Source organism: Albirhodobacter sp. R86504, assembly GCF_042466415.1.
Taxonomy (GTDB): Bacteria; Pseudomonadota; Alphaproteobacteria; order Rhodobacterales; family Rhodobacteraceae; genus Albirhodobacter.
Genome location: NZ_JAXHCH010000001.1, coordinates 370,001 through 427,671, shown reverse-complemented (window position 1 = coordinate 427,671; position 57,671 = coordinate 370,001). Strand labels below are relative to the sequence as shown.

Below are 57,671 nucleotides of genomic sequence, written 5' to 3'. Positions count from 1 at the left end.
CGGGGATTGGCCCGTTGTGACGATCCAGAACGGGCGTGCAAGGATCGCGGCTTTTGGCTCGGTCAGCGGCTGGCTTGATCGCAACAGTCAGCGGTTGCGCGCCCACATGGAGGATCTTGGTCAGATGTGGCACCAGCGACTCCCAGCAGCCCTCAATCCGACTGCATCAACAACTTCTGATCTTCGATCAGGGTCAGCTTCATAAATTCGCTGGCCGCTTCGATGTCGCGCGATGCGATCGCATTGAACAGGGCATTGTAGCCACGCTGATACGCGGCAATTCGGCTGGGCGTGAGGTGGCGGCGATACATCGCGGCGCGAAATGCCTGCCGCCGCGCCTCAATCACCAGCGAGTAGCAGGCCACCAACAGGGGATTACCTGTGCCCGCCGCAATCTGACGATGAAAATCTTCCTCCAAACGCACGAATGCGCTCGCATCGCTCTGAACTGCTTCCATTTTTGATAGCGTCTCGCCAAGCGCCTCGATGTCGCGCGGCGGCATGGAGATCACCGCAAGGCGCACCATTTCCGGCTCCAAAATTCCGCGCATCACCTGCAACTGAAGCGGCCCCGTTTCCGCCGCAACAGGAGAAGCAGAATCGCCCGCGCCAGCAGGATCATAGGTCACGAATGAACCAGATCCGGCGCGGCGGCGGATCATGCCATGTTCTTCCAACTGATCAAGCGCCTCGCGCACCGTATTGCGCGCAACGCCCAGATCTTGCGCAAGCTGACGTTCGGCCGGAAGGCGCTCCTCCACACCGTATTCACGCGATATGATCCGCGCCGAAAGCGTCTCGATGACGTATCGCACGGTCGAGCCAACGCTCGCGTCGATTTGCACTGGGGAACGGGGCACGGGCTATCCTTTGCACGGCGGGTCATCGCCGGAGCAAAGGATAGCGCAGGCGCGCGCCAGAACGCCAGAGCGCGCGCCGAATTTTCATCTACCTCACCCCATGCGTTCGGAGGAGTAGCTTCCTGGTGAGGCGGGGACGACGATCGTTTTGTTTCCATTGAGGAAAACGCGGTGGTGGGCGTGGGCGTGGATGGCGCGGGCGAGGACTTGCGCCTCCACATCGCGGCCCAGCGACACGTAATCCTCGGGCGATTGCGCGTGGGTCACGCGGATCGTGTCTTGCTCGATAATCGGCCCCTCATCGAGATCCGCCGTCACGTAATGCGACGTCGCGCCGATCAGCTTCACGCCGCGCTCATACGCCTGTTTATAGGGGTTCGCCCCCTTGAAACTGGGCAGGAACGAGTGGTGAATGTTGATGATCCGCCCCGACATTTTCGCGCACATCTGATCCGACAAAATCTGCATGTACCGCGCCAGAACGATCAGCTCCGCCCCCGCATCCTCGACGACCTTCATGATCATCGCCTCCGCCTCAATCTTGTTTTCCTTCGTCACTTTGATGCAGTGGAACGGGATATCCTGATTCACCACAACCTTTTGATAATCCATGTGATTCGAGATCACAGCCACGATATCAACCGGCAGAGCGCCGATCTTCACGCGGTACAAAAGATCGTTCAAACAATGCCCGAACCGCGACACCATGATCACGACTTTCATCTTTTTGGCCGCGTCATGGAACGCAAAATCCATCCCGAATTGCGCCGCCACAGCCGCGAAATCCTCGCGCAATTCCGCCTCCGATACGCCCTGTTCGGACACCAGCCCGATCCGCATGAAAAACATATCGGTCGCGAGGTCGTCAAACTGCGAGCTGTCAATAATATTGCAACCTTTCGTCGCCAAGAATGACGAGATCGCAGCGACAATGCCGCGTTGGGAAGGACAGGTCACCGTCAGGCAGTATTTGGTCATTTCAACATCCTCATGACGCGCTGGAAAGCGCGGATTCCGAAAGGTTATGCGCATGGCAACATGCGGTGAGCGTGTTTGCGAGCAAGCAAGCGATGGTCATCGGCCCGACCCCGCCCGGCACCGGCGTAATCGCCCCCGCAACTTTGCTGACCGAGGCAAAATCAACATCCCCCACAAGCCGCGTCTTGCCATCGCCCGCAGGCACACGGTTGATGCCAACATCAATCACCGTCGCGCCGGGTTTGATATAGTCGGCGGTGATCAATTCTGGTCGACCGACCGCTGCGATCAAGATATCCGCGCCGCGACAGATCGACGGCAGATCGCGCGTGCGCGAATGGGCAATCGTGACCGTGCAGCTATCGTTGAGCAGTAGCTGCGCAAGCGGCTTGCCAACAATATTGCTCCGCCCGACAACAACGGCATTTAGCCCGGCCAAACTGCCAAGATGATCTCGTAGCAGCATCAAGCACCCCAAGGGCGTGCATGGCACCAATGCCCGTTGCCCCGTGCCCAAAAGGCCCACGTTGGAAATATGAAAACCGTCAACGTCTTTCGCGGGATCGATTGTATTGATGACCAAATCCGCATTGAGATGCGATGGCAGGGGGAGTTGCACAAGAATGCCGTGCACAGACGCATCCGCGTTCAATCGCCCGATCAACGCGAGCAAATCTGCTTCGCTGGTCTGCGCGGGCAATTTGTGCTCGAATGAATTCATCCCGCAGGCCTTGGTTTGCAGGCCTTTATTGCGAACGTAAACTTCCGACGCCGCGTCCTCGCCCACCAGCACCACCGCCAAACCCGGCGTGATCCCTTGTTGCTTCAATGAGGCAACTGATTTGGTGATCTCGGCACTGACGCCTTTTGCGAAAGCCTTTCCATCCAGAAGCTTAGCGGTCATCGTATCTTCCCCTGCGCATGGAACGCGGCGCGGTCGAGCGCATGCCATAGAGTGTCCGCGAGCGACCGCATACCGATCACCGCAAGCGTATTTTCAGCGCGTCGAAGGATGTAGACGGACATATGCTCCAATCCTGTGCGGGTCGCGCATCCGGGGACAAACGCTACCGCATCCAAATTGACGAGTTTGCTCATCACCGCCGTGATCGGCGCGCCGCCCTCGCTCGACGTGATCTCGAAGGCGACAAACCCGTCGGTCTGATCCGTCACGCTACAGTCCGGTGCCTCGCGTTTAAGAGCCTGAGCGATGCCAACATCGCCCTTCCCTGCCTCCGCGACCATCCATTGATCAGGCCCGATCCAGAAGGCCGAAACCGCCAAATCGTCCGTACATTTCCCAACATCGGGCAGCGTCAAGCCGAACGGTGTCGGCAGGACGCTACCACGGCGCAGGCTGAGGGACGCCAGCGCAAGGTCAGTTTGTTCTGTGAGCGTCAACACGCCATGCGTTTGACGGCGGGCGGATTGAGCGCCAAGCGCCGTCATCGGGGATAAATCAGTCACGAACGCGCCCTCCTTCGGGATCAACGAAATGCGGGGACACGACACGCAGCGCCGCGCTTTGTCCCTCCAACGGATTGACGGCCATGACGACTTCGCCGATCCGATCTTGGCCATGCGACAGGTAACCAAGCCCGATCATCGATCCGACATGCGGTGAATAGCAGGCAGAGGTTATCCACCCTTGATCCGTCTCGGTGCGCTGTTCCTCATCGACAGTGAACAAATGCATCCCCGCCGCAACGCGGTCATTGAGATCAACCGGCTGGAACCCGACCAGAACCCGCGGCTCGGCGGCCAGCCCCTCGCGGCGGCTCATAACCGCGCCAATACTGTCTTTCTTGGTGCTGACCATCTTGCCCATGCCCAGCATTTGCGCCGAGGTTTGGCCGTTCAGTTCATTGCCCGCGGCGTGACCCTTTTCGATCCGCAAAACGCCGAGGGTTTCGGTGCCGTAAGGCGTCGCGCCGAGATCCTCACCGCGCTCAACCATCCGCGCCATCAAAGCGGCGCCGAACCGCGCGGGGACGGCGATTTCATAGGCCAACTCACCTGAGAACGAAATCCGGAACAGCCGCGCGCGAAGCCCGCCGCAAACCGTCAACTCTGCGCAGCCCATGAATGGGAAGGCATCATTCGACAGGTCAAACCCGTCCACGACACGCTCCAGCAGGCGGCGCGCATTGGGGCCGGCAACGGAGATCTGCGCCCAAGCATCCGTCGTCGAAATCAATTGCACATCAAGCTCTGGCCACAGGCATTGTCGCGCAAATTCCATATGTCGATAGACTGGCCCAGCCTGCATCGTCGTTGTGGTGACGACGTAATGATCGTCCGACAGCCGCGCGCAGGTTCCATCATCGAAGGCTTGTCCATCCTCGCGCAGCATCAAGCCGTAGCGGACCATCCCGACCTTCAAACTGCCCATCGCATTGGCATAAATCCGGTTTAGAAACTTGCCCGCATCCGCGCCCTGAACGTCAACCTTCCCGAGGGTTGTGACATCGCACAGACCCACGCCCGCACGGGTCGCGAGAACTTCGCGATCCACCGTCTCGCGCCAGTGGGTTTCGCCCTTGCGCGGGAAATATTGCGCGCGCATCCACGGGCCAACCTCGACAAAGACAGCGCCTTGTTCAGCCGCCCACGAATGGGTTGGTGTCAAACGACGAGGGCGGAAATGCGCCCCCGTGTCGCCGCCGCCTAGCACCGACAGCGAGACACCCGTGTAGGGTGGCCGGAAAATAGTCGTTCCGGTTTGCGGAATGGATTGGCCCGATATTTCGGCCATCACTGCCAGCGCGGTGACATTCGCGGTCTTGCCCTGATCTGTCGCCATACCAAGCGTGGTCCAGCGCTTAAGATGCTCGACCGGTCGCATATTTTCCTGATGCGCGAGCTTGATATCCTTCACAGTCACATCGTTTTGAAAATCAACCCAAGCGCGGCCTTTTCCTCCGACATGCCAGAAGGCGGATTGGCTTTGCGGCGCATCTTCGGCGCGTGGCAGATCCGGCAGTGCCGCACGTGCTCCAAGCCCGCCGAGCACATCCATCGCCGCATGAGCGCCTGACGAGAGGGCTTTGAAGGTCGATCCTTGTCCGTTTGCGGCCCCAGCAACGATCATACCCGGAACCGCATTCGCGGCTGGCAAGAACGCCTGCAAATCGTCATTCCAAACGGGACGTCCACGATGATGGCTCGCAAGATGCACATTCGGGTTCCAGCCGCCTGCCACGCCAAGGGCACCGGCCTCGACCCAAGTCGTCTGCCCGTCGCGCGTGACCGCGATCTGCGTCAAACCGAGACGGCCCTTCGTATCGCTCACGACAGATCCGGAGAAAAGCGGGTAGTCGCCTTGCGCTTTCGCACCCTCGCGAGTGTCGATGACCGCCGCAATTGTCACCCCCTTCGCCGCCAGATCCAGCGCCGTGCGATGCCCGTCATCGCCATTGGTAAAGATCGCCACCGTTTGCGCCGCACTCACTGCATAACGATTGGCATAGGCGCGCATTGCCCCCGCCAACATCACGCCGGGGCGGTCGTTATTGGCGAAAGGAATATGCCGCTCGGTTGCCCCCGAGGCGAGAACGGTGCGCTTCGCTGTAATCCGCCACAAGGTCTGGCGCAGCCCATTGACAGGCTTAGCGAGGTGATCTCCGACCCGCTCCACCGCGCCGTAGACACCGTGATCGAATGCCCCGAAAACTGTTGTGCGCCGCATGATCCGCACGTTCGGCAGGCTCGCCAGTTCGGCCTCGACTTGCGCGATCCAATCGGTGGCAGGCGCGTCATTGAGCGCGTGGCTTTCCGCCAAAAGCCGCCCGCCCAAACGCCAATCCTCATCGGCCAGAATGACCTGAACACCCGAGCGCGCCGCCGTCAGTGCCGCCGCCAAACCGGCAGCGCCGCCCCCTGCGATCAAGATATCACAATGCAAGAATCCCTTGTCGTAGTCATCCGGATCAGCCAGCTTTGACAACGAGCCCAGCCCCGCCGCGCGGCGGATCATCGGCTCATAGAGTTTTTCCCAAAACGCCTTTGGCCACATGAAGGTCTTGTAATAAAATCCCGCCGCGAAGAAGGGCGACATCAGATCATTCACCGCCAGAAGATCGAAGTTCAGTGACCCGACGCGATTCTGGCTTTTCGCGGTCAACCCGTCAAACAGCTCTGTCATCGTTGCGCGCGTGTTGGGTTCTTGGCGGGCACCACTGCGCAGCTCGACCATCGCATTTGGTTCTTCCGAGCCCGCCGCAACCACACCGCGCGGACGGTGATACTTGAACGACCGCCCCATCAAACGCACATCATTCGCCAGAAGCGCCGATGCAAGCGTATCGCCCGCATGACCGGTAAAGGAGCGCCCGTCGAAGGTAAAATTCAGCGTGGTATTGCGGTCGATCAGACCCCCTGTCAGCCGTGTCATTGTACACCTCCACGGTTCGCCAGCGCGACATCACGCGCCAGTTCCGCGCCCAGAATTTCATGCGTCACCGTGTTGCGCGTCACAATCAGCCAGCTCCGATCGCCCTGCTCATGGAACCATAGCTCGCGGTGAACCCCCGCCGGATTGTCGCGCAGATAGACATAGTCGTAAAACCGATCGGGGGCGTCTTCCGCCATGCCGTCGGGACGGTTGAGCAAATTTGCATCGCCGAGATAGGTAAATTCTTGCGCGTCGCGCAGGCCGAGAAGCGGATGAGGAATAAGCATGATCTAGCCTTGAATAGAGCGAGAAAATTCAACGAGCAGCGCGCGTCAGTGAAGGTTTGGCTGCGCGCCAACCCCTTTTTCGTCGATGACATAACCGCGGTTGAAACGATCCAACCTGTAAGCTTTCGCCGTGTCGTGCGGGGTGTCGGTCGCGAGCAGATGCGCGAAGGCGTAACCCGATGCTGGCGTCGCCTTGAACCCGCCATAGCACCAACCCGCATTCAGATAGAGGCCCTCAACTGGCGTGCGGTCGATGATCGGGCTCCCATCCATCGACATATCCATAATTCCGCCCCAAGCGCGCAACAAGCGCGCGCGCCCGATAGCGGGCATCAACGCCATTCCGCCTTCCGCGACATCCTCGATCACCGCGAGATTGCCGCGCTGTGCGTAGGAGTTGTATCCGTCGATATCGCCGCCGAACACCAAACCGCCCTTATCCGACTGGCTGACATAAAAATGCCCCGCGCCGAAGGTAATAACCCCGTCGATAACCGGCTTGAGCCCCTCAGACACGAACGCCTGCAGGACGTGGCTCTCGATCGGTAGGCGCATCCCCGCCATCGCCATCACCTTGCCCGAAGACCCTGCAACCGCGACGCCAACTTTCTTCGCGCCAATATATCCGCGCGAGGTCTCAACACCCTGCACACGACCTTGCTCGATCCGGAAACCAGTCACTTCACAGTTCTGGATGATGTCGACGCCCAGCAAATCTGCGCCCCGAGCATAGCCCCAAACAACGCCGTCGTGGCGCGCCGTGCCCGCCCGCCGTTGCAGCAAACCGCCCTTAATCGGGAAGCGCGCATTATCGAAATTGAGCCACGGATACATCGCGCGAACGCCGGCCGTATCCAGCAGTTCAGCATCCGCGCCCGCCAACAACATAGCATTGCCGCGGCGCCGATAGGCGTCGCGCTGGCCGTCGGAATGGATAAGGTTCAAAATACCGCGCTGGCTCACCATTGCGTTAAAGTTGAATTCTTGTTCCATCGACTCCCAGAGTTTCATGGAAAACTCATAAAAGGGCTCATTGCCCGGCAGCAGATAGTTTGAGCGGATGATCGTGGTATTCCGCCCGATATTGCCGGATCCCAACCAGCCTTTTTCAAGCACTGCGATACGCTTGCCCTTGAACACCTTCGCAAGGTGGTAGGCCGTCGCCAAGCCATGTCCGCCTCCGCCAACAATGATATAATCATACGCTGCCTGCGGCTCAGGGTTCCGCCAAAGCGGTTTCCAGCCATGATGCCCCGTAAGGGCCTCTTTGATAACGCGAAAGCCGGAAAACCGCATCCTGTGACTCCTTGTTCTACTTCTTTGTTTTAATCACGCAGCTCATGACATATCTTTCAAAAAAGAGACATTATCTTTCAATAAAGGGTCACTTGGTCAGATGCGCAAAATTGGGTTCTTCCTGATCGATGGTTTCGCAATGATGAGTACCTCTGCCGCGATGGAGCCTCTTCGCGCGGCGAACCTGTTTTCGAAAACACCGCTCTATGAGATTGTCCCTTTATCTCTCCACGGTGGTCCGGTGCGATCGTCGCTGCCCGCATTCATCGAGACGACGGCGATTGGGGATCACGCGCTTGATTTCGATATTGTCTTCGTGGTCGCGGGGGGGGATCCCCTGCGCGTGCGCGACCAAACGCTCTTTACCTGGCTGCGCCAATTGGATCGAAACGCCGTCGCGTTGGGCGGTATTTCAGGCGGCAGTGCGGTGTTGGCGCGCGCAGGCCTCATGGAAGCCCGCAGGTTCACCGTGCATTGGCATCACCTCGACGATTTACGGGCACAATCAGACCGGTTCTCACTGGAGCGACGCCTCTATGTCATCGATCGGGATCGTTTTACCTGCGCAGGGGGCACCGCGCCTCTCGACATGATGCACGCAATGATCTCCGCAGAACACGGCGTCAATTTTGCTCAGCGTATCAGCGATTGGTTCATTCAAACGGAAATTCGCGTGGCCGACGCCCCGCAACAAGCCAGCGTCGAAGCAAGGTATGGCCCGCTGTCGCGTTCTGTCGCAGAAGCGCTTGAATTGATGGAGAGCCATATCGCGGACCCGCTTGACCTCGATCAGATCAGCACATTGGTGGGGATCTCATCGCGCCAGTTGCAAAGACAATTCAGCCAGTCAATCGGCCGGTCTGTGATGCAGACCTACCTTTCGATCCGGTTGAAGACTGCGAAAGGCTTGCTTGAGGCGTCCCGCCTCAGCATTGGCGAAATAGCATTCATGACGGGATTTTCGTCGGCCGCAGGATTCTCAAACTCCTACCGCAAAACATATGGCGGACAGCCGCGATCCGTTCGCGCGATGGCCATGCAGTGACAATCGCGCCCCGTGATTTCAACGTGCTAGGCCGCCCGCCTGTGACACGCAGCAGCGCCATGGCGCTTGCGCATACAAAACGGACGGCCGAAATTTTTAGATATCGAGCGTGTTGTCGCGCTCCCATTGCGACAGGAACGATGTGTAGGAATTCCATTCCTGCTTTTTCATCTTGATGAACGCGTTTGAGAATTCCGTGCCCATTGCTTCCTTTAGCACCTCATCCGCGTCATAGGCCCGGATCGCATCAAGAAGGTTCAACGGCAGCTTCGGCGCATCGGTGACAGTATGCCCGTCTTTATACATATCGATATCATGACGCTTGCCCGGATCGGCTTTGGATTTCATGCCCGACAGCCCCGCGGCAATGATAACCGCTTGCAACAAATACGGATTCACCGCGCCATCAGGCAGGCGCAATTCAAACCGGCCCGGCCCTGGAACACGAACCATATGCGTGCGGTTATTGCCGGTCCAAGTGACGCTATTGGGCGCCCAAGTCGCGCCGGAAATCGTGCGCGGCGCGTTGATACGCTTGTAGCTGTTCACGGTCGGATTGGTGATCATCGCCAAGGCGGATGCGTGTTTCATAATCCCGCCCAAGAAGGTGCGGCCGCTGTCCGACAGACCCAACTCTTTGGTCGTATCTGCGAAGGCGTTATTGCCGTCTTGATCCCAAACCGAGATATGCGCGTGGCAGCCGTTTCCGGTCAGACCCATGATCGGCTTGGGCATGAAAGTCGCCCGCAGACCGTGCTTCTCGGCGACCGATTTGACCATGAATTTGAAGAAGCTATGCTTGTCGGCGGTGGCCATAGCCTCATCATATTTCCAGTTCATCTCGAACTGGCCATTCGCGTCCTCATGGTCGTTTTGATAGGCTTCCCAGCCAAGCTCCAGCATGTAATCACAGATTTCTGCGATCACATCATAACGGCGCATAACGGCCTGTTGATCATAACAAGGCTTCGATGCGGTATCCATCGGATCAGAGATTTCCATCCCCTCCGGCGTGAGCAAAAAGAACTCCGCCTCGATCCCGGTTTTCACCGTGAGGCCCATATCAGCGGCCTCTTTAATCAGCCGCCCCAGCACATTTCGCGGCGCTTGGGCCACGCCCTCGCCCTCCATCACGCAATTGGCAGGCACCCACGCGACCTCGGGCTTCCACGGCAGTTGGATAACGCGAGAGGCGTCCGGCACAGCAAGCATATCAGGATGCGCAGGGGTCAGATCAAGATAGGTCGCGAACCCTGCAAAGCCGGCGCCGTTTTCTTGCATTTCAGCAATCGCCTGCGCCGGAACCAGCTTGGCGCGCTGGCCGCCGAACAGATCCGTGTAGGAGATCATGAAGTATTTAACGCCCTTTTCGCGGGCATATTCCGCCAGATCGGTCATTTATCCAAGTTCCCTGTTGTGGAAATGTGGCGCGGTCTGTGCCGCGCCATCGTATTGTGAGAGGGTCAGAACCCGCCTTGCCCGGGGATCCAGTTCGTGCCTGCCAAAGGCACGCCCGCCATCGCCGCCGCCTCGATCGTCAGGGCGCAAAGATCTTCCGGCTCAAGGTTATGGACATGGCTTTTGCCACAAGCGCGCGCGATCGTCTGACATTCGAGCGTCAGCACCGCGAGGTAGTTTCGCAGCTTGCGCGCAGCTTCTACCGGATCGAGGCGTTTCATCAATTCCGGGTCTTGAGTGGTGATTCCGGCTGGGTCTTTACCCTCGTGCCAGTCGTCATACGCGTCCGCCGTGGTGCCAAGCGCCGCATATTCCGCGCCCCATTTGGGGTCATTTTCGCCCAAGGCGATCAAGGCCGCCGTGCCGATAGCCACCGCATCCGCACCGAGCGCCAAAGCTTTCGCCACATCTGCGCCCGACCGGATGCCGCCCGAGACGATCAATTGAACAGTGCGGTGCATCCCGAGGTCTTGCAAAGCTTTGACGGCGGGGCGAATGCACGCAAGTGTCGGCTGGCCGACATGCTCGATGAACACATCTTGCGTGGCCGCAGTCCCGCCTTGCATCCCGTCGAGAACGACAACATCCGCCCCCGCTTTCACCGCCAAGGCGGTATCGTAATAGGGGCGCGCGCCACCGATTTTGACATAGATCGGCTTTTCCCAATTGGTGATTTCACGGATTTCAAGAATTTTGATTTCCAGATCATCAGGGCCTGTCCAATCAGGGTGACGACACGCAGACCGCTGATCAATCCCAACCGGCAAATTGCGCATACCTGCAACGCGCTCGGTAATTTTCTGACCTAAAAGCATCCCGCCGCCGCCCGGCTTCGCCCCTTGGCCCACCACGATTTCAATCGCATCCGCACGGCGCAAATCATCGGGGTTCATCCCGTAGCGGCTCGGAAGATACTGATAAACCAGCTTTTCCGAATGGCCGCGCTCTTCGTCCGTCATCCCGCCATCGCCAGTCGTGGTAGAGGTGCCCGCCATCGTCGCCCCGCGTCCCAACGCTTCTTTCGCGGGACCGGACAGCGCACCAAACGACATACCCGCAATCGTGACAGGCGTTTTCAGAACGATCGGCTTGCTCGCAAAGCGCGCGCCCAACGTGACGGTCGTGTCGCATTTCTCGCGGTAGCCCTCCAACGGGTAGCGCGAGATTGAAGCGCCGAGGAACAGCAGATCATCGAAATGCGGTACCTTACGTTTTGCGCCACCGCCACGAATGTCGTAGATGCCGGTATCCGCCGCACGGCGAATTTCCGCACTGATTTCCGGGGTGAACGTTGCACTGTCACGCGGCAGGGTTTGTGGGGTTTTGGACATGTCTGTCTCCTCAGTACGCGCTGGCGTGATCGACGTGGAAATGATAGAGGTTGCGGGCAGAACCGTAGCGCTTGAATTCCTCCGGCTTTGCATCTGCTCCCGATTTCGCGAGAAGATCCTTCAGGATCTCAAGATGCTCCGGCCGCATCTCTTTCTCGACGCAATCAGATCCGAGCGATTTCACGGATCCGCGCACGAACATCCGCACTTCGTAGCAGCTGTCGCCGAGGGCGTCGCCGGCATCGCCCAAGACCACCAGATTTCCCGATTGTCCCATAAAGGCTGACATATGCCCGATGTTTCCGTGAACGACGATGTCGATCCCTTTCATCGAAATGCCGCAACGCGATGCCGCATTCCCCTTGATGACCAACAGACCGCCCTGACCGGTGGCGCCCGCATATTGGCTCGCGTCGCCCTCAATGATGACCGTGCCCGACATCATGTTTTCCGCGACACCCGGACCCGCAGAGCCGGTCACATGCACCGTCGCTTGCTTGTTCATACCCGCGCAGTAATAGCCCGTTGAGCCCTTCACCGTGACTTCAATCGGCGCATCGAGGCCCACAGCAATCGCATGAGCTCCTTTCGGGTTTTCAATCGTCCACGCGGTTTGGTTCGTAGTTTTGGCCTGTGCTTGCAGAGCCGAATTCAACTCACGCAGCGGAGTTTGGCCGAGGTCAATTACCTGCATCTCAACGCTCCCAGAAATAAACAGTTGCGGGTTCCGGCTCCCACACACGTGCGGTTTCGATCCCCGGAAGATTTGCCAAGGCGCGGTATTCGCTGCCGAAGGCCACGTAATCATCGGTTTCGGCCATCACGGCGGGCTTGCACGCGATCGGGTCACGCACCACGCCAAAGCCGTTTTTCGTGCCAACAACGAAGGTGAAGAACCCATCCAGATCCGACAGTGTGCCCTCCAAAGCCTCGCCCAGATTGGCGCCTTCCGCCAAGCGTGACGAGATATAGCAAGCGGCGACTTCGGTATCGTTTTGGGTTTTCGGCGCGAAGCCTTTTTGCGTCAAAATGCGGCGCATCGCGTTATGGTTGGACAACGAGCCATTGTGTACGAGACATTGATCCGCGCCGGTCGAAAACGGGTGCGCCCCAAGCGTCGTGACGGCGCTTTCGGTTGCCATACGGGTATGGCCGATCCCATGGCTGCCCGACATAGCGGACAGGTTGAAACGCGCCGCCACATCTTTTGGCAAGCCGATCTCTTTGAAGATCTCCATCGAGTCGCCTGCACCCATGATGCGGATGTTCTTTGCTTCGATGAACTGACGCGCGGCGACTTCCACATCCTTGGGAAGGCGCAAAACCGCATGGGTGTCGACGATTTTCATCGTGACGGGCGCGCCGAGCGCATCTGTCATCTCGACATCCAGACCCGCAAAGGTGGTCTCCGGCGTGTCTGATTGCAACGTCATTTTAAAACCGTCACCCTCATCGCCGTAGATCGCAATGCCCGCGCTATCGGGGCCACGATCGGTCATGGTGATCAGCATTTCGGTCAGCAGCTCTCCCAACTGGGGCCGCAGGTCTTCCTTCTTCAGGAACAGGCCAACAATTCCGCACATAGTCAACTCCGTGTAGCTTCGGCGTCACTGCCGCTTAGAATTAACTAAGGGGAAGATTAGTTTCTTTTCAAGATAATTTCTTTCAGAGGAATAAATTTTACTTTTGATAAATTTTATGCCGCATAAATGGGCGCATTATGCGGGCTAAACAGAGGGCGTGCCGAGAGAACGGGCAGAGTCATCTCAAGTCGCCTGCGGGTAAGTGATGATCGACAAGTACCGCGCGGGGAGTTCGATCAAATTTTCTGGCCCATGCGGCGCATCCGAGTCGAACAGAAGGCTGTCCCCCGGCTCCAACCGATAGATCTGGTCGCCATGACGGTAATCGACGACACCCTCGAGCATATACAGCATCTCGATCCCCTCATGTTGGAACGTCGGAAACCGATCGCTCTGCGTGCTTAGCGTGATGAGATATGGCTCGACCACAACACCGGAATTGTTCGATCCAATATGGCCCAGCAAATTATACTGGTGCCCCGCCCGTGTGCCGCCGCGATCCACCTCGGCGCCCTCGCCCGCCTTCACATGCATCGCGCCGCGCGTTTCCTCATAGCCGGAAAACAACTGAATCAAGGGAACGCGGAGCGCATTTGCAAGGATTTGCAACGTGTTTAGCGACGGAGAAATAATCCCGTTTTCAATTTTCGACAGCATCCCAACCGACAAGCCCGCCTGCGTGGCGAGATCAGATCCCGTCATCCGCTGCCGTTTGCGCAATTCACGCACCTGCCGCCCGATCGCCACTTCGAGGTTCTTCTCGCGCCCGTCCCGCACCTCATGCGGATTTTGGGTGAGCTTTGCCTTCGTCTCGGGTCGTGCTTCGGTGTTCATCAGATGTGTCCAATCCTTCGGGTTAACTATTTTGCCAATCTTGGCGAGTTTCGCAAGCTGTCAGCACGCGGCGAACCCACTCTCTCAATGCTGCAATGAAAATATAGTAGGGCAAGTCACCAAGGTTGCGAGTAAATGCGACGCGCTGTCAAACCCAGTGAATGAGGGTTTTGGTATCTAGCCACGACAACGCTACCCGTAGCGCAGCAAAAGCCCGATGCCCGCCGCACCCGCTAAGACGGCCGGTATTCCGAGTTTAAACCGGAAAACGGCGATTAAGGCGCAAATCGATAGCGCGGCCGCCTCAACGTCAATTGATGCAAGAACCGGGAGTTCCAACGAGACTGGCCCTGCGTCCACGACCCTCACCTGCCGCCAAATGACATGAATCGAGAACCAAATCGCAAGGTTTAAAACCACCCCCACAACCGCCGCCGTCACCGCCGAAAGCGCGGCGCCCAGCCTTTTATTCCTACGCAAATCTTCCATGAAGGGTGCGCCGAAAAAGATCCACGCAAAGCACGGCGCAAACGTGACCCATGTCGCGAGCAAACCGCCCACCGCCCCCGCCAGTAAGGGCATGGGCCAGCCCGCTTCTCGCAACGCTCCCATGTAACCCACAAATTGCAACACCATGATCAACGGTCCGGGCGTTGTTTCCGCCATGCCGAGCCCGTCAAGCATTTCCCCCGGCGCCAGCCAACCATATGTTCCGACGGCCCCCTGCGCGACCCACGCCAATACCGCGTAGGCGCCGCCAAACGTCAGGACGGCAAGCTTGGAAAAGAATGTCGCGATATCGGTGAATACGCTCTGCGGCGCGAAAATCACGAGCGCGACGACGGGGGCCAGCCAGAATAAAACCGCCCAGCCACCTGCTCTGAAGGCCGTCGCCCGCGTGCGGTGATCGCCCATCTGCTCCGATTGACCCAGCAGACTATCCGCATCCGCAAGATGCGTCGTGCCCGGCGCGCCATGTCCTCCGCCGGCTGTAAAGGCGGCGAGCCCCGCGCTAGCACCCGCCCAGCCAATCAAGGCCGCGCAGGCGACAATGGCAGGAAATGGCATGTTCAGCCCGAAGATCGCGATGAAGGACGCGACCGCGATCGCGAGCATCGCTCGGTTTTTCAAGGCCCGTCGTCCAAGGCGTATGACGGCCTGCAACACGATGGCCAAGACCGCCGCCTTCAGGCCAAAGAACGCCGCGGCAACAAACCCGACATCGCCCCAAACGGCGTAGATCCAGCTCAGCCCCATGATCGCGATGACCCCGGGGAGGATAAACAAAATCCCCGCAACCAGCGCGCCGCGCACGCCGTGCATCAGCCATCCGATATAGGTGGCAAGTTGCTGCGCCTCGGGGCCGGGGAGCAGCATGCAAAAGTTTAAAGCGTGGAGAAAACGATCATCACCGAGCCACCGCTTTTCCTCGACCAAGATCCGGTGCATCACCGAAATCTGGCCCGCCGGCCCGCCAAAGGACAAGGCCGCGATGCGCGCCCAAGTTCGCGCCGCCTCAATAAGTGTGGGGAACTTTTGATCGGCCATTTCTGAGGGCAGTCCTTCGATCAGCCTCGTTCACACGTTAAATACGCGAACCTGCGCGATCCGACAATCCCGCGCAATCTGCGCCCGCGTTGACGACTGTCGCAAAGAATTCCTGCGCCATTATAGCCTTTGGTTACGTCCATTCAGGGGATGATCACAAAATAGTTGAGCGATTACTCAATTAAACGCTTGAGTGATCGCTCAACATTGCCTACCTAGTCGTCAACGCAAATCAAACAAGGATGACCGCCATGACATTCCCTTCCCACGATCTCGACTCCGCACCGGAAGCATCCAAGCCGCTTCTCGAGCAATCGCAAAAGGCATTTGGCCGTCTGCCGGGCCTTCACAAAGTTCTCGCGGAAAGCCCGCAGACCTACGAGGGGTATCAGGTTCTCCACAAGCTCTTCACGGAAACCGCCTTTGACGCGGACGAACTGACCGTTGTCTGGCAGTCGATCAACGTCGAAAACGAGTGCCACTACTGCGTTCCGGCCCATACGGGCATCGCAAAGATGATGAAGGTTTCCGACGATCTTTCAGAAGCTCTGCGCACGGAAGCTCCGCTGCCAACGGCCAAGCTCGAGGCTCTGCGCACGTTCACTGTTCAAATGCTGCGCGGCCGAGGCAACGTGACGCAAGAACAGATGCAAGCCTTCTTCGATGCGGGTTACGGTCATCGCGCAGTGCTCGATGTCATCCTCGGGCTCGCACAAAAGACGATTTCGAACTACGTCAACCACGTCGCACAGACGCCCGTCGACGAGGTGTTCAAGCCACTCGCTTGGAAGCGCGGCGACGCTCCCTTGAAAGTGTAACGATCCTATAGCGCGCTGCGGGTCTAGCCCGCAGCGCGCTATTTTTTCCGGCAAAAGATGCGCCGACCGGCACAATAACGCCGCCCTTCCCCCCATTTCGCCCCTCGGACAGAGACGCAACCCCTACGTCTTGCGCTCACCCATGCCCAATTGCGAGGCAAACGCCTTCGCGCATGCGGTGCATCACCTCTCCCGCCAAACCGGAAAGCCCCCAGATGTCGAAAACCTTTAGCGCGGAATCCCTGATCCTAGCAGGGATCGTGGGCGAAATTGCATTTGAACTCTACGCTTGGCTTCTGTCCCCGCTCCTGTTCGGCGTCGCCCTAGCACCGGCAAATCTCGTCGTCGCGCTCGTGAAATTGGGAACCGATATGACCATTCCATACTGGGCCGGATTCGGGTTGCATATCCTTATCGGTGCAATCGCGTTTCCGACGGTTGTCTGGCTCGTCGCGGCACTCACCCGAACGGGCCTCATCATCTCCGGCGCATTTTCTGGCTTAGGGCTTTGGTTCGTGGCGCAAGGGCTACTCGCTCCGGTGATCGGCCGGAGCTTCATGATGGACTTCGGCGCCTACACGCAATCTTCCTTCATCGGTCATGTTGGAATGGCGATGATCATCGGCTACTTTCTTAAGTCTGTCGAATCTCGCATCTGAATTGGCGCTCACCCCACTTGCGGTCACGCGGCGTTTTACAGAGGCTCGCTTCACTTCGTTCCGCCAGCCAAACGCTCTAGACGTTGCCTGACCCAACAAAAACCAGCCGGTCTTGCAACGCGCGATCTATAACAAAGACTCAAGCACCGTTTGTCCTGAGGCAATCACGGATGCTGCGGGTGATTTGCCGGCCTCGATCAGACGCTTACCGATCATAAAATCGCGCGGGGCATTCATGGCGTCGATCGCGAGCAATTCGTCGTCTTTGTAATACCAATGCGAGGCAGAGCCTTCGCGATCTCCGGTGCGCGTGACAACCTGATCAAACCCCGTATTCAGCCCAGCAATTTGCAATTTAACATCATACTGATCCGACCAAAACCAAGGCTTCGCGATATAGGGCCTATCTGCCCCAAGGATGTTGGCCGCAATGGCTTCGGCCTGTTCAATGGCATTGGGCACACTTTCGAGACGCATTTGAACACCATTCCACGGGAAGGAGGCGCAATCGCCTGCGGCCCAAATATGCGGAACGGACGTGCGCCCATGCGTGTCGGATTTCATGCCATTGTCGATCACCAAACCAGCCTCTTCCGCGAGGGCGGTGCTTGGGCGCACCCCAATGCCAGCAATGACAAAATCCACATCGAGACTTTGGCCGTTGCTCAATTTCACCTGAGCGACGCGCTCAGTGCCGATGAGGGTTGAGAGGCCAATGCCTTCAAGAGTTTTAACACCGTGCTGCGTATGCAAGTTTCGAAAGTAATCTGCGGTTTGCGGTGCCGCGACGCGCTGCAAGATACGGCGCGCCATCTCTACCACTGTGACGTCCAAACCAAGCTTAGAGGCAACCGCCGCAGCCTCCAAGCCAATGTAGCCGCCACCAACGATCAACACACGTTGCCCTGTTCTGAACTCTGGCGCCATCGCATCGATATTGGCCAACGTTCGCACATAGAATACACGTTTAAGGGCTCCGCCTATGGCGTCGGGCAACCGGATTGGACGAGAGCCCGTCGCAAGCACCAGCTCGGCATACGCTATCGTTTCATCCGCAAGCGCGATGGTGCGCGCAGCTGCATCAATGCCCATCACAGGTGCATCGAGACGGACGTTGATACCCGCCTCTTCATAAGCGCTGGCGGGCCTCAGAAATAGGCGTTCACGGGTCATCTCGCCCAAGAGATACGCCTTAGACAAGGGCGGGCGTTGATACGGCTAATCGGGCTCGTCACCGAGGACCGTAAGCGGACCTTCATGACCCAATCCTCGTAATTTGAAAGCCAACGCACTGGCCGCTTGACCCGCGCCGACCACAATCACATGCTTCATCTTCTGTCCCTTTTTCGTAGTGATGCGGATTTGAGGTCAAACGCGGCCAATCACTTGCACAATCGGGATTGAAACCAGACGCAGTTTCAACCGGCGACATCGCCGATGCTGTGCGCCTGCGCCACGGATCGGGAACTGATTATCCCAACCGAAATTCGTGTCGAACAGGCCCCTCATAAGGTCGGTATCGGCCTACGCTTGAAGCTTTTAAAGATGGCCTACGCACCTCACTCAGACATCTTGAAACTGGCGAAAATGCGCAAGCTTGTGCGGGCATGTCCACCCAGAGCATTTCAGTATGCGCCCCTACCGATAAACCTCGTATAAGGCGCCCACAGAGTATCCATCACGAAAGCATCCTACCCTCTCACACCAACGCTTCCCGCGCGACCTAGTTCGCCTCTCGCACGGCAGACAAGAATTTTTGCGTGCGCTCGCGCTGCGGATTTTCGAAAAGTTCGGCCGGGGCAGCTTGCTCTTCAATTGCGCCATTATAGAAGAATTGGTAATCCTCCCATTTTTAACGGGGTGAGTTCGTAGAATTTACGCGGCCATTTTCAGTTTCTGGGCGGGTGTGATGCCGCCGATGCCCATATTCGGGCGGTCGTTATTGTAAGTCCATAGTCATTGCGTGGCGTGATCTTGTGCCTCCTCGATGCTTTCGATGATGTATTGGTCGAGCCATTCATGCCGAACCGTTCGGTTGTAGCGCTCGATGTAGGCGTTCTGTTGCGGCTGGCCTGGTTGGATGTGCCGGATGGTAACTCCATGTTTCTCCGCCCATTTCATCAGCTTTTCACTGATGTATTCGGGGCCATTGTCCACCCGAATGGTGCCTGGCTTGCCACGCCATTCGATGATCCGGTCAAGGCTCCGGATCACGCGCTCGGCAGGCAAGGAAAAGTCCACCTCGATGCCCAGCCCTTCGCGGTTGAAGTCGTCCAGCACGTTCAGCAACCGAAAGGCACGGCCATCACCCAGCCGGTCAGCCATGAAGTCCATCGACCAGGTCATGTTCGGGGCTTCAGGCACCGCCAGCGCTTCAGGTTTGTCCCGCTTTAACCGCTTGCGGGGCTTGATCCGCAGGTTCAACTCCAGCTCGCAGTAGATCCGATAAACCCGTTTGTGGTTCCATGGATGCCCCTTCACATTGCGCAAATGCAGAAAACACAGCCCAAACCCCCAAGTCTTACGGGCGTCCGTCAGACCGGTCAGTAGATCGGCGATCTCTTCGTTCTCGGCACGCAACTGCGATGCTTGCCCCACGTCGCGCCACTGCATGCTCGGCCATCTCGCGGCGTTGAGATGGCCCAGTCACTTTTTTCCCAGGGCTTCCTTCAGCAAATCCGCCTGCATGCTCAGGTCCGCATACATCCGCTTCAACCGCCGGTTCTCATCTTCCATGGCCTTCATCTGGCTGACCATGGACGCATCCATGCCGCCATACTTTGCCCGCCACTTATAGAACGACGCGTTGCTCATCCCATGCTCGCGGCAAAGCTCAGCCACCGGCACACCGCCCTCAGCTTGGCGCAGGATCGCAAGAATCTGGGGTTCGCTATATCTGGTCATCTTCATCTGAATCTCCTCATGCATCTTGCCGAGAAAATTCTACTTCCGCAGCCCCTTACTTTCGGGGGGGATTACCCAGCGAGCTGATGATGGTCAACGTAGCCATCGCCGAAGCGTATCAAGAGAGCCTGTTGTCCCAGCGGCCAGATCTGAGGGTCTGGGAAGGTCGTGGAAGGCAGGCTGATCTTGGTGTCTGACATGATCTCCTCCTTTCCGCTTATGTCGACAGTTATAAATGTCTCGGCCTGTCTACTCTATGGGGTTATTTATAATATTTGGTGTTTGTATTTTGGTTGTGCACAGCGGGGCTGATCTGGGGCGCGGGTCAGCCGATGCCGAAGGCGCTGAAGATTGTCGGTCGGTTCAGGAAGCGTGACATGGTAGGACTGCGCGGGTCAGGCAAATGGGGAGAGGGAGGCGAGGTCATATGGCCCTCAATGTCCCTGCTTGCTTGATCGTGTATCGGAGTGGCGTGGTCGATCCAACAGACCTGACAAAACGCGACATCCTGTTGGAGTGTAGCAACAACCGTCACGCGAGTTCGTATTCTCGGTGTATTTGTGAGTGGCGCTAGGGTCGGGTGACGCTGGGTTCTGTCGGTTTGCGAGGTTGGCTTGCGGCTTTTCTGCGGGGTCAAACGCCAAAAACCCGCCGTGGCGGGTTGTGAGTGGTCTGATATTGATTGGTGTTTGTTGGTTGCGGGAGCATGCAACCGCCGAAACCTACCTCGGCTTAGTGCGCGAGTGTAGCGACGTAATGCCACCGCATGAACGCCGCGCGGGCATGACTTGCAACGGAGCAAAGGCGAGCTCGCACTGACTAGGGTTAGCCCGCGCGGCGCGGCGAGGCGTTAGGCTCTCTCCAAATCGCTTGAGACCACGCAACCTTCTCAATGTGCCTTTCCCTGTCTGAAACCGGAGCCGCGCATGCCCTCTCATCACCAGATCTTTCAAGGTCGCCCAAAGGATGATGCACGTGGTCAGATCGAATCCGTGCGCGGCGCGGTTGTGGATGTGGTCTTCCCCGATGCCTCGCTCCCGCCGATAAATGCCGAACTGATCGTCGAGTGGGATCGCCCGACGCAGCTGATCCTCGAAGTGCATAGCCATCTCGATCTGCAAACCTTGCGGGCGGTTGCGTTCCAATCCACAGCGGGGCTGGCACGGGGCGTGGCGGTTCGCGCCACGGGCCGCGAGGTGACAGTTCCGGTGGGTGAGGCCATCTTGGGACGGCTTTTGGATGTCACCGGCGCGCCAAAAGACAACGGCCCCGCATTGCCGCACGATACTCCGCGCCGCTCGATCCACGCCCTGCCGCCACCGCTCACCGCGCAATCCGGCACGACGGATGTATTTGAAACGGGGATCAAGGTGATCGACCTTCTCACCCCGATGGCGCAGGGCGGTAAGGCCGCAATGTTCGGCGGCGCGGGCGTGGGCAAGACGGTTCTCGTGATGGAACTGATCCGCGCCATGGTCGAGAAATACGAGGGCATTTCGGTCTTCGCAGGGATCGGAGAGCGCTCCCGCGAGGGGCATGAACTGCTGACCGAGATGCAGGATTCGGGCGTGTTGGCGCGCACGGTCTTGATCTACGGCCAGATGAATGAGCCCCCCGGCGCGCGCTGGCGTGCACCGCTAACCGCGCTGACGATTTCAGAATATTTCCGCGATCAGAAGCATAAAAACGTGCTTTTGCTGATGGATAATGTGTTTCGCTTTGTGCAGGCGGGGGCGGAGGTTTCCAGCTTGCTTGGCCGCCTGCCCTCGCGCGTGGGCTATCAGCCAACACTGGCGAGCGAGGTAGCGGGGCTGCAAGAGCGCATCGCCTCTGTCGCAGGCTCCGCCGTCACCGCGATCCAAGCGGTCTATGTCCCCGCCGATGATTTCACCGATCCCGCCGTGACCACGATCTCGAGCCATATGGATTGCGTGATCGTGCTGTCGCGCGCGCAGGCGGCGGAGGGGTTTTATCCGGCGATTGATCCGCTGGCCTCCTCCTCGATGCTGCTCGATCCGTTGGTCGTCGGCCAAGCGCATTACGACACCGCCGAGGCCGTGCGCCAAGCGCTCGCGCGGTTCCGCGCATTGACCGATATTATCTCGCTCTTGGGGGTCGAGGAACTGGGCGCCGCGGACCGGCTGATCGTAAAACGGGCGCGGCGATTGCAGCGCTTCCTCACGCAACCCTTCATGGTGACCGAAGCCTTTACCGGCACGGCGGGGGCAAGCGTGCCACTGGTCGAGACGCTCTCAGGCTGCCGCGCGATCTTGGACGGGGCAGCGGATGATTGGGATGAAAGCGCGCTTTATATGGTGGGCACGCTGGACGAGGCGCGCCAAAAACAGGCACAACAAACTGCCGCGCCCGTGTCTGATGCGCAAAAACCTGACAAACCTGCGCAGGCGGCAAGATGAAGCTCCAAATCATCACCCCGCTCTCGATCCTCATTGATGAAGAGATTGACAGCCTGATCGCGCAGGACGCCAGCGGCAGCTTCGGGATCCTGCCACATCACGCGGCGTTTCTGACTGCGCTCACCATCGGCATCGTAAGCTGGAAACGCAATGGCGAGGAGCAGTTCTGCGCGTTGCGCGGCGGCGTTCTCACCATTTCGAGCGGCGTATCCGACACGCTCTCCATCGCCACGCGCGAGGCGATACGGGGCACCGATCTCGCAACGCTCGACCGCGATGTGCTGGCGCGGTTCCGCGATGAGGCGGAGGCCGAACGGGTGGAGCATAGCGACGCAGTGCAACTCCAGCTCAACGCGATCCGCCAGATGGTCAGCCGTCTTCAGCCTAAACAAGGGGGCGAATTTAGATGAAATTCCCGGCCACACCGCCCGAGACCCATGAGGATCCGCTGATCCAAGAGGCCCGCCTGCGCCGTGCGCGCCGCGATCAATGGCTGCGCGAGGGCGATATGTCGATCGGGCGCAGGCTGGCGCAGATCGGAGTGCTGGGCTGGATATTCCTGACGCCGACACTCGGCGGCCTGTTCCTTGGCCGCTGGCTGGATGCCCGCCTCGGCACTGGGATTTTCTGGAGTGCGCCGCTGATGGCGCTGGGGGTTTGCTTCGGCGGCTGGACCGCATGGAAATGGATGAACGCCAAATGAGTTATGCAAACCTCTTACCCTTGAGCGCCCCGCTCGTTGTTTCCCTTGCGTTACTCTGCGGGATCGGGATTGGCGTGGCCTATTTCTATGCGTTGCGCGTCACCGCCGATGTGATCGTCGCGGGCGGCTCTCCGCTGCGCGCGCTGGGGCTGACATTTGGGCGCCTCGCGCTGATGGCAACGGGGCTCTATGTGGCTGCGCTGAATGGCGCACTGCCGCTGCTCGCGGCGCTATCGGGCGTGCTCATTGCTAAGGCAATCAGCCTGCGCCAAGGGGCGGCCCCCCGAGGTGGCACCGCATGAATTCCCCGCTCGCCTCCACAGTCATCTTCCAACTCGGCCCCGTCCCGATCACCCAAGCGATCCTCACGACGTGGGGCATCATGACGGTGCTGGTAATCTGCGCGTGGATGCTGACCCGCCACTTGGACCATGCCCCGAGCAAACGCCAATCGTTGCTGGAACTGATTTTCACCACGCTCGACACCCAGATCCGCGAGACCGCGGGCACCGCTCCCGCCCCTTACCGCGCCTTTATCGGCACTCTGTTTTTGTTTATCCTTACCGCGAATTGGATCTCCCTGATCCCCGGATTGGACCCGCCCACCGCGCAGCTTGAAACCGATGCGGCGCTGGCGGTGATCGTGTTTCTCTCAGTGATGTGGTTTGGCCTGCGTGCCTCTGGTCTGCGCGGCTATTTACGCTCCTTCGCCGCGCCCAATCTGGTGATGATCCCGCTCAATATACTTGAAAGCGTGACACGGGTGTTCTCCATGTTTGTGCGGCTTTTCGGCAATGTGATGAGCGGCGTTTTCGTGATCGGGATCGTCGCCTCGCTCGCGGGCCTGCTCGTGCCGATCCCGCTGATGGCGCTGGATCTGCTCACCGGGCTTGTGCAGGCGTATATCTTCGCGGTTCTGGCGATGGTGTTCATTTCGACCACTGTCGAGGATGGCGCCCCCGCAGACGCCCCCACGGAGGCCCCCGCAACCGCCCCCGTTGAAGCCCAAGTTGAGGTCGCAGACCCTTCCCCCCCTCCCGCTACCCAAAAGGACATCTGATGGACTATCTTTCGCTCGCCAGTATCATCTGCGCGGCCTTTGCCGTCTCGTTCGGCGCGCTCGGCCCTGCCCTCGCTGAAGGCCGCGCCGTTGCCGCCGCGATGGATGCCATCGCCCGCCAACCCGAAGCGGCCAACACGATCTCACGCACATTGTTTGTGGGGCTCGCGATGATCGAAACTACGGCAATCTATTGCCTCGTGATCGCGCTCCTGCTGCTCTTTGCCAACCCGCTATTGGCCTGATCCGATGAGCATCGACCTTTGGGGACTGGGCCTACAAGCGCTGAACGTGCTGATCCTTGTCTGGCTTCTCGCCCGCGTTTTCTGGCGGCCCGTTGCAGCGGCGATCGCCGCACGGCAAGCAGCCACTCAGGCTGTGCTAAGCTCCGCCAAGGACACGCAAGCGAAGGCGGACACCGCGCTCGACGAGGTCCGCAAATCCCGCGAGGGGATCGCACAGGAGCGCACCGCCGTGCTGGCGGATGCCGCCACTAAGGCTGATATCGCCGCAAAGGCGACCTTAACTGAGGCGCGCGACAAGGCCGACACACTGCTCAATGCCACGCAGACCGCTGTTACCCGCGAACGCGAGGCCGCGCGCAAGGAGAATGACGTGAAAGCCGCCACTCTGGCTGTCGAGATCGCGGAAAAACTCTTGGCGCGGTTTGAAAGCGCAGATCTCCAACCCGCGTTTCTCGAGCTTCTCTTGCAAGCGATTGATGATATGCCGGCCGCAAGCCGCGTCGCGCTGGTTGCCGCCAAAACCCCGATCGAAATTGTCACCCCGAGCGCGCCGATGAACCAAGCCGCGCTTAAAGCGGCTCTCACAAAGGCCCTCGGTGGCGCCCCTGATTTGAAATTTAGCACCAATCCAGATCTCCTCGCAGGGATCGAGTTGCGCACACCGCATTTCACGCTTCACAACAGTTGGCGCGCCGATCTCGACGCGATTTTGAGCGAGGTCCGCGATGCCGCGTGACGCAACACCTCCTCCCCCGCCAGACTGGCTCGACACGGCCCGATCCGCCGTTGCCCACGCCCCCATGGGCCCGCGCGCAGAGCACCGGGGACGTGTTGAGGAAATCGGCGACGGGGTCGCGATGATCTCCGGCCTGCGTGACGTGAGGCTCGATGAGGTCTTGCGGTTCGCGGGCGGTCAGGTGGGTTTCGCGCGCGTGCTCGACGCGGATCTGATCAGCTGTGTGATGCTGGACGCGGCAACGGGTGTCGAGGCAGGCGATGCGGTCTTCGGCACAGGTGAGGTCGTTCAAGTGCCCGTCGGTGAAGCGCTTTTGGGACGAATTATTGATCCGCTGGGGCGCCCGCTGGATGGCAAGGGCGAAATATCCACCGCGATACGCCTGCCCATCGAGCGCCCCGCCCCTGCAATTATTGAGCGCGATCTGGTCACCGAACCCGTGCAAACCGGTATCGTCGCAGTCGACACACTCTTCGCACTCGGGCGCGGCCAACGCGAGTTGATCGTCGGCGATCACTCAACGGGCAAAACCACCCTCGCGATTGACGCGCTGATCGCGCAGGCCTTGAGCGATATGATCTGCATCTATGTCGCCGTGGGACAGAAAACCTCCAGCGTCAAACGCGCGATTGAGGCGCTGCAATCGCAGGGAAATTTTGAGCGGTGCATCGTGCTTGTGGCGGGCGCGGCCTCGGCGGCGGGCCTGCAATGGATCGCACCCTACGCGGGGATGACGATGGCGGAATATTTCCGCGACAAGGGGCAGCACGCGCTGATCGTGATCGACGATCTGACCAAACACGCGGCCACCCACCGCGAGATCGCGCTGCTGACCCGCCAGTCACCGGGCCGCGAGGCCTATCCGGGCGATGTGTTCTATATCCACGCGCGGCTTCTAGAGCGCGCGGCCAAGCTCAGCGCGGATCGCGGTGGCGGATCGCTCACCGCGCTGCCGATTGCAGAGACGGATTCGGGCAATCTTTCCGCCTATATCCCGACCAATCTAATCTCGATCACCGATGGGCAGATCGTGCTCGATGCGGCGCTGTTTCACCAAGGGCAAAAGCCTGCGGTGGATGTGGGCCTCAGCGTGAGCCGGGTCGGCGGCAAGACCCAAGCGCCCAGCCTGCGCAAGGCCGCGGGGACATTGCGCCTTGATTACGCACAGTTTTTGGAACTGGAAGTGTTCACGCGCTTCGGCGGGATGCCCGAAGGCCGCGTGCGCGACCAACTTAAACGTGGCGAACGGATCCGCGCGATCCTGCGCCAGCCGCAACACGCGCCGTTCCGGCTGATCGATGAGATCGCCTTGATGCAGGCGGTGCAGGCGGGGCTGCTAGATCCCCTCCCCTTAGAGGCCGTGGCCGATTTTCGCGCAGGGCTGCCCGCCGCGCTGGACCGCGATGCGCCCGAGGCCGTGGCGGCGTTGGCGCCAACAGCCAAGGCTTCGGGCGAGATGGCGGCACATGTGAGCGCGGCATTGATGGCAGCGCTGACACAATTCGCGGCAAGTTTTCATGCCGATCCCGCAGCGCCGCCCAAGGACCCGACCCCATGACCGAACGCTTGGCCGATGTCAGCGCCCGCATCAGTGGCATCCGTCAGCTCGGCGCGGTCGTCAATGCGATGAAAGGGATCGCCGCCGCCCGCGCCCATACCGCCATGGCGCAGATCAGCGCGGTGGATCGTTACGCCGAAACGATCTGCGCAGCCATGCAGCAAAGCTTTGGCCCTGATCCACAACCGCAAGAAACGGCGCCGCGCACCGGCGAAGCCGCCCTCTTGGTGTTTCTCGCCGAACAAGGCTTTGCGGGCGCATTCAGTGAACGGGTGCTCGACCACCTCCGCGAAAGCACAGCGCCGCGTTTCCTCATCGGCACGCGCGGCCTATCAATTGCTGCCGCGCGCGGTCTGCGCCCAATCTGGAGCGCGCCGATGCCGTCGCATTCCAATGGCATTCCAAAGCTCGCAGATGCCATCACCCGCGCGTTTCTCACGGCCCTCGCTGCGGGAGAAGCCCAGCGCCTTGACGCGATCTCGACAGGCTGGGATTCGGGGCGCCCCGTGATCACGCGCGCGGGGTTGTTTCCAGTGACACTGGCAAAAGCGGAAGCGACACCGCGCCAAGCGCCGCTGACCCAATTGCCACGCGCAGCGCTGCTGGCGAGCCTCGAGGAGGATTATCTGCATGCACAGATATGCAAGGCCGCGCTCCACGCCTTTGCCGCCGAAAACCAAGCGCGGATGGAGGCGATGACCTCAGCGGGAAGTCAGATCGCGCAGGAGTTGGAGACCTATCAAGCGCGGCTGCGACGGGTGCGCCAAGACGCGATCACCGCAGAGATTATCGAGCTGAGCACGGGGGCCGCGGCGCAGAACACGCCGCGCTGATCTGCGTCAGCCTGTGCGCGCGCGGCCTGCGATAGAGTTACGGCAACATTCCCCCGCCTCCCTCAAAGGCTTCATCGAACCTCGGAAAGGATCACCAACATGGCTCAGTCTCTCGAAGGCTTTACCCAAGATCCGCTCTATGAACAGTTCTTGAGCGCGTCTGTGGGCGAGGATTCCCGAGGTTTCAACGTCTCGGTCCTCTCAATGCTTGCGCGTCTCGATCTGGATCCGTGGGAAGAAGCCGCCGATCTGGCGTCGCTCGCCGATGGCCCTGTGCGGCAACGGCTGGAAGCGCTGTTGGCTCAGTTTTCCGATGTTCCGCTGGCTGGGACAACGCGCGCGGAGACCGCAACGCGGCTCCTCTCGTTTTTGCCCGCGCGCAAGCGGGGGGCTGCCAGCCCTGCCCAAGGCGGTGGGACGAATATCCCGATGCCCGCCATGGGACTGCAACTTTTTTGGATCGTCGCGACTGTGCTGGCGCTTGGCTATTTTGGCGCGATGGCGCAGGGGGGATAGAAGATAGTGACGCAAAAACAGACAGTTGCAGATCAGATTTGGGATCTTGAGGAACAGTTTTGGACGGGTGGCGCACAATCGGCCCGCGCCATGACGGCGAAGGATGCAGTGTTTATCTTCCCGTTTCCCGCGGGGATTTTGCGCGGCACGGCGGTGTGGCAATCACTGGATGTCGCGCAGCGCTGGCGCTCGGTCTTGATGGATGATCGGACGCTCTCGCGCAAAGACGGGATTGCGGTTCTAGCCTATCAGGTCTCCGCCGAGCGCGACGATGCGCCGATCTACGAGGCGCTGTGTTCCTCGACCTATCTCAAAGACGACACCACATGGTTGCGGCTCTCGCATCAGCAGACACCGCTGCCCTGATCCCGAGCCTTTCGGGCGCGTAACGCCGCCCTGACATCTGCCCCGATCCGCCCCACGTCCCAACCGATCTATCCCGCAGCGCGCCGACTCTGCGCAGGAGAAGGATTTACCGATGACACCAGCCCCTCAAGTCCCCCCCCCGCAAGGCCCGGTGCCCAAAAGCGCGCCGCCACAAACGCCGCCCTCCAAACTGCCCGCCAAGCTCTCCGCGCGGTTCCGGTTCCCCTCCGCCTATACCATCCTGCTCGCGCTGATCGTCCTCGTCGCGGCGATGACATGGATCATCCCCGCCGGAAAATATGCGCGCGTGGCCTCCGAAGTGCTGGGCAAAGACGTGCCCGTCGCGGGCACCTATGCCCTCACCGAGGCAAATCCGCAGGGGGTGTGGGACATCGTGCTCGCGCCGATAGCGGGGTTCTACGATCCCTCCAGCTATACCGCCAATGCGATTGATGTGGCGCTCTTCGTGCTGATGATCGGCGGGTTTATCGGCGTGGTCACGGCCACAGGCGCGATTGATGCGGGGATCAAACACGCGATGGTGCGCCTCAAAGGGCGCGAGAAATGGATGATCCCGATTCTGATGGGGCTGTTTGCCTTAGGCGGCACGACGGAGGGCATGGCAGAGGAAACGCTGGCATTCTATGTGCTGCTGACGCCCGTGATGATCGCGGCGGGCTATGATGCGCTCACCGCCGTTGCCGTGATCTTGCTGGGCGCGGGGATCGGCGTTTTGGGCTCCACCGTCAATGCGTTTTCCACCGTCATTGCCTCGGATGCGGCGGGCGTACCCTTCACCGACGGGCTGATCCTGCGGATCGCGCTTCTGGCCGTGACCTTCGCCGCCACGACCGCCTATGTCATGCGCTACGCGGCACGGGTGAAGGCCGACCCCTCCCGCTCGTTGGTGTATGACCTGAAATCCGACCATGAAGCGCATTTCCGCAACCGATCCGCAGAGGCCGATACCTATAACGGATTGCACAAAATCGTGCTGCTCCTCTTCGCCGCGACCTTTGCCGTTATGATCTGGGGCGTCTCGCTGGGCGGCTGGTGGATGGCGGAGATGAGCGGGCTGTTCCTGTTCGCGGGCATCGGCATCGGGCTGGTCGGGCGCTTGGGCGAAAAGGGCCTTGTTGATGCTTTTGTCGGCGGCGCGCGCGATCTTCTCGGCGTGGCGCTGATCATCGGTCTGGCGCGCGGCATCGTGGTCGTGATGGACGCGGGCCATATCACCGATACGATCCTACATTGGGCCGAAGGCTCCGTCGCGGGTCTGAGCCAAGTCGTCTTTATCAATGTGATGTATTGGATTGAGGTCGCGCTCTCGTTCTTCGTGCCCTCGACCTCGGGCCTTGCCGTGCTCTCGATGCCGATCCTCGCGCCGGTGGCCGATTTTGCAGGTGTCGCGCGCAGCCTTGTGGTGACAGCGTTCCAATCGGCCGAAGGCGTGGTGAACCTCGTCACCCCCACCTCCGCCGTGGTCATGGGCGGGCTCGCCATCGCGCATGTCCCTTATGAACGCTGGCTGCGCTTTGTCTGGCCCGTCCTTTTGGGCCTCACCGTCATTATTATGGCCACCCTATCGCTGGGCGTGGTTTTGGGAGGAACCCCGACATGAGTATTTCTTACGGCGTGCATTCCGAGGCGGGCACCCTCAAACGTGTTCTCGTTCACCGCCCCGGCGCGGCGATGGCGCGGCTGACACCTGCCAATTGCGCCGAGCTGCTGTTTGACGATGTGATCTGGGTGAAACAGGCGCGGATCGAGCATATGACCTTCGTCGATGCGATGGTGGCGCGCGGTGTGGAGGTCGTCTTCCTGCGCAAACTCCTCGCCGAAACACTGGCCGATATGGAGGCGCGGCGCTGGCTTCTGAGCGCGCGGATCAACGACAATACCGTAGGCGTCGGCCTTGCCGAGGATTTGCTGGCGCATCTGATGGAGATCAGCGGCGATCTGCTGTCCACGATCCTGATCGGCGGGATGAGCCGTGCCGAGCTTCCCGTCGCCGATAAAGGCGTGCTGGCACCGATGCTGGAGCCCGCCGATTTTATCCTGCCGCCGCTGCCCAATCACATCTTCACCCGCGATACGACCGCGTGGATTTATGGCGGTGTCACGCTGAATCCGATGCATTGGCCCGCGCGCAGGCTGGAGACGCTGACCCTCGCCGCGATTTACCGCTTCCACCCCGATTTCAAGGATGCGGGCTTCCCGATCTGGTGGGGCGATCCCATGCAAGATCACGGCCCCGCCACGGTGGAGGGCGGCGACATCATGCCCATCGGTAATGGCGTGGTGCTGATCGGCATGGGCGAACGCACGACCCCGCAAGCCGTGGGCCAAATCGCGCGCGGGCTGTTTGCACGAGGGGGCGCCACCCGCGTCATCGCCTGCCAATTCCCGCGCTCGCGCAGCGCGATGCACCTCGATACCGTCTTCACCTTCTGCGACCGCGATCTCGTCACCGTCTTCGCCGAGGTCACCGATGCGATCCGTTGCACCAGCCTGCGCCCTGATGACAAGGGCGGCGTCGCGGTTGAGGTGGAGGCCAAACCTTTCTTGCAGGTCGTCGCAAGCGCCCTCGGCCTCAAAGCCCTGCGCACGATCCCCACGGGGGGCGATGCCTACGAATCCGCCCGCGAGCAATGGGACGATGCCAATAACTTGCTGTGCCTCTCGCCCGGCGTGGTCGTCGGCTACGAGCGCAACACCTATTCCAACACCCTGCTGCGCAAGGCGGGCGTCGAGGTCATCACCATTCCCGGCTCTGAGCTTGGGCGCGGGCGTGGCGGGTCGCATTGCATGACCTGCCCGCTGATCCGCGATCCGGTTTAAGTCCCTCTCTTGAAAGACATCTCATGCCCCTCAATCTCCATGGTCGCAGCTTCCTCAAACTGCTCGATTTCACCCCGTCCGAGATCCGGCACCTGCTGGACCTGAGCGCCACCCTCAAACAGGCCAAGCGCGGCGGGTTTGAAGTGCCGCGCTTGCGCGACAAGAATATCGCCCTGATTTTTGAGAAGGACAGCACCCGCACCCGAAGCGGGTTCGAGGTGGCCGCCCATGATCAAGGCGCGCATGTCACCTATCTCGGCCCGACAGGCAGCCATATCGGCCATAAGGAATCTATCAAGGACAGCGCCCGCGTGCTGGGGCGGTTTTATGATGGGATCGAGTATCGCGGCTTTGGCCAGAAAGACGCCGAAGTGCTGGCCGAATTCTCCGGCGTGCCGGTGTTCAACGGTCTGACGGATGATTTCCACCCGACCCAGACCCTCGCCGATCTGATGACGATGCGCGCGTTTTGCCACAAGCCGCTGTCCGAGATTTCCGTCTGTTTCATGGGCGATGTGGGCAATAACACCGCCGCCTCCTTGATGGTCGGGGCGGCGCTGATCGGGATGGATCTGCGGCTCTGCGGCCCGACCGCTTGCTGGCCCGAGGCGGGGTTGGTCACGCGGTGCCGCGAGATCGGCGAGCATACCGGCGCGCGGCTGACCCTGACGGAAAAACATGCCGAAGGGTTGGAGGGCGCCGATTTCGTTTATACCGATGTCTGGGTCTCGATGGGCGAAGCCGATTGCGTCTGGGAGGACCGGATCGCCCTTCTCTCGCCCTACCGCGTCACCGCGCAGGTGATGGCGAAAACCGGCAATGCCTATGCCAAATTCCTGCATTGCCTGCCCGCCTTCCACAACCGCGAGACGCAAGTGGGCGAGGAGACGTTCCAGAAATTCGGGATCGAGTGCATGGAGGTGAGCGACGAGGTGTTTGAATCCGCCGCGAGTATCGTCTTCGATCAGGCGGAAAACCGGATGCATACGATCAAGGCGGTTCTTGTCGCCACGATGGGGGCGTAAGATGCGCATCGTCGTCGCCCTTGGGGGCAATGCGCTTTTGCGCCGCAGCGAGCCGATGACCGCGCAGGCCCAAAAGGCCAATGTGCAGATCGCAGCGGAGGCGCTCGCCGATCTGGCGCGCGATCACCAGATCATCATCGCGCATGGCAATGGCCCGCAGGTCGGGCTCTTGGCGCTGCAGGGCATGGCCTATGACCCCACAAAGCTCTGGCCGCTGGATGTTCTGGGCGCGCAGACCGAAGGGATGATCGGCTATCTGATCGAGCAGGAGATGATGAACGCCCTGCCCCTCACAGGCCGTTGCGCCACGCTGTTGACCCGCGTCGAGGTGGACGCAGACGACCCCGCCTTCGCCAACCCGACCAAGCCGATCGGCCCGGTTTACGCGGACACCGAGGCAGCGCAGGCGGTGCGCGACCATGGCTGGACGATGGTGACGGAGGCCACCGGCGGGAAACGCCGCGTGGTGCCCTCGCCCGCACCATTGCGGATACTCGGGCTGGAGGCGATCAGCCTTTTGCTGGAGGCGGGGCATTGCGTGATCTGCGCGGGCGGCGGCGGGATTCCGGTGCTGCGCACGGAAGAAGGCCTGATGGCGGGCGTTGAGGCAGTGATCGACAAGGACAGCACCGCCGCACTCCTCGCGCGAGATCTGCACGCCGATGCGCTGTTGCTGCTAACCGATGTCGATGCGGTCTACCGCGATTTTGGTGGCCCGCATGAGACCTCTATAGGGGCGACAACGCCGACCCTTCTGGAGACACTCGAACTCGCCTCGGGGTCGATGGGGCCCAAGGTCGGCGCGGCGATTGCCTTCCTGCGCTCTGGCGGGCGTTTCGCGGGAATTGGCCAGCTCTCGCAAGCGCGCGCCATTTTGGAGGATCGCGCGGGAACGCGGGCGCGAACCGATCCGAAGGATCCGCGCAGAGCCCACGGATTTCATCCCAAAACATCAGGTTTTATCGGCACGGACCAACCTATATCAGTCTGGGCGGATGACGGGGGTGGGATAGTTTAGTGCGCCGTCACGGGATGACGGCCTACGAAACCACAGGCGCCAATACACGCGCTTTCTTTCACGATGGAGACGCTCAAAATGACCCTTGGAACCATTTTAGTCGTTGTGTTGATCCTGTTCTTGATCGGCGGATTTAGCGGACGCATGGGCGGCTACGGTTATGGCTACGGCCATGCGGGCGTGGGCACACTCGGCATTATTCTGTTAATCGTCGTGGTTCTGATGGCTCTCGGGCGAATCTAACGCTTCTCAGATCGCGCGCCGCGCTATTTCAGCAGCGGTTTAACCTGATCGAGATAGCTCGCATCGAACTGCGCGAAAGCACAAAGACGGCCGTGATCGTGGAAAATCACCTCGCCATCGCGGAACGTCGCCAGCCCCATCTCGCGCAATTGTCGCAGCACGCGGTTGACGTGGACCGCGCTGAGCCCGAGCGCATCTGCCAGCAGATATTGCGTCAGCGGGCAGCTATAGCCCGCTGTGCTCCCCATCCCGATCAGCGTCAGGCGCGAGCCCAGCTCCACCAAGAAATGCGCCATCCGCTCCGCCGCATTGCGCCGCCCGACCCCCACCAGATGCTCCACAACCATTGCCTCATCGCGCGAGGCCGCCCAGAGCACCGCGACGCCGAGACGCGGCGCATTGGCGAAGGCCTTGAGCAAATCCTCCACGTGGATTTCCATCACCTCAATATCAGTCACAGGCTCAATTGTATGATCCGAGGTGCGCAACAACACGCTGCGCAGACCCAGAAAATCCCCTGGAATCTGGAAATCGACGATCTGACGCTGGCCATCGGGCATCAGCTTATAGGAACATGCCCAGCCTGAGCCCAGAACATAGGCCGCCTGCCCCGCCTGCCCTTGGTGGATCAAATCCCGCCCAGCGCGAAAGATCCGGCGGCGGCTTCGCAAGCTCTCCAGCACGGTGAGTTCAGGCGCGGACAAGGCGACAAACGCGCCCAGCTTCCGAATGAGCGGTGTCATTTCCAATGGTGTAACAATCCTTTTAACCACTGCAACCTTTAGCACAGAAATCGTGCAAAGGGCTGATCTCGATCAGCGCGGCCCTGCGGAGAGTTTGAAACCCTCACGGGATGTCCTGCGCAGATGATCCGCGCCACCGACAAATCTCACTCGAAAAGGCCAGTATGGTATGCCTGATAATGACACCGCCGCGGGACAGGCCGCGCTTTCGATTTGCGAAGCGCTGCTCTTGGCGTTGAACGATGCAAAAATCCTGCCCGAGCACGAGATCATGGGGATCCTGAAGGATGCCGCCGCCACGCATGAACAAGCGGGCGGCTCCCCGAACGATCTCGCGGCCCATGCCGCCGTGGCGGCCCTGATTAACAAGATCATTGCGGGCGGAAATTCGGTGCGCCGCACATAACCGAGCGATAAGCGCCCCGTTCCGTGCGGCCAGTGGTGCCAAGCCTCCCTCAGGCCCCAAGAGAGATCCTCAGCTTTGCCTGACTATCTTGTGGCATATGCAAGCGTTGGAGGCGCAAACATCCTCCGTCCAGTGGCAGATCGACACCGTCGAGCGTCGCAGATTCGATGCCATGCCCGCTATGATGCGGGTTGGTGATCGTCACCAAAAGCTGGCAGCCGTGATGGGTGATCTTCGCTTCGATCTGCGGCCAATGCGCGGGGAAGCACGGGGCCAGCGTCAGATGATCGCCCGCGCGCGTCAGGCCCAAGAGCCCCTCGATCCCCGCACGGTACATCCAGCCCGCAGACCCCGTATACCATGTCCAACCCGCACGGCCTTCATGCGGCGCACAGGAATACACATCCGCTGCGATGACATAGGGCTCGCCCTTATAGCGCTCCGCCGCCTGCGGGGTCAGCGCGTGATTGATCGGATTGACCAAAGCAAACAGCGCCCCCGCCGCATCCCCGTTGCCCAATTTGCACTGCGCCAAAATCGCCCACATCGCGGCATGGCTATATTGCCCGCCATTCTCGCGTAGGCCCGGCGGGTAGCCTTTGATATATCCGGGATCCCGCGAGGTTTGATCGAAAGGCGGGGTGAACAGCAGCGCGACCCCCGCCTCGGGCCGGATCAAATGCTCGGTCAGGCTGGCCATGGCGGTGGCCGCGCGCGCCGGATTCGCCGCGCCCGAGAGCACCGCCCAAGATTGCGCAATGCTGTCAATCCGGCATTCCAATGAGCTCGCAGAGCCCAAATGCGCCCCGTCATCATAGGTCCCGCGCCGATACCACGCGCCGTCCCAGCCCTCGCGCTCCACCGCGAGGGTCAGCGCCGCGGCATGCGCCCGCCAGCGCGCCGCGCGGGCCGGATCACGGGTGTCGGCATGGGGGGCCATCTTGTTGAGGGTGGCGATCAAGAACCACGCCAGCCAGACGCTGGTGCCCGCCCCGCCCTCGCCCACGCGGTTCATCCCGTCGTTCCAATCGCCTGTGCCGATCAACGGCAACCCGTTGGCGCCTGTCTGCGCGATCGCCAAATCCAACCCGCGCGCGCAATGCTCAAACAGGCTCGCGCGCAGGTCGGACGGATGGGGCAGGAAGAAATCATCATGCGCGCCCGCCAACAGGGCTGGCCCCTCGATAAACGCGATCTCAATGTCCAGAACACCTGCATCCCCCGAAACCGAAATATACTGCGCCACGCCATAGCCGAGCCAGATCCGATCATCGGAAATCCGCGTGCGCACCCCTTGGCCCGAATGCGGCAACCACCAATGCTGCACATCGCCTTCCGCGAATTGCCGCCCCGCCGCGCGCAAAAGATGATCGCGCGTCATCTGCGGGCGCAGCGCGGTGAGGGCCATCCCGTCTTGCAACTGGTCGCGGAACCCGTAGGCGCCGCTGGCCTGATAAAACCCTGCCCGCGCCCAGATCCGGCAGGCCAATGTTTGATAGAGCAACCACCCGTTGAGCATGATGTCCATCGCGCGATCCGGCGATGTCACTTGCACCGCCCCCAACAGATCGGCCCAATAGCCGCCCACCTCCGCGAGCGCCGCCGCAATGGCGTCCGGCTCCCGGTAGCGCATGATGACCTCGCCCGCCGCCTCGGCAGATGCGGCTTGGCCGAGCAAAAACACGATCTCCACGCTTTCGCCCGCGTCCAATGTCACGCCACGCTGCAAGGCGGCGCAGGGCGCAGGCGCGGGGCCGACGCGGTTCGACAAAGCCTCCGCCGCAAGCGCTTGCGGCGCGTCCATCCGCCCGCCTTGGCCCAGAAACTCCGCGCGGTCGGTGGTCACGCTGGTCACGGCCGCGCCCAGATCGGCAAAGGCGACCTCCCCGGCAAAGGCCGTGGCATAGGGGTTGCGGGCAAGGATCGCGCCCGTCTGTGGCGCGCGCGTTGTGAGGATATGCGCGCTGCGACGCGCGCCCAGCACCCATTCCGCATAGGCTGTCAGCGAGAGGCGGCGCTTGCGCGTGCCCGTATTGCGCAAAATGAGCCGCGTGATTTTCACCGGATCCTCCAGCGGCACAAATTGCACCATCACCGCCGCGATCCCCTGCGCCTCATGCTCAAACTGGCTATAGCCGAAGCCGTGACGCGTGGTGTAATCGCCCCTGCCACGGATCGGCAGGGCAGTCGGCGTCCAAATCGCGCCGCTCTCCAGATCGCGCAGATAGATCGCCTCGCCGCTCGGATCCGTCACCGGATCGTTCGACCAAGGCGTGAGCTGGTTTTCCCGACTGTTTTGCGCCCAGACCGAGCCGCTGCCCTCAACCGAGACCTGAAAGCCGAAATTGGGATTGGCGATCACATTGATCCACGGCGCGGGCGTCGTTTGGCCATCGCGCAGCAAGGTCACATATTCGCGCCCATCCTTGGCAAAGCCGCCCGTGCCGTTGAAGAATTCGAGGTCATCGCCTGCGGTGACGACCGGAGTCGCAGGCCCATTGTGCGCCGAACCTCGCGGCAACCGTGGCCCCTCCTTCGCAAGCAAGGGCTTGGCGGCGGCGCTTGCGCCCCGTGGCAAAGTCCCCCGTGGCAAAGCATCCAGCTGCACCCCGATCTTGCCTCGGCTCGCCACCAGAACCACGCCCGACACCGCCAGCAGCAGCGCCCGCGCCTCAGCGCTGATCAAATCCGCGCGCAACGTGTAAACCCGCCCGAGCGGCGCGGCCTGCGCGCCCTCTTGTGCGCGGCCTGCGCGGGGGCGCGATTGGGCCGAGCGCACAGCGACCTCAATCGCAATCTGCATATCCTGAATATACGACGAGGACCGCTCGTTCAGAATGACCAGATCGACATCCAACTGCCGCATCTGCCAATATTCCTGCGCTGCCAGAACCTCCTTCAGCGCGGGCGTGTCCTCATTATCGCGGATCAGGAACAGCACAATCGGCAGATCGCCGGAAATCCCCATCGGCCAGAGCCCCGATTGCGGGCCCGCGCCGGCCTCGATCCGGGCATCGGGCGCGCGCAAACGCGGATCCCCGCGCAGGATCATCCCGCCGAGCCGCTGGAAATCGGCGGCCGCCGCCTGCGTGATCCCCAGATGGCGCAATTGCACCTGCGCCTGCGTCCAAGACAAGGTGACCGCGCGATCAAAGGCAGAGGGGTCGCGGTGGCGATCCACCTGATCGAGCAAGGCCTCCGGCGATTGCGCCACCGCCGTCCAGAAGGTCACCCGCGCCATTCCGCCCGCAGGGATTTTCACCGTGCGCCGGATCGCGAAAATCGGATCGAGCACCGTGCCTTTGGTGTTTGACAAAGGCCCCTGCGCCATCGCCGCCGAACTGATCGTGCCGCCGCGCCCGATGAACTGCGCGCGGTCGGTCTCGAACTGGATCTCCGCGCTCTCCTCGCCCTCAACGATTGCGATATGCGCGGCCCAGATCTCGGGATCGCCGGGGGAACGGCGACGGCGCGTGGCGATGATCACGCCCAATTCGGGCAGATAATCGGTGACCACAAACATCTTGGAAAACGCCGGATGCGCATGATCGGCGGCGGGCGGCGCCAGCACCAATTCCGCATAGGAGGTCAGCTCGATCTCGCGGCTATGACGGCTGGCATTGGTCAGGGTGACGCGGCGCGCCTCGGCGTCATCCTCGGCGGAGACCACGACCTCGGTCAGCATTTTCAGCCGCGCATCCTGATGCGTGAAGGCCGCGTGATGCTCGCAGAACACGGCGCTATGGCGCGCGGGGTCGGCCCCCGTCGGTTGAAGCGCGCCAGACCAAAGCGCGCCCGACGCCAGATCGCGCGCGAAGATGAACGAGCCCAGCGCGGCTTGGCCGGTCTCGCCCTGCCAGCGCGTGATCGCCATATCGCGCCAGCGGGAATAGCCCTCGCCCTGCGGCGTCAGCATCAGGCCATATTGGCCATTTGAGAGCAAATGCCCCGTCGGCGCAGCGCGATCTGGGGCGTCAAAGCGGCGCAAGATCGGGGTGTCAGAGGTCTCCGTGGCGGCGACGAGCACCTCCTCGGCGTGAGGCGGCGCGGAGGTCGCATCGCGCGGCACCCGCTCTTGCAGCAACAAATCAACGCCCTGAATCATAGGTTCGGCATGGAAACGGCGGCGCAAAGCGCCCTCCATCACGGTGTTGGCGATGGCGGTGATCGTCATGCCCTGATGATGCGCCATGAAACTGCGCACAACCGCATGATCTATCCCCTGCGGCATGCGCGCGAGCGTGAAATCGACCGCCTCGTAGAAACCGTAGTCCCCCTTCACGCCCAACGATTCCAGATGCGCCAGATTGCGCAGCGCCGCGCGCGGATCCACCATCGCGGCCAAAGCGGTCGCATAGGGGGCCACAACGCGGTTCGCGCTCAGCCCGCGTTTGAGCCCCAATCCGGGCACGCCAAAATTGGAATATTGATAGGTCATCTCCAGATCGCGGGCGTTATAGGAGGATTCCGACACCCCCCATGGCATGGCATTGGCTGCCCCGTAGGCAATCTGACGCGCCACGATCAGGCGGTTGGTTTGATCGAGAACCGAGCCCTTGGGCGCGCGCATCACCAGCGAGGGCATCAGATATTCAAACATGCTCCCCGACCATGAGATCAGCGCCGACCCCGCCCCGATCGGGGTCGCGGAGCGCCCGAGCCGGAACCAATGCCGCGTCTCGACATCGCCCTTGGCAATCGCAAACAGGCTCGCCAGTCGCGCCTCCGAGGCCAAGAGATCGTAGCAATTCAGATCCAGCGCGTTGCTCGAGACCGAGAAGCCGATGGAGAGGAGCTTCTTGTCAGGATCGAGGAGGAAGGCGAAATCCATCTCCATCGCGAGGCGGCGCGCGAGATCCTCAGCCGTTGCGAGCCGCGCCGCTGCCCCGGTGTCTGGCCCGGTGTCTGCCCCGTCATCCGCGATATGATCCGCGATACATCGCCTCACCGCGCGCAGCCCATCCGGCGCATCGCCCTGCGCAAGGGCCGCGCCCGCAAGATCGCGCAGCGCCTCGAAGCTCTCATGCCGCGCGTTGGCCGCGCTGATCGCGGCGAGGGCTGCCGCCCAATCGGGGGCCGCCAAGCTGGTAGCCTCGGGGGGCAAGGATTGGCGCGCGAGGGCCAATGTGTCGGCGAGGCCGCGATGGCGATCCGCTTTCGAGAGCGGCGCCTCGCGCCATTCACGACAGGCCTGCGCCACCGCGATCAAATGCCCCGCCAGATTGCCGCTATCGACGGAGGAGACATAGGCGGGCTCCAACACGCGCAAATCGCGGGTATCATACCAATTGAACAGATGGCCGCGATATTTCGGGATATCGCACAGGGTTGCCAATGTCTGTTCCAGCCGCACAACCGCCGCCGCCTGCCCGATCCAGCCCATATCCCGCGCCACCGTGGTGGAGAGAAGATAGAGGCCGATATTGGTCGGAGATGTGCGGTGAAACACCTGCGGCACAGGGGTTTCTTGGAAATTGTCGGGCGGCAGAAAATGATCCGCCTCGGTCACGAATGTCTCGAAATAGCACCAAGTGCTGCGCGCGATCTGGCGCAGCGTCGCGGTTTGCTCCGCCGTAAGCGGCAGATCGTCGGGGGCGCGCCACGGCAGGCTGATCCGCCGCGCGATTATAGGGGCGCAGGACCATAACACCGCAAGCGGCAGCGCCAAAGGCCAGATCACCGGATTGAACAACACCGCCCCGCCACAGATCACAAGGGCAAGCACAGCACCGCCCGCCATCTGGCGATACTGGCCCAACAGGCCCAGCCGCGCCCGCCCGCCGGACGCCGCCGAGGGCTCCCATTGCAGCAAAGACTTGCGGCTCCAGATCAGCCGGAACAGCGTCCGCGTGATCGCATCCCCCATCTGCGCCGCCGTGGTCGCAAGAAACGCGATATTCAGCGCGATCTGCGCGAGAGACGTGCGGGCATCGGCGCGCAAAGCGGCGACATGGCTGCGCGCGGTGATCCCGGCGCGCCCGGGCAGGATCGCAAAGGGCAGCCCGACAAGCTGCGGCAAAGACAGCATCAACAGCACCGCCCCCGCCCATGCCAGCGCGATGGGCAAAGGCAGCAACATCCCCAATCCGAGCGCGAGCACGCTGAACGGCGCGACCAGAGAGCGGCGCAGGTTGTCGATCATTTTCCAACGCCCCACCGCAGGCAGTGCGCGCCCCGAGGCACCGAAAATCCACGGCAAAAGCTGCCAATCACCCCGCACCCAGCGATGTTGCCTGCGGGCGGCGACATCAAACCGGGCGGGATAATCCTCAACCACGTCAATATCCGTCGCCAGCCCCGCGCGGGCATAAATCCCCTCGAAAAGATCATGGCTCAACAGGCTGTTTTCCGGCACGCGGCCTTTGAGGCTCGCGCTGAAGGCATCGACATCATAGATCCCTTTGCCGGTAAAAGACCCCTCCCCGAACAGATCTTGATAAACATTCGAGATCGCCGCCGCATAGGGCTCGATCCCGCCGGGGCTGGAAAACACCTGCTGGAACAGCGAGCCTTGGGTGCCGATGGGCAAGGAGGGCGTGACGCGCGGCTGCAAAATCCCGTAGCCCGCAATCACCCGCTGACGGGTGGGATCGAAGATCGCGCGGTTTAGAGGATGCGCCATCTTGCCGATCATCCGCGCCACCGTATCGCGCAAAAGCCGCGTATCGGCATCCAAGGTGATCACGAACTGCACATCTTGCGGCACCGGCGAGTGCGGCAGGAAGCTCGTATCCAGCGCCCCGCGGAGCAGGCGGTTCAGCTCGGTCAGCTTGCCGCGTTTGCGTTCCCACCCCATCCAAACACCCTCAGAGGCATTCCACTGGCGATGGCGGTGCAGGAACAAGAAGCGGTTGCCCTGCGCTGACGGGTAGCTGGCATTCAACTGCTCAATCGCGGCGCGCGCCTGTGCCAGCAAGACCGCATCCTGCGGCGTGGTCTCGGTCGGCGCATCCGGCCCATCGGACAAAAGCGCGTAATGCAACGCGCCGCCAACGGAGGACAGGTGATGCACTTCGAGCTGTTCGATCTGCGCGTGCAGCTCCTCAAGACTGCGCAGCATCACGGGCACCGCGACCAGCGTGCAAAGCGCGGGGGGAATGCCTGCGGAGAGATCCAGCGCGGGCAAAAGACGCGGCTTGACGCTGCGCGTGATCACGAGGTTGACCAGCGCGGTACCCGCCTCCGTCGCAGCCATCGCACCCGCGAGCCCCAAGGCCAGCGCAGCAAAACCCGACACGCCCGCAGCCCATAGCGAGACCGCCAGAATTTCGATACTGATCAGCACGATAGCCCCGACATAGCCGCGAAGGCCGAGGCGGCGCAGCGGGCGCAAGAGCCGCATCAACAGCGGCGGCCGATAGCCAATCTGCCGCTCAAACGCGGCCCTTTGCGGGCCAATCAAAGCCCCCCCAAGACCCGCTCGCCCCTGCTCCGACGGCCCTACGGAAGCGACGATCTCCCCGTCGCGCAGGGCAGCGGCGGCCACCTCAAGCTCCGTCAAATCCGATCCGCGCGCGAGGACCTCAATCGCGGTGCGGTAGCTGTTGCGGGTGGCAAAATCCATCTGTGCGAAGGCCGAATTCTCACGCAGACAGGTGTCGATCAGGCTGACCTCTTCAACGAAATCCGCCCAGTCCAATTCCGAGGCCAAGCGCATACTGGTCACGATATTGCGCATGGTGATGTTCGAGGCCCCCTGACGGAGCTGGGCCCGTTGCACAACCGCCTCGACGCTCGTGCCTTGCTGCTGCAGGCGATCCTCGAGCCACGCCAAGAGCGGCGTATCGCTGGGATCAAACCCGCGCAGGCGCTTGGCAATCTGCGCCGCGACGATATCGGGCAGCGGCTTTCCCTCCAGCGGCACCGTTGCATGGTGCAGCGCGTCAAAAGGCGACTTCGCGGCCTCCCCCTTCGCCGTGAGCACGAGATCGACGCTGGCGTCCGCCACGGCGCGCTGATCGCTGGCCAGCGCGATCTGGCCCGCAAGGCGGCGCATATTTTCAACCAAAACGATGCGAAGGGTGATCGCAATCGCCCAGATTTCGCCAATCGTCAACGGGCTAACTGTCTGGTAAGATTTCACAAACCGCGCGAGCGACCGCTCGGAGAGCAGGCTATCGCTATGCGCGACATAGGCCCATGCCACGCCCAGAACCCGAGGATATCCCGCGAACGGGCCCTGCGCGAGCTTGGGCAATTGGCGGTAATAATCGGGCGGCAGATCCGAGGCAATCTGGCGCAACTGCTGCTCGACAAGGTGGAAATTATCCAAAAGCCATTCCGCCGCCGGCGAAATCGCCCGCCCCTCATGCAGGTTTCGCGCGCAAGACCGATAGGCCGCAAGCAGGGCCTCGGCATTGTCTTCGACCCGCGCAGTGAGCGGCAGGACAATGTCGCCAGTTCCCTTCCCGCGCGCCAATACGCCGAGGAACCACGCAGGCCGCCTATCCGTTTGCGATCTCCGCATTGGACGGATTGTCTGCGCCGCTGCCAGCGACAAGGCATGGTGTTCGAGCCGCTCTGTTCCAAACAATTCAGACCGGATCACCGCTGTGTCCTGCCAGAGTTGAGGCTTCCGGCTGTGTCCATGGAAAATCGGCATCATTCGGCGGGCCCAGTGTCGCGGGGTGCGGCCACTCCTCATTCGACGAGGTGCGCCTCATCGGCGGCTTTCGTACCTTGCAGATCAACCCGCGCAGCAGTGTTATCCGCAGGGATCGTATCTTGCGGCGTGGATCCTCCGCGCTGGCACTTTGTCACAGCCCAATCAGGGCGCACACGACGCGCCATTTCGGTCCATTTCGTTTCAATAAGAGTCCAGTTCATAGGGAGACCTTTCCGGCCAAACGCGTCGCACCAAACCCTTGCCACCTCTCGGATGACATCTTTAGCGCAATCAATTTTTGGTAAGATATCGGCGCAGTATAGACGCGCGCGCCGACGCGCTCGCTAGCACAGATCAGTCTCTCGACATCACGCAATCCTATGAGGGTGTGTGAGCAACCGAATTCGTGAATAGATGGGGCCGTTGCCGTCCAGCCCCCTACCGGCGGGTGCGTGTATAACATGATCATGCCTTGGCATTGTGGCACGAGAGAGAATGGTCGATAGGGGCATATTGGCGTTGATGATGTAACCGCCCCCCGACGGCATTTGTGTGTGGAGTGCCCCCACTGAATTGGTCCACCAACTGGGATAGTATGATCCCATTTCAGGAGGACCAGAGATGGCTGGAAAGAGAGACAAACCCGAAGAGATCGTGCTGAAGCTGCGGCAGATTGAAGTGCTGCAAGGACAAGGCATGGGGATTGCAGAGGCGGTGCGCCAGATCGGCGTGACGCAGCAGACCTATTACCGCTGGCGCAAGCAGTATGGCGGTATGAGTCGGGATCAGCTCAAACGGCTTAAGGAGTTGGAGACAGAGAATATCCGGCTGAGGCGCGCCGTATCAGATCTGACGCTGGACAAGATGATCCTGACCGAGGCCGCCCGGGGAACCGAAGGTCAGCGTCAGCGAAACTTCTAAGCCCTTCCCGCCGTCGTCGATGTATCGACCATGTGCGGCAGACTCTCAGCGTATCAAAGCGCCGAGTTTGCCGCACCTTGGGACAGCATCGCTCGACCCAGCGCAAGGTGCCCATCGGTCTGCCCGACGAAGAACGGCTGACCGAGGACATCATCGCGCTGACAGAAGAGTTCGGACGCTATGGGTATCGCATGATCACTGGAATGCTGAACAACAGCGGCTGGCATGTGAACCATAAAAGGGTCGAACGGATCTGGCGGCGGGAGGGGCTGAAAGTCCCGCAAAAACAACCTAAGAAGTGTCGGCTTTGGCTGAATGACGGTTCTTGCGTGCGGCTGCGGCCGGAGCGTCCGAACCATGTCTGGTCCTACGACTTCGTCCAAGACCGAACCCATGACGGGCGGATCTTCCGCACGCTAAATATCATCGATGCGCTGCCTGGCAGGCTTTTGCGCAGCAAATGCCGAGAGGGAGTTCACGAAGGAGGCTCTGGTGATCCGTGTCAAACGCAAGCTGAATTCTACAGACGTGGTCGACGCATTGACCGACCTGTTCATTCTCCGCGGACCGCCGGAATACATAAGGTCCGACAATGGCGTCGAATTTATCGCCAAGAAGGTGAGGGCATGGATCGGAGCTGTAGGCGCGAAAACCGCCTTCATCGCGCCGGGTTCACCATGGGAAAACGGCTATTGCGAGAGCTTCAACGCACGGTTCCGGGACGAACTTTTGAACGGCGAGGTCTTCACCACATTGCGCGAGGCCCAGGTCCTGATCGAGAGATGGCGTCGTCACTACAACACCGTCAGACCTCACAGCGCCTTAGGGTACCGTCCGCCAGCGCCCAAAAGCATCGTCCCGATAGACCAGAGGCCGACCATGCACTAACATTCAAACTGGACCACTCGGTGGGGGCAGACCATTTGCCGACCTCAATATTTCAGGCGCAGAACTAAGTGATGCCGTTTTGCAGCGTTTCTTGAACGAATGGAAGCTTCCCGGTGAAGTCCCGCTATTTGCCAGTGGACCGCTTCGGTCTGATGAACGTGGAATTGACATCGATTGGGAATGTATCGTCGTTTCAGAGGAAGAGCATCAGGGACAGCTAAGGGAGCTTTTTGGTCATATAATCAGAACAGGCGGTAATAAATTGGTCGAGAGAGTTTACCCTCGAGGAACTGGTCGCTGGCAAGCAGAGCTCTGTATGCGTGGCTATGTTGAACCGAAATTTAAAATCAATGGCTTTTCGCACATTGCTGAACCTTTCACCGATCAAGTAGCGTTCACGTTTGGTCACGAAACAATCGCTTACTGGAAGTTTTGGCTGGAAGAGTGGTTTCCTGCGCGGTTACGAGGACTTGGTTCGAATTTCGCCGTGACTACATGCTGTTCGACCGGAGATCTTGAGAAGATTTCGAATGCTGTAGGCAGTGACCTCTATTTAGTGGTGAGATTGAGAGTTGCGGGTGAGAAATTTACTTCTAGTAAAGTGCAACAAGGAGATTACTTTGCAACGAAGAAGATCTATGAACGGCACAGCGCAAGAAAATGAGAAGCTTACCACAATATTGATTTGTGTCGGCTTTGGCAAAGCTGCTTTGCGGCAATGATCAATAGGATGAACGGTCGTGGCGCATTCCCTCAGCAATCAGCCGCATAACGGGCACATCCGCGGCCGGCACTCAACAATTCCCCGCCTTTTCCGCGAGATCTTTTCGCGCTTCCGGCGCACAGGATCGTAACCGCCCGATTGCCACCGCCTGCCTGAATTTTCGCTGATCTGATATGGCACGTTCATAGCGACGTCGTTTGCGACGTGTCTTATGCGGGGTTTGCGATGCGTGGCGATATTCTGGGACTGGAACGGCGACGGCGGTGGAGCGACGAGGCGAAGCTCGAGATCGTATTGTCGGTTGGGGCGGACGGCGCGACGGTGACGCAGGTTGCGCAGCGGCATGATGTGACGCGCCAGCAGATCTATTCTTGGCGGCACGAGATGAAGAGGAAGGGGTTGCTTTCGGCGTTTCCGGAGGCCCTGTTCCTGCCGGTGGAGCTGGAGATGCCGGCAGATCTTGCCGTGCCTGCGCCGAGTGTAGAGCCGGCGGCGGCGCCCCCTTCCAACATCGAATTGCAACTGGCCAATGGCCGCTGCCTGCGCTTCGACCCGGCTCTGGATACGGGCACGCTGACGCGTCTGATCCGCATTGTAGAAACCGCATGATCGGGCCGGGCACCGGGGTTCGAGTTTATCTGGCCTGCGGCGTGACCGACATGAGGAAGGGGATCGCAGGCCTGGCGGCCTTGGCGCAGGATCACCTGCGGCAGAAGCCCACCAGTGGTGCGGTCTTCGCGTTCCGCGGGCGTCGGGGCGACAGGCTGAAGCTGCTTCATTGGGACGGTCAGGGGTTTTGCCTCTACTATAAGGTGCTGGAGAAGGGCCGCTTTCCGTGGCCCGCGCGCGGTGACGGCGCAGCGCGGCTGACTTCGGCGCAACTCGCCATGCTCTGGGAAGGGATTGACTGGCGCAGGCCGGACTGGGGTGCGCCACCGGCTCGCGTAGGCTAAGAAATGGCGTTGAAACGCCTTGTTTTTATGGTCTTTCTTGGGGCCTTGTGGTATCAGGGCGCATGTCGAAAGCGGCCCAAACTCTTCCTGATGATCCGGCGCTTCTGAAGGCGCTGGTCGCGGCCTTGCAGGCGGAGAACGCGAAGATCTCGGCCACGTTGCGCGCCCATGACGCGCTGATCCAGACCCTGCGGTTGCGCATCGCCAAGCTGAAGAAGCAGGTCTTCGGCCAGTCCTCGGAAAAGATCGAACGCGAGATCGAGCAGCTGGAGCTGGCACTGGAGGATCTGCTGATCGCCGCGGCCGAGAGCGAGACGGCGCTCATGGAGGACGGCCAGGACAAGGGCGCGCTGGAAACGGCTGTCGCCGGCGAGGTCGCCGATCGCCCATCCCGCCGTCGACCCCGGGTCTCGGACAGCACGCCGCGCGAGCGGCAGGAGCTCGACCCTGGCAGCTGCTGCCCCGATTGCGGCGGCGACCTGCGGATGGTGGGTGAGGATGTCAGCGAGATGCTGGATCTGATCGCGGCGCAACTGAAGGTCGTCCAGATTACCCGCCCCAAGAAATCCTGCCGCCGCTGCGAGCGCATGGTGCAGGTGCCTGCGCCCAGTCGGCCCATCCCGGGCAGCATGGCCGGTGCTGGCCTGCTGGCCCACATCCTTGTCTCCAAGTTCGACGATCACCTTCCCCTCTATCGCCAGCACGAGATCTTTGCGCGCATGGGGGCCGATATCCCCGACAGCACGCTGGTCGACTGGTGCGGCCGCGCCATGAAGGTGCTCCAGCCGCTGATCGAAAGGATCGAGGCGGATGTCATGGTCAGCAACCTGCTGCATGCCGATGATACACCGATCCGGGTGCTGGACCGGTCTCAGCGCGACAAGGGGCTGGTCAAGGGCGTGAAGAAGGGCCGGATCTGGACCTATGTCCGGGATCAACGCCCTTGGGCAGGCACGTCGCCACCCGGCGCGGTCTATGCCTTCGCGCCGGACTGGAAGGAAGAACACGTCCATCGCCATCTCGCCCAGACCCGCGGCATTCTGCAGGCCGACGGATACAAGGGCTATGCCAAGCTATACGGCCCGGACCCTGACGGGACGCCCCGTCTGCGGGAGGCCGCCTGCTGGGCTCACCTTCGGCGCGACTTCCATGATGAATGGGGCAAGACGAAATCCGCAATTGCCCGCGAGGCGCTCGACCGCATCGGCGCGCTCTATGACATCGAGCGGGAGATCAACGGCTGTTCGGCCGAAATCCGTCTCGCCGCCCGCCAGAAGCTCAGCGCCCCGAAGGTTGCGGCCTTCTTCGCCTGGTCAGAGCAGCAGCTCTCGCTGATCCCCGGCAAGGGTGATCTGGCCAAGGCGTTTCGCTATGGGCTCAGCCGACGGGGCGCCTTCAGTCTCTTCCTCGAAGACGGCCGGGTGGCCGTCGACAACAATCCGGCCGAACGTGCCCTGCGCCCGATCGGCATCGGCCGGAAAAACTGGCTCTTCGCAGGGGCCGACACCGGCGCTGAAACGCTGGCCCGCGCCATGACCATCATCGAGACCGCCAAGATGAACGGCCTCAATCCGCAGGCCTACCTCGCCGACATACTGGCCCGCATCCACGATCATAAGATCAATCGGATCAATGATCTGTTGCCATGGAACTGGTCGCCGCTGACCACGCCTCAGGCGGAGGCCGCCTGATGGCAATCGTCAGCCACGTCTGCACCCTCGACCATGTCACCAAGATGCTGGGTGAAGACCCCGAGCTTCTGGAGGCCATCGTCTACAAGGACGACAATCTGAGCTATGGGGCAATCATCAGCGTCTATACCGGCCCAGACGAGACTATCACCGCCTTGACCGATGACGGTATCGATGAACTGAAAGATATGCTCAGGGACGCGCGCGTAACGACCGAAACCTGGCATACATTCCTCGACGACTTCGTCGACGACGAAGACCTCGTCGCTCGCATCAAGGCCCAGTCACCGCGGTAGCAACCGGTTGGTTACACCGGATCTGCTCCGTCTTTCATCATCTTTCACATCCTTTCACAGATCGACTGGTGTCTATCTGTGTTCAGATGTTCGATTATTCAAAACAGCGAATGGCCTGTTTCAGCGCTTATCCACATAAAGCGCCCCGCAAATACAATCCTGCGGTCAGGGCAATTTAAATGTGGATAACGCGTGCTGCGCCAATCAGCCTAATTTTTCAGGTGCCTGAGCCAGTCAGTTCCAGCCACTGCACGAGAGCGCGGCGGATCATTTCAGGTCGCGTAGGAACGTCCGTCTCTACGCGACGACGATCATCAATCGCGTCTATGAGTTCACGAGGAAGGCGCAGCGTGAGCGCTTCCGTATCTTTTTTTGGTGGGGCCATTAGAATTATACCATTATGATGTTGACATCGTAATGGTATAATTGCATATTGATCGGGCAGAAGCAAGAGATCCTACTCTCTCGTCTCCGCCCTAACCACATCGATCCTTAGGAGATCAATTATGGCTAATCATTTCTATAGCACCGGGTATTTCATTCCGAAAGCGCCGACGAGCTTCACGCATACGCCGGTGACGCGCGCGTTCATGGCGATGTTGCAGGCGCTGTCGGCTTACATCGACTCCGAGCGCGACCTTGAGCATATCGACAGCTTTGATCCGGCGGTGGACAGCTGGGTGGTTGATGCGGAGCGCAACCGCGTTGCGATGTTTGCGGCGCTGGACAGGCTGCGCGACACGCGGCTGACCCGGGCGCTGGATGTGCCGCTGCGGCGGATGGGAATGGTGACGCGGCTGCTAATCGACTGCGAGACCTCGGCGAGCTTCTTCAAACTTCTCAAGAGCGTGGATCAGCACGCGGATCTGTTTGCCTGCCCCGGAGAGGATCCGGTTGCGCGTCGCCTCCGCCTGATGATTGACGCGGCAAAGGCGCAGCTCAACGCGCTGGCACAGCTTGCCGAGCATAGCGACGTGATTGACGTCGAATTCACAGTTTCTGAACCGATGGATCTCGCGCCCGTCGCTTGACCGCGCCAGCGCCCCAGAGGCGCGGCTGCGCGCCCTGCCCTCTCCCCATCCTTGATTGCACCCACCGCTTATGGCGCCGCATCCGCAGGGCTGCGCTCCATTGGCCTGTGATTGTTCAATCCCCTCAGGAGACTTTTCCATGAATCCTCTTTTTATCCCCCAAGCGCCTGCGCTTGAACAGAACGCGGCCCTGCCGCCCCTCTATCACGGCGCGCTCCACGCCCATTGGGCCGCGGCGGCAAAAGCCAAAGGCTTTGATCTGATCGCGCGGGTGAAGGATCACCTGCATCTCGCGCTGCGCTGCCATATGTGCAGCGGCATCAACGTCACACGGCATTTTGTCGTGATGAACAATCAGCCGCTGTGCCACCACTGCATTGAGCGGCGGTGGCGCCAAACGGCCCTGTCTGCCGGACTGGGCTGGCTCGGACGCGATCAAAACAATCGCCATTACGGACATTACCGCCTGCCCTGCGGCCACGAGAGCCGCCGCCAATTCGCCTTTGTCGATCGGGTCGCGCGGGGCTTGGTCGCCGCGCGGTGCGAGACCTGCCTGACCGCGCGCGAAGCGGCGGAAGCGCGGCGCTTCAACTGGACGCGCCTCGGCCCCGATCCCGATGGCAACGCCAATTACCGGCACTATCAACATAGCTGCGGGCATCAGCAACGCATCGCGGTGACGAACATGCGCTGGGGCCAATGCGATTGTGCCGCTTGCGGGCAAAGCTGGACGTCCAAACCCTCCTTCCTCTACCTGCTGGATATCCGGTTTGAGGACCAACACTTCCTCAAGCTGGGCTATAGCGCGCATCCCGCCAAACGGCATCGCCACCAGCTGGGCCTGCCCAAATCGGCGCAAGTGGAGGTTTTGCGCGTGGTCGCGATGCCCACCGGCCACGATGCCTGCGCCATTGAGAAACGCGCCCATGCCGATCTGCGCCGCACGCATGCCGCCGAGATCGTCCCAGCGGAGGAGTTCAGCGCGCTGATGAATGTTGTCTCCGAGATCTATCGCCCACAGATTTTGCCCGTCCTGCAGCAAATGCTCGACCGCATCGAGAGCCGCGTCACCGCGACAGCGGGACAAGCTCCGGCGCGCAAATCTCCCCGCAAGCGGAGCCGCACATCGCGGTAACCGGAGACGAGACTGCGGTTGGTCATATGCGCCGGCATCCGGAAGATCGGACACGCAACCGGAAGCCGCTCAACCGGAGAATCCGGGAACCAGCCATAGCTGCGCGCTACCGGATCGCCGACGACATCTTTTCCGGATAATCGGCGACACATCGTCCCGCTAAGAACGTGGCCATTCCTATCCGGAAGTTTCGCAAAAAGCTGAATGATCTCATCGCTCCCCAGCCAGATTTTATCCGGCTGGGCCTCAAAACATCCCTACGCATCCATCCCAAACCTCGCCGAGCTGGCACGCGCCGCGCGCCGCCCCTTACTTTAGAGATCCGCCATGACCCAAACACCGCACATCCTCAGCACTACAACCGTCTCCGCCCCTGCCCCTATCCGGCCGGACTGGTGGTCCTTTGCCGCCCAATCCATCCGCCGGATGCAGAAGGCAGCAACCAGCCCCTCGCTGCAAACGCTCGACGACCTCACGGAAGACTTCGCCTTCGAGACCTCAACGCAGAAGGCCTCCGCAGAGACATTCGCGACACCGCTGGAGCTGTTGAATGCGGGCTATCATGTGCAGCACCTGCCCGACGCGCTGAGGGACGCAATCGCGCAAGCGGGGGACGATCCTGCCGCAACGGATGAGCACGGCCGCAGCCAGCCCGCTGTCCGCTTGCCGACGCGCAAACTCCTGCTGCTGATCCGCTTGGCGGCAAGTTTCGTATCGGCAAGCGCTCTGGCTGCGCGCCTCAAAGATGGCGCGATCACGGTGATTGAGGGCGTGCCCGAGGGGGATCTCGATCTGCTGCAAGACGCGCTGAGGCATCTTTTGCCGCAAGGCTGGTCACTGGGCACCAATGCGAGAGCACAGGCAAAGGCGAACTATCTCTGCTCAATCGCGCTGCAGGGGCTGGAAGGCGGCGCGATGACGCATGGCTTGAACGCCAATATCGCCTCCGTGATCGACCTCGCGATGCCGATCCTCATCGCCCTGCCGCCTATGGTAACGCGCCCGCCGATGCTGACGCCGGACACAACCCATACGCTCCAGCTCGCGCCGATCACGCCGGACGTGCTGATTGCCCTGATGCGGGCAACGCATTCCGCCACGGGCCGGATTGACGAGCTGGCCGTCCGGGCGGCCCTGCCAGAGGAGGCGCATCTCGCAAAGGCCGATCCAACACGCATCGCGCTCGCGCTGCGCGCCCCCACCGCGCGCAAGGTAGCGGAGCGCCTTGCAAACACCGCCAGCGCAGAGCCAAAACCCATCAGCAATGCGCCCAAGCTCGACGACTTCACCGGCAATGGCCCCGCCCTGCGCGCCGCGCATCAACTGGCGCGGGATCTGCGCGATTGGCGCGCCGGAGAGATCTCCTGGCACGCGCTGAGCCGCTCGCTCATCCTGTATGGCCCCCCGGGCACCGGCAAAATCTGGCTCGCGCAAGCCATCGGCAACAGTGCCGGTTTCACCGTGGTGACGGGGAGCTTCGGGGAATGGCAATCGCGCGGACATCTCGGCGATATGCTCAGCGCAATGCGCGACACCTTCGCTGAGGCCCGCAGCAACACGCCTGCGGTGCTGATCATCGACGAGATCGACTCCGTCGGCTCGCGCGAAGCCCCTGACCGGCGCAATCAGCTCTATCACCGGCAAGTGATCAACACGTTCTTGGCGGAGATGGATCGGGTCGCACGCGAGGAAGGGGTGATCGTGATCGGCACCTGCAACCACCTGCACCAGATCGATCCGGCTGTCCTGCGTGCGGGGCGGTTCGACCTCAAAATCGAACTGCCGCTCCCGAGGGCCGAAGCCTTGCTAGGCGTGCTCAAACGTCACCTGCAGGACTGGCCAGAGGCACATCTTCGTGGCCTCGCCACTCTGTCGGTGGGCCTGAGCGCCGCCGATGTCGACGCCACAATCCGGCAATGCCGCACCAACGCGCGCGGGGCCAAGCGCGCATTGACGCTGCAGGATCTCCAAGACGCGCTCAAGCCGCAGGATGATCCAAGGCTGGATTGGCGGGTGGCGCTGCATGAATGCGGGCACGCGATTGCAATCAAGGCGCTCAGCCTCGGCACCGTCCAGCGTATCGCCCTGCACCGCGCCGGCGGGGGCCTCGTCGACTGGCACCAGACCCGCGCACAGATTTTGCTGCGCGATCACATGGCCGCCCTCACCCAGACCATGGCAGGGCGCGCCGCCGAACAGCTGATCCTAGGCGAGGTCTCCTCCGGTTCGGGCGGCGGCGATCAAACAGATCTCGCAAAGGCGACAGAGCTGGCCATCGCGCTTCACACGCAATTGGGGCTGGGCGACTTCGGCCCCGTCTGGCTGGGTGAGACCCGCACAGCACAACTGCTGTCAACACCGGTCTATGCCCGCATTCGCGCCCATATTGAGGAGGCCGAAGCGCAGGCCCTCTCGATCCTCTCCACAAACCGCGCGCTGCTGGAGCAGATGGCCAAAGCGCTGCTCAACACGCGGGATCTGGATGAGGTCGAAGCAAACCACTGGCTCGCGAAGGTCGAGATGGTGGCCATCCCGTAGCCGTCAACACCGCCGCGCGGGCGCTCATCAGCAGCGCCCGCGCGGGGAGTCACCCGCAACGCCCTCCGCCCTTTGGATGGCGCCGAAGACCGCCCATCCCCCCCCTACCGCTCGACGCAAACTTCCTTCGCCGATGGAGTCAGCCAAACTACAGATAACTCCCTCCGGGTAATATTTTATCCAACGCCGCCGTCCGACAGCACGCCGCTCCGGCCGCCAAAATGGCCCCGCCAGGGGTAGGTTATCCACAAAATCCGTCCGTTTCGCCGGCAAAGCCAGCAATTCGCGCGCCAACCCTACACTCCCCCGAGGTATACTGATGACCACAAGCAACGGGACACTTCCCGCACAATTCATCAACTTAGACCGCTCAAGAGCATGGCTTTTGAGCGCAGGGGAGCACTCGGCCGATGGCACGGGATATGAGGGATATTGCCAAACGGAAGGACGCGGCCAAACCGGCAGCGGCCCCCGCTTGCGCAGCCCCCCCGAACACCGCGCTTGCCAAAACTGTTGCGCAGAACGACGCGCCACCGCATCCTGCCCTCGTCGAACTCGTTCGCCTTCTGGCGCGCGAGGCCGCACGGAAGGATATTGCCGCCCAACGCCCCAACAAAAAATGAGACCGTCATGACCGCCTTGCGACAGGGATCAAAACCGAGGGCCGCGATCTACGCCCGCTATTCCACCGATCTGCAATCCGCAGCCTCGATCCAGGATCAGGCCCGCCTGTGCAGCAGGGTTTGTGCGGATAACGGCTGGGAGGTCGTGGAGACCTTTGCAGATGAGGCGATGAGCGGTGCCACGCATCTGCGGCCGGGATTTCAGGCGATGCAGCAAGCCGCAATGAACGGCGCATTCGATATTATCGTGGCCGAAGCGCTCGACCGGTTGTCGCGCGATCAGGAGCATATCGCCGCGCTGCACAAGCGGATGGGCTTTCACGATGTGAAGATCTTCACCAAGGCCGAAGGCGAGATCAATGAGATGCACATCGGCCTTGGCGGCACGATGTCGGCGCTGTTTCTGAAGAACCTCGCGCAAAAGACGCATCGCGGGCTCGAAGGCCGGGTGCGGGACGGCAAATCGGCAGGCGGGATCAGCTATGGCTACCGTGCCGTAAAGACCATGCTCGCCGATGGCACCGTGACCACCGGCGAGCGGGAGATCATCGCCGAAGAAGCAACCATCATCCGCCGGATCTTCGAAGGCTATGCCTCAGGGCTTTCCGCCCGAGCAATGGCTGCTCAGCTCAATGCCGAAGGCATCAGCGCCCCCGATGCGGGCAAAGGGGATGGCACATGGGGCCCTTCGACGATTTCCGGCAACTGGAAACGGGGCACAGGTATCCTCAATAATGAGCTCTATATCGGCCGCCTGATCTGGAACCGGCAAAGGTTCGTGAAGGACCCAACCACCGGCAAGCGTCAGGCACGCCCGAACCCGCCACAAGACTGGGTGATCGAGGATGTCGAAGACCTCCGCATCATCGAGGATGACCTGTGGCACCGGGTCAAAGATCGGCAAGGCGCGATCCGGGCCGAGATGAACCCGGCCGGTGTTAAAGATGGCCGCTTGCGGCTAGAGCGGGCGAAGCGCCCCGGCTATCTGTTTTCAGGCTTGCTCAAATGTGATTGTTGCGGCGCCAGCTATACGCTGATCAATAAAACCCGCTATGGCTGCGCGGGCGCGCGCAACAGGGGCGCGGCGATCTGCACCAACCGCGCGACGATTGAACGGGAGATCGTCGAGGACCGTGTCCTGACAGGCCTGCGCGACCGCCTTCTGCATCCCGATCTGATCAGCACGTTCGTTGAGGCATACCGTCTGGCGTTCAACGCGACGGCGGCGGAGGCCGTAGCCGCGCACAAACAGGCTCAACGCGATCTGGCTCAGGTAGAGAAGAAGATCAGTGGCATCATGGCGGCCATCGAGGATGGGCTTTATCAACCGAGCATGAAGGATAGGCTGGCGACACTCAAATCCGAGAAGGCGACGCTGAGCAGCCTTCTCGAAACGACCCCGGAGCCCCCTGCCCTGCGGCTGCATCCGAGCTTGTCGGACCTCTACCGCACCAAAATCCGCAACCTGTCATCGGCGTTGCAAGACCCAGGCCTTAAGATGGAGGCGACGGAAGCGCTGCGCGGGCTGATTTCGGAGGTGCGTATGATCCCCGATGTGGACGCGCCGAACGGTCATCGCATTGAACTTGCGGGGGAATTGGCGGGGATTTTGGCATTGGGGGAGGCAGATACGACAAAACCCGCGCTTTTTGCACGGGCTGGGTCGGAAACGATGGTTGCGGGAGTAGGATTTGAACCTACGACCTTCAGGTTATGAGCCTGACGAGCTACCGGGCTGCTCCATCCCGCGACGGTGTGCGATTTGTTGCACGTTAGCCCCTTGGGCGGTTAAGCTTTTGGGGTTTTTTGAGTATCGTTTGAGAGAATATCTTGGTTCTTACTAGGTTTGGCGGTGACCTACTCTCCCACGTCTTAAGACGCAGTACCATTGGCGCGACGGCACTTAACTGCCGGGTTCGGAATGGAGCCGGGTGTTTTGCTCGCGCTATGACCACCAAACCGAGAAAGAACCATGTCCAAGTCAAGTCACTGACGTTTATTGTGTATACTTGTTGATCGTAGAGTTTATCTTCTACTGGATCAAATCAAGCCTATCGGGCAATTAGTACCAGTCAACTGAATGCATTGCTGCACTTACATCTCTGGCCTATCGACGTGGTGGTCTTCCACGGCCCTCAAGGGATACCTAGTTTTGAAGGGGGCTTCCCGCTTAGATGCCTTCAGCGGTTATCCTGTCCGGACATAGCTACCCAGCACTACCGTTGGCACGATAACTGGTCCACCAGTGGTCCGTTCACCCCGGTCCTCTCGTACTAGGGGCAACTCTTCTCAAGTATCCTACACCCACGGCAGATAGGGACCGAACTGTCTCACGACGTTCTAAACCCAGCTCACGTACCTCTTTAAACGGCGAACAGCCGTACCCTTGGGACCTGCTCCAGCCCCAGGATGAGATGAGCCGACATCGAGGTGCCAAACGATGCCGTCGATATGGACTCTTGGGCATCATCAGCCTGTTATCCCCAGCGTACCTTTTATCCGTTGAGCGATGGCCCTTCCACTCGGGACCACCGGATCACTATGACCGACTTTCGTCTCTGCTCGTCTTGTCAGACTTGCAGTCAGGCAGGCTTCTGCCATTGCACTCAACGAGCGATTTCCGACCGCTCTGAGCCTACCTTCGCGCGCCTCCGTTACTCTTTGGGAGGCGACCGCCCCAGTCAAACTACCCACCACGCAGGGTCCCGGATCCGGATAACGGACCGCGGTTAGACATCAAGAGTGCGAAGGGTGGTATCTCAAGGGAGGCTCCACAGAAACTGGCGTTTCTGCTTCAAAGCCTACCACCTATCCTGCACATCACAATCCTGATGCCAGTGCGAAGCTATAGTAAAGGTGCATGGGGTCTTTCCGTCTAACCGCGGGTAGTGTGCATCTTGACACACAGTTCAATTTCGCTGAGTCCACGTTTGAGACAGCGGGGAGATCGTTACGCCATTCGTGCAGGTCGGAACTTACCCGACAAGGAATTTCGCTACCTTAGGACCGTTATAGTTACGGCCGCCGTTTACTGGGGCTTCAATTCAGAGCTTGCACCCCTCCTTTTAACCTTCCAGCACCGGGCAGGCGTCAGACTGTATACGTCGCCTTACGGCTTCGCACAGCCCTGTGTTTTAAGTAAACAGTCGCCACCCCCTAGTTTGTGCCCCCTACCCAGACTTGCGTCCGAATAGGGCCTCCTTCTCGCGAACTTACGGAGGCATTTTGCCGAGTTCCTTAAACGTGGTTCTCTCAAGCGCCTTGGTATACTCTACCTGTCCACCTGTGTCGGTTTAGGGTACGGTCTTGCGGAGGGCTATTTCCAGGAACCCCTAAGCAGCCCCTCCAATCCGATAAGGAGGAACTACACTCGGGATCCGTCACCATCTCCTGGCCCAGGAATATTAACCTGGTTCCCATCGACTACGCCTTTCGGCCTCGCCTTAGGGGCCGGCTTACCCTGCTCAGATTAGCTTTAAGCAGGAACCCTTGGACTTTCGGCGAGAGGGTCTCTCACCCTCTTTGTCGCTACTCATGTCAACATTCTCACTTCTGATCACTC

48 protein-coding genes, 1 tRNA gene, 2 rRNA genes and 4 pseudogenes (2 of these 55 running past the window's edge) are annotated in these 57,671 nt (G+C 60.8%); 31 read left to right on the top strand and 24 right to left on the bottom strand.

The window, feature by feature from the left end; all coding sequences use genetic code 11:
* Positions 1-205, top strand: the 3' end of a protein-coding gene (locus tag SJY32_RS01965; RefSeq protein WP_376870947.1) for an ABC transporter substrate-binding protein. It extends 1,109 nt beyond the left edge of the window; only the last 205 of its 1,314 coding nucleotides appear in the window; the start codon falls outside the window, past its left edge; its stop codon occupies positions 203-205.
* On the opposite strand, the gene SJY32_RS01960 is transcribed toward SJY32_RS01965, so the two are convergent.
* The 7 genes from SJY32_RS01960 to SJY32_RS01930 form a co-directional block, all read right to left on the bottom strand.
* On the bottom strand, positions 153-860 hold the full coding sequence (locus SJY32_RS01960) for a FadR/GntR family transcriptional regulator (protein WP_376870944.1): 708 nt from the start codon (positions 858-860) through the stop codon (positions 153-155). The genes SJY32_RS01965 and SJY32_RS01960 overlap by 53 nt on opposite strands.
* Before the next feature lie 93 nt (positions 861-953).
* The gene (gene purU, locus SJY32_RS01955) at positions 954-1,838 is read right to left on the bottom strand and encodes a formyltetrahydrofolate deformylase (RefSeq protein ID WP_376870942.1); all 885 of its coding nucleotides are present in this window, start codon (positions 1,836-1,838) and stop codon (positions 954-956) included.
* 10 nt (positions 1,839-1,848) lie between these two features.
* A complete protein-coding gene (folD, locus tag SJY32_RS01950) occupies positions 1,849-2,742 on the bottom strand; it encodes a bifunctional methylenetetrahydrofolate dehydrogenase/methenyltetrahydrofolate cyclohydrolase FolD (RefSeq protein ID WP_376870940.1) in 894 nt (297 codons plus the stop codon).
* Positions 2,739-3,305, bottom strand: a complete 567-nt coding sequence (locus tag SJY32_RS01945) for a sarcosine oxidase subunit gamma (protein WP_376870937.1) — start codon at positions 3,303-3,305, stop codon at positions 2,739-2,741. Before SJY32_RS01945 ends, folD begins: the two co-directional genes overlap by 4 nt.
* Positions 3,298-6,231 (bottom strand): sarcosine oxidase subunit alpha family protein, encoded by a 2,934-nt coding sequence (locus SJY32_RS01940; RefSeq protein WP_376870934.1) that lies wholly within the window; start codon positions 6,229-6,231, stop codon positions 3,298-3,300. Before SJY32_RS01940 ends, SJY32_RS01945 begins: the two co-directional genes overlap by 8 nt.
* Complete coding sequence (locus tag SJY32_RS01935) at positions 6,228-6,518, bottom strand: sarcosine oxidase subunit delta (RefSeq protein WP_376870932.1); 291 nt, start codon at positions 6,516-6,518, stop codon at positions 6,228-6,230. The genes SJY32_RS01940 and SJY32_RS01935 overlap by 4 nt, the downstream gene beginning before the upstream one ends.
* 45 nt (positions 6,519-6,563) lie before the next feature.
* Positions 6,564-7,814 (bottom strand): sarcosine oxidase subunit beta family protein, encoded by a 1,251-nt coding sequence (locus SJY32_RS01930; protein ID WP_376870930.1) that lies wholly within the window; start codon positions 7,812-7,814, stop codon positions 6,564-6,566.
* Between the two features lie 100 nt (positions 7,815-7,914).
* On the opposite strand from SJY32_RS01930, the gene SJY32_RS01925 reads away from it, so the two are divergent.
* Positions 7,915-8,859, top strand: a complete 945-nt coding sequence (locus SJY32_RS01925) for a GlxA family transcriptional regulator (RefSeq protein ID WP_376870928.1) — start codon at positions 7,915-7,917, stop codon at positions 8,857-8,859.
* 96 nt (positions 8,860-8,955) lie between these two features.
* On the opposite strand, the gene glnT is transcribed toward SJY32_RS01925, so the two are convergent.
* The 6 genes from glnT to chrA all read right to left on the bottom strand — a co-directional run bounded on the left by glnT (position 8,956) and on the right by chrA (position 15,613).
* The gene (gene glnT / locus SJY32_RS01920; RefSeq protein WP_376870925.1) at positions 8,956-10,257 is read right to left on the bottom strand and encodes a type III glutamate--ammonia ligase; all 1,302 of its coding nucleotides are present in this window, start codon (positions 10,255-10,257) and stop codon (positions 8,956-8,958) included.
* A gap of 65 nt (positions 10,258-10,322) precedes the next feature.
* Positions 10,323-11,648, bottom strand: a complete 1,326-nt coding sequence (locus SJY32_RS01915) for an FMN-binding glutamate synthase family protein (protein ID WP_376870922.1) — start codon at positions 11,646-11,648, stop codon at positions 10,323-10,325.
* 10 nt (positions 11,649-11,658) lie between these two features.
* Complete coding sequence (locus tag SJY32_RS01910; protein ID WP_376870920.1) at positions 11,659-12,342, bottom strand: protein GlxC; 684 nt, start codon at positions 12,340-12,342, stop codon at positions 11,659-11,661.
* Between the two features lies 1 nt (position 12,343).
* Complete coding sequence (locus tag SJY32_RS01905) at positions 12,344-13,231, bottom strand: glutamine amidotransferase family protein (RefSeq protein WP_376870918.1); 888 nt, start codon at positions 13,229-13,231, stop codon at positions 12,344-12,346.
* Between the two features lie 183 nt (positions 13,232-13,414).
* The gene (locus SJY32_RS01900; RefSeq protein WP_376870916.1) at positions 13,415-14,065 is read right to left on the bottom strand and encodes a helix-turn-helix domain-containing protein; all 651 of its coding nucleotides are present in this window, start codon (positions 14,063-14,065) and stop codon (positions 13,415-13,417) included.
* A gap of 192 nt (positions 14,066-14,257) precedes the next feature.
* The gene (chrA, locus tag SJY32_RS01895) at positions 14,258-15,613 is read right to left on the bottom strand and encodes a chromate efflux transporter (RefSeq protein WP_376870914.1); all 1,356 of its coding nucleotides are present in this window, start codon (positions 15,611-15,613) and stop codon (positions 14,258-14,260) included.
* A gap of 251 nt (positions 15,614-15,864) precedes the next feature.
* Between chrA and SJY32_RS01890 the strand changes: the two genes are divergently transcribed.
* Both SJY32_RS01890 and SJY32_RS01885 read left to right on the top strand, forming a co-directional pair.
* Positions 15,865-16,431: a carboxymuconolactone decarboxylase family protein gene (locus SJY32_RS01890; protein WP_376870912.1), complete on the top strand. Its 567-nt coding sequence runs from the start codon at positions 15,865-15,867 to the stop codon at positions 16,429-16,431.
* Between the two features lie 215 nt (positions 16,432-16,646).
* Positions 16,647-17,090 (top strand): hypothetical protein, encoded by a 444-nt coding sequence (locus SJY32_RS01885; RefSeq protein WP_376870910.1) that lies wholly within the window; start codon positions 16,647-16,649, stop codon positions 17,088-17,090.
* Positions 17,091-17,216: 126 nt separating this feature from the next.
* Here SJY32_RS01885 and SJY32_RS01880 read toward each other — a convergent pair.
* From SJY32_RS01880 to SJY32_RS01865, 4 genes and pseudogenes are all read right to left on the bottom strand, one after another.
* Positions 17,217-18,422, bottom strand: a pseudogene (locus tag SJY32_RS01880) (NAD(P)/FAD-dependent oxidoreductase).
* 543 nt (positions 18,423-18,965) lie between these two features.
* Positions 18,966-19,703 (bottom strand): annotated as a pseudogene (locus SJY32_RS01875) (IS3 family transposase).
* Positions 19,696-20,000, bottom strand: a pseudogene (locus SJY32_RS01870) (transposase); the annotation flags it as partial. The pseudogenes SJY32_RS01870 and SJY32_RS01875, both read right to left, overlap by 8 nt.
* Positions 20,001-20,065: 65 nt before the next feature.
* Positions 20,066-20,194: a hypothetical protein gene (locus SJY32_RS01865; RefSeq protein ID WP_376870908.1), complete on the bottom strand. Its 129-nt coding sequence runs from the start codon at positions 20,192-20,194 to the stop codon at positions 20,066-20,068.
* Positions 20,195-20,920: 726 nt separating this feature from the next.
* On the opposite strand from SJY32_RS01865, the gene atpD reads away from it, so the two are divergent.
* From atpD to SJY32_RS01785, 16 genes are all read left to right on the top strand, one after another.
* On the top strand, positions 20,921-22,411 hold the full coding sequence (gene atpD / locus SJY32_RS01860; RefSeq protein WP_376870905.1) for a F0F1 ATP synthase subunit beta: 1,491 nt from the start codon (positions 20,921-20,923) through the stop codon (positions 22,409-22,411).
* The gene (locus tag SJY32_RS01855; protein ID WP_376870902.1) at positions 22,408-22,821 is read left to right on the top strand and encodes a F0F1 ATP synthase subunit epsilon; all 414 of its coding nucleotides are present in this window, start codon (positions 22,408-22,410) and stop codon (positions 22,819-22,821) included. The genes atpD and SJY32_RS01855 overlap by 4 nt, the downstream gene beginning before the upstream one ends.
* Complete coding sequence (locus tag SJY32_RS01850; protein WP_376870900.1) at positions 22,818-23,114, top strand: AtpZ/AtpI family protein; 297 nt, start codon at positions 22,818-22,820, stop codon at positions 23,112-23,114. The genes SJY32_RS01855 and SJY32_RS01850 overlap by 4 nt, the downstream gene beginning before the upstream one ends.
* Entirely contained in the window at positions 23,111-23,416 is a 306-nt protein-coding gene (locus SJY32_RS01845; protein ID WP_376870897.1) for an ATP synthase subunit I, read from the top strand. The genes SJY32_RS01850 and SJY32_RS01845 overlap by 4 nt, the downstream gene beginning before the upstream one ends.
* Positions 23,413-24,174, top strand: coding sequence for a F0F1 ATP synthase subunit A (locus SJY32_RS01840; RefSeq protein ID WP_376870895.1), 762 nt, complete (start codon positions 23,413-23,415; stop codon positions 24,172-24,174). Before SJY32_RS01845 ends, SJY32_RS01840 begins: the two co-directional genes overlap by 4 nt.
* The gene (locus SJY32_RS01835) at positions 24,174-24,419 is read left to right on the top strand and encodes a F0F1 ATP synthase subunit C (RefSeq protein ID WP_376870892.1); all 246 of its coding nucleotides are present in this window, start codon (positions 24,174-24,176) and stop codon (positions 24,417-24,419) included. Before SJY32_RS01840 ends, SJY32_RS01835 begins: the two co-directional genes overlap by 1 nt.
* A 4-nt stretch (positions 24,420-24,423) precedes the next feature.
* The gene (locus SJY32_RS01830) at positions 24,424-25,155 is read left to right on the top strand and encodes a hypothetical protein (RefSeq protein WP_376870890.1); all 732 of its coding nucleotides are present in this window, start codon (positions 24,424-24,426) and stop codon (positions 25,153-25,155) included.
* Complete coding sequence (locus tag SJY32_RS01825) at positions 25,145-26,713, top strand: F0F1 ATP synthase subunit alpha (RefSeq protein WP_376870887.1); 1,569 nt, start codon at positions 25,145-25,147, stop codon at positions 26,711-26,713. Before SJY32_RS01830 ends, SJY32_RS01825 begins: the two co-directional genes overlap by 11 nt.
* Positions 26,710-27,546 carry a F0F1 ATP synthase subunit gamma gene (locus SJY32_RS01820; protein ID WP_376870884.1) on the top strand — a complete coding sequence of 279 codons (837 nt, stop codon included), beginning with the start codon at positions 26,710-26,712 and terminating at the stop codon, positions 27,544-27,546. The genes SJY32_RS01825 and SJY32_RS01820 overlap by 4 nt, the downstream gene beginning before the upstream one ends.
* Positions 27,547-27,645: 99 nt before the next feature.
* Positions 27,646-28,062 (top strand): hypothetical protein, encoded by a 417-nt coding sequence (locus SJY32_RS01815; protein WP_376870882.1) that lies wholly within the window; start codon positions 27,646-27,648, stop codon positions 28,060-28,062.
* Positions 28,063-28,068: 6 nt separating this feature from the next.
* Positions 28,069-28,428, top strand: a complete 360-nt coding sequence (locus SJY32_RS01810; RefSeq protein WP_376870880.1) for a hypothetical protein — start codon at positions 28,069-28,071, stop codon at positions 28,426-28,428.
* Positions 28,429-28,540: 112 nt separating this feature from the next.
* Positions 28,541-30,049, top strand: coding sequence for a YfcC family protein (locus SJY32_RS01805; protein WP_376870878.1), 1,509 nt, complete (start codon positions 28,541-28,543; stop codon positions 30,047-30,049).
* Positions 30,046-31,269, top strand: a complete 1,224-nt coding sequence (locus SJY32_RS01800; protein WP_376870876.1) for an arginine deiminase — start codon at positions 30,046-30,048, stop codon at positions 31,267-31,269. The genes SJY32_RS01805 and SJY32_RS01800 overlap by 4 nt, the downstream gene beginning before the upstream one ends.
* 23 nt (positions 31,270-31,292) lie before the next feature.
* Positions 31,293-32,294: an ornithine carbamoyltransferase gene (gene argF / locus SJY32_RS01795; RefSeq protein ID WP_376870873.1), complete on the top strand. Its 1,002-nt coding sequence runs from the start codon at positions 31,293-31,295 to the stop codon at positions 32,292-32,294.
* A gap of 1 nt (position 32,295) precedes the next feature.
* Positions 32,296-33,312 carry a carbamate kinase gene (arcC, locus tag SJY32_RS01790; protein ID WP_376870871.1) on the top strand — a complete coding sequence of 339 codons (1,017 nt, stop codon included), beginning with the start codon at positions 32,296-32,298 and terminating at the stop codon, positions 33,310-33,312.
* Between the two features lie 78 nt (positions 33,313-33,390).
* A complete protein-coding gene (locus tag SJY32_RS01785) occupies positions 33,391-33,555 on the top strand; it encodes a DUF3309 family protein (RefSeq protein ID WP_376870869.1) in 165 nt (54 codons plus the stop codon).
* Between the two features lie 23 nt (positions 33,556-33,578).
* Here SJY32_RS01785 and SJY32_RS01780 read toward each other — a convergent pair whose 3' ends face one another.
* Entirely contained in the window at positions 33,579-34,298 is a 720-nt protein-coding gene (locus tag SJY32_RS01780) for a Crp/Fnr family transcriptional regulator (protein WP_376871041.1), read from the bottom strand.
* Between the two features lie 169 nt (positions 34,299-34,467).
* On the opposite strand from SJY32_RS01780, the gene SJY32_RS01775 reads away from it, so the two are divergent.
* The gene (locus SJY32_RS01775; RefSeq protein WP_376870867.1) at positions 34,468-34,704 is read left to right on the top strand and encodes a hypothetical protein; all 237 of its coding nucleotides are present in this window, start codon (positions 34,468-34,470) and stop codon (positions 34,702-34,704) included.
* Between the two features lie 49 nt (positions 34,705-34,753).
* Here the strand turns inward: SJY32_RS01775 and SJY32_RS01770 are convergent, their stop codons facing one another.
* A complete protein-coding gene (locus SJY32_RS01770; protein WP_376870864.1) occupies positions 34,754-43,252 on the bottom strand; it encodes a GH36-type glycosyl hydrolase domain-containing protein in 8,499 nt (2,832 codons plus the stop codon).
* A gap of 92 nt (positions 43,253-43,344) precedes the next feature.
* The gene (locus SJY32_RS01765) at positions 43,345-43,530 is read right to left on the bottom strand and encodes a hypothetical protein (protein ID WP_376870862.1); all 186 of its coding nucleotides are present in this window, start codon (positions 43,528-43,530) and stop codon (positions 43,345-43,347) included.
* 400 nt (positions 43,531-43,930) lie between these two features.
* Between SJY32_RS01765 and SJY32_RS01760 the strand changes: the two are divergent.
* The 6 genes and pseudogenes from SJY32_RS01760 (at position 43,931) to SJY32_RS01735 (ending at position 48,782) form a co-directional block, all read left to right on the top strand.
* Positions 43,931-45,118: pseudogene (locus SJY32_RS01760) on the top strand (IS3 family transposase).
* A gap of 79 nt (positions 45,119-45,197) precedes the next feature.
* On the top strand, positions 45,198-45,782 hold the full coding sequence (locus SJY32_RS01755) for a hypothetical protein (RefSeq protein WP_376870859.1): 585 nt from the start codon (positions 45,198-45,200) through the stop codon (positions 45,780-45,782).
* Positions 45,783-46,067: 285 nt separating this feature from the next.
* The gene (locus SJY32_RS01750; RefSeq protein ID WP_376870856.1) at positions 46,068-46,451 is read left to right on the top strand and encodes a transposase; all 384 of its coding nucleotides are present in this window, start codon (positions 46,068-46,070) and stop codon (positions 46,449-46,451) included.
* Positions 46,448-46,795 carry an IS66 family insertion sequence element accessory protein TnpB gene (gene tnpB / locus SJY32_RS01745; RefSeq protein WP_376870854.1) on the top strand — a complete coding sequence of 116 codons (348 nt, stop codon included), beginning with the start codon at positions 46,448-46,450 and terminating at the stop codon, positions 46,793-46,795. The genes SJY32_RS01750 and tnpB overlap by 4 nt, the downstream gene beginning before the upstream one ends.
* A gap of 62 nt (positions 46,796-46,857) precedes the next feature.
* Positions 46,858-48,486, top strand: a complete 1,629-nt coding sequence (locus SJY32_RS01740; RefSeq protein ID WP_376870851.1) for an IS66 family transposase — start codon at positions 46,858-46,860, stop codon at positions 48,484-48,486.
* On the top strand, positions 48,441-48,782 hold the full coding sequence (locus SJY32_RS01735) for a hypothetical protein (protein WP_376870849.1): 342 nt from the start codon (positions 48,441-48,443) through the stop codon (positions 48,780-48,782). The genes SJY32_RS01740 and SJY32_RS01735 overlap by 46 nt, the downstream gene beginning before the upstream one ends.
* A 217-nt stretch (positions 48,783-48,999) precedes the next feature.
* Here SJY32_RS01735 and SJY32_RS01730 read toward each other — a convergent pair whose 3' ends face one another.
* Entirely contained in the window at positions 49,000-49,167 is a 168-nt protein-coding gene (locus SJY32_RS01730; RefSeq protein ID WP_376870847.1) for a ribbon-helix-helix protein, CopG family, read from the bottom strand.
* Between the two features lie 121 nt (positions 49,168-49,288).
* Between SJY32_RS01730 and SJY32_RS01725 the strand changes: the two genes are divergently transcribed.
* From SJY32_RS01725 to SJY32_RS01710, 4 genes are all read left to right on the top strand, one after another.
* Positions 49,289-49,813, top strand: coding sequence for a hypothetical protein (locus SJY32_RS01725; protein WP_376870845.1), 525 nt, complete (start codon positions 49,289-49,291; stop codon positions 49,811-49,813).
* A 139-nt stretch (positions 49,814-49,952) separates the two neighbouring features.
* Complete coding sequence (locus SJY32_RS01720; RefSeq protein WP_376870843.1) at positions 49,953-50,948, top strand: hypothetical protein; 996 nt, start codon at positions 49,953-49,955, stop codon at positions 50,946-50,948.
* 327 nt (positions 50,949-51,275) lie between these two features.
* Positions 51,276-53,486: an AAA family ATPase gene (locus SJY32_RS01715; protein WP_376870840.1), complete on the top strand. Its 2,211-nt coding sequence runs from the start codon at positions 51,276-51,278 to the stop codon at positions 53,484-53,486.
* A 630-nt stretch (positions 53,487-54,116) separates the two neighbouring features.
* Positions 54,117-55,826, top strand: a complete 1,710-nt coding sequence (locus SJY32_RS01710; RefSeq protein ID WP_376871038.1) for a recombinase family protein — start codon at positions 54,117-54,119, stop codon at positions 55,824-55,826.
* Here the strand turns inward: SJY32_RS01710 and SJY32_RS01705 are convergent.
* From SJY32_RS01705 to SJY32_RS01695, 3 genes are all read right to left on the bottom strand, one after another.
* Positions 55,783-55,859: transfer RNA gene (locus SJY32_RS01705), tRNA-Met, on the bottom strand. The genes SJY32_RS01710 and SJY32_RS01705 overlap by 44 nt on opposite strands.
* Positions 55,860-55,953: 94 nt before the next feature.
* Positions 55,954-56,068: ribosomal RNA gene (gene rrf, locus SJY32_RS01700) — 5S ribosomal RNA — on the bottom strand.
* Positions 56,069-56,150: 82 nt separating this feature from the next.
* Positions 56,151-57,671, bottom strand: a 23S ribosomal RNA gene (locus SJY32_RS01695); it runs 1,314 nt beyond the window's last position.

Coding starts and splice junctions, on each gene's coding strand:
- atpD (WP_376870905.1), top strand. CDS start 20,921: ATGCCCTCTCATCACCAGATCTTTCAAGGTCGCCCAAAGGATGATGCA.
- SJY32_RS01785 (WP_376870869.1), top strand. CDS start 33,391: ATGACCCTTGGAACCATTTTAGTCGTTGTGTTGATCCTGTTCTTGATC.
- SJY32_RS01855 (WP_376870902.1), top strand. CDS start 22,408: ATGAAGCTCCAAATCATCACCCCGCTCTCGATCCTCATTGATGAAGAG.
- SJY32_RS01930 (WP_376870930.1), bottom strand. CDS start 7,814: ATGCGGTTTTCCGGCTTTCGCGTTATCAAAGAGGCCCTTACGGGGCAT.
- SJY32_RS01900 (WP_376870916.1), bottom strand. CDS start 14,065: ATGAACACCGAAGCACGACCCGAGACGAAGGCAAAGCTCACCCAAAAT.
- SJY32_RS01820 (WP_376870884.1), top strand. CDS start 26,710: ATGACCGAACGCTTGGCCGATGTCAGCGCCCGCATCAGTGGCATCCGT.
- SJY32_RS01825 (WP_376870887.1), top strand. CDS start 25,145: ATGCCGCGTGACGCAACACCTCCTCCCCCGCCAGACTGGCTCGACACG.
- SJY32_RS01765 (WP_376870862.1), bottom strand. CDS start 43,530: ATGAACTGGACTCTTATTGAAACGAAATGGACCGAAATGGCGCGTCGT.
- SJY32_RS01865 (WP_376870908.1), bottom strand. CDS start 20,194: ATGTCAGACACCAAGATCAGCCTGCCTTCCACGACCTTCCCAGACCCT.
- chrA (WP_376870914.1), bottom strand. CDS start 15,613: ATGGCCGATCAAAAGTTCCCCACACTTATTGAGGCGGCGCGAACTTGG.
- SJY32_RS01720 (WP_376870843.1), top strand. CDS start 49,953: ATGAATCCTCTTTTTATCCCCCAAGCGCCTGCGCTTGAACAGAACGCG.
- SJY32_RS01740 (WP_376870851.1), top strand. CDS start 46,858: ATGTCGAAAGCGGCCCAAACTCTTCCTGATGATCCGGCGCTTCTGAAG.
- SJY32_RS01915 (WP_376870922.1), bottom strand. CDS start 11,648: ATGTCCAAAACCCCACAAACCCTGCCGCGTGACAGTGCAACGTTCACC.
- SJY32_RS01905 (WP_376870918.1), bottom strand. CDS start 13,231: ATGTGCGGAATTGTTGGCCTGTTCCTGAAGAAGGAAGACCTGCGGCCC.
- SJY32_RS01935 (WP_376870932.1), bottom strand. CDS start 6,518: ATGCTTATTCCTCATCCGCTTCTCGGCCTGCGCGACGCGCAAGAATTT.
- SJY32_RS01805 (WP_376870878.1), top strand. CDS start 28,541: ATGACACCAGCCCCTCAAGTCCCCCCCCCGCAAGGCCCGGTGCCCAAA.
- folD (WP_376870940.1), bottom strand. CDS start 2,742: ATGACCGCTAAGCTTCTGGATGGAAAGGCTTTCGCAAAAGGCGTCAGT.
- SJY32_RS01940 (WP_376870934.1), bottom strand. CDS start 6,231: ATGACACGGCTGACAGGGGGTCTGATCGACCGCAATACCACGCTGAAT.
- SJY32_RS01750 (WP_376870856.1), top strand. CDS start 46,068: ATGCGTGGCGATATTCTGGGACTGGAACGGCGACGGCGGTGGAGCGAC.
- SJY32_RS01845 (WP_376870897.1), top strand. CDS start 23,111: ATGAGTTATGCAAACCTCTTACCCTTGAGCGCCCCGCTCGTTGTTTCC.
- arcC (WP_376870871.1), top strand. CDS start 32,296: ATGCGCATCGTCGTCGCCCTTGGGGGCAATGCGCTTTTGCGCCGCAGC.
- SJY32_RS01835 (WP_376870892.1), top strand. CDS start 24,174: ATGGACTATCTTTCGCTCGCCAGTATCATCTGCGCGGCCTTTGCCGTC.
- SJY32_RS01830 (WP_376870890.1), top strand. CDS start 24,424: ATGAGCATCGACCTTTGGGGACTGGGCCTACAAGCGCTGAACGTGCTG.
- SJY32_RS01815 (WP_376870882.1), top strand. CDS start 27,646: ATGGCTCAGTCTCTCGAAGGCTTTACCCAAGATCCGCTCTATGAACAG.
- SJY32_RS01890 (WP_376870912.1), top strand. CDS start 15,865: ATGACATTCCCTTCCCACGATCTCGACTCCGCACCGGAAGCATCCAAG.
- SJY32_RS01730 (WP_376870847.1), bottom strand. CDS start 49,167: ATGGCCCCACCAAAAAAAGATACGGAAGCGCTCACGCTGCGCCTTCCT.
- SJY32_RS01840 (WP_376870895.1), top strand. CDS start 23,413: ATGAATTCCCCGCTCGCCTCCACAGTCATCTTCCAACTCGGCCCCGTC.
- purU (WP_376870942.1), bottom strand. CDS start 1,838: ATGACCAAATACTGCCTGACGGTGACCTGTCCTTCCCAACGCGGCATT.
- argF (WP_376870873.1), top strand. CDS start 31,293: ATGCCCCTCAATCTCCATGGTCGCAGCTTCCTCAAACTGCTCGATTTC.
- SJY32_RS01780 (WP_376871041.1), bottom strand. CDS start 34,298: ATGACACCGCTCATTCGGAAGCTGGGCGCGTTTGTCGCCTTGTCCGCG.
- SJY32_RS01715 (WP_376870840.1), top strand. CDS start 51,276: ATGACCCAAACACCGCACATCCTCAGCACTACAACCGTCTCCGCCCCT.
- SJY32_RS01775 (WP_376870867.1), top strand. CDS start 34,468: ATGCCTGATAATGACACCGCCGCGGGACAGGCCGCGCTTTCGATTTGC.
- SJY32_RS01850 (WP_376870900.1), top strand. CDS start 22,818: ATGAAATTCCCGGCCACACCGCCCGAGACCCATGAGGATCCGCTGATC.
- SJY32_RS01910 (WP_376870920.1), bottom strand. CDS start 12,342: ATGCAGGTAATTGACCTCGGCCAAACTCCGCTGCGTGAGTTGAATTCG.
- SJY32_RS01710 (WP_376871038.1), top strand. CDS start 54,117: ATGACCGCCTTGCGACAGGGATCAAAACCGAGGGCCGCGATCTACGCC.
- SJY32_RS01725 (WP_376870845.1), top strand. CDS start 49,289: ATGGCTAATCATTTCTATAGCACCGGGTATTTCATTCCGAAAGCGCCG.
- SJY32_RS01925 (WP_376870928.1), top strand. CDS start 7,915: ATGCGCAAAATTGGGTTCTTCCTGATCGATGGTTTCGCAATGATGAGT.
- SJY32_RS01800 (WP_376870876.1), top strand. CDS start 30,046: ATGAGTATTTCTTACGGCGTGCATTCCGAGGCGGGCACCCTCAAACGT.
- SJY32_RS01735 (WP_376870849.1), top strand. CDS start 48,441: ATGGAACTGGTCGCCGCTGACCACGCCTCAGGCGGAGGCCGCCTGATG.
- SJY32_RS01885 (WP_376870910.1), top strand. CDS start 16,647: ATGTCGAAAACCTTTAGCGCGGAATCCCTGATCCTAGCAGGGATCGTG.
- tnpB (WP_376870854.1), top strand. CDS start 46,448: ATGATCGGGCCGGGCACCGGGGTTCGAGTTTATCTGGCCTGCGGCGTG.
- glnT (WP_376870925.1), bottom strand. CDS start 10,257: ATGACCGATCTGGCGGAATATGCCCGCGAAAAGGGCGTTAAATACTTC.